A 53922-nucleotide genomic window follows, 5' to 3' on the forward strand; every position below is an offset into this window, starting at 1 on the left:
GGCTCGTATCACCGTAGCCGGTAACGCGCAGCAGATCGAACCAAATACGCAGCAGTTCAATGGGATTGAACAGGCGGCGACGACTGTTCAGGGAGCAGGGGCACATGGCAACCAGCACGAATAGACTCCGTCACATGAAGGCACGCACTCTGGTCGCAGTTGCGGGTGCCGTGGCGGCTGCCGTCACCATGGCGGCTCCCGCGCAGGCCGACCCCGACACCGATTTCGCCAACCAGCTGCACACCTACGGGATCTACGGCCCCAAGGACTACAACGCCTGGATCGGCAAGATCACCTGCCAGCGGCTCGACAACAACGTCGACCACAGCGCCACCGACTCGGCGGCGTTCCTGAAGAAGAACCTGCCCCGCAACAGCAGCTCGGAGCAGCAGGTGTACCAGTTCCTCAACGCGGCTTTCGACACGTACTGCCCCGAGAAGCACGACCTGCTGGTCGCGCTCGCGCACTAGTCGCCGGACTCGATCCCGGCCGGTCAGGCCGGGCCCTTGCCGTTGTCGACGCGGTACACCGAGCCGTGGATCGCGGCGGCGTCGTCGCTTGCCAGGAACGCGATGACGTTCGCGACGTCACGCGGCTCCATGAAGCCACGCGGCGCGGCGATCCGCATGATCAGGTCCCAGTCGGCGTTCTCGGGCGCCGCGAACTCGGTGACCTGTGCGGTGAGCATGCCGCCCGGGCACACCGCGTTGACCCGGAGCTTTTCCTTCGTGTACTCGACGGCCAGTGCCCGCGTGAGACCGATCAGCCCGTGCTTGGCAGCGCAGTAGCCCGCCGAGTAGATCTCGCCCTCGACGCCGGCGATCGACGAGACGTTGACGATGTTGCCGCCGTTTTCCAGCAACTGCGGCAGCGCCGCCCGGGTCAGGTAGAACGGGCCGTTCAGGTTCACCGCGAGGTCGCGGTCCCAGTCGTCATCGGTCATCGACAGGGTGTGCCGCATGACGTGGAATCCCGCGACGTTCACCAGCACGTCCAGCCGCCCGAATTTCGCGATGCAGTCCTCGACCGCCTGCCGGCAGGCGTCGGCCGTGCTGATGTCCACCGCGGCGAACGCGCCGCCGGACTCGTCGCCGTAGGCGTCGGCGAACACCGTCGCCATCCGCTCGGCGTCCCGCGCGATACCGAAGACCGATGCGCCGCGTTCTGCGAAAACCTTGACCGTGGCCGCGCCCAGGCCGGCCGAGGCCCCGGTGATCAACGCGACCTTCCCGCTGAGTGAACTCATACGGTGACTTTCTCACGCCGTGGGCAAGTCATTTGCGATACTCGGGCGGTGAAAATGAAACGTGTTCTCGCTATGGTTTCGAGTTTTGGCTTCGTCGCAGCGGGCGCACTCTTCGGCACGGCAGCGCCGGCGCAGGCCGACAACATCCGGCTGCCCGAAGGCATCTACACCTACATCCAAGAGGGCACGCCGATGAGCGTGTGGACCATCTGGCCCGTCTGCGCCCCGACCGTCGGCGATCTGCGCAACAACCTGGAACTGCCGGTGGGCTGCCTCGTGCACGTCGGCTCCGACCAGTACGGCGGCACGCTGGGCGGCGATGCCCGCCAGACCGGCGGTGAGGGACATTGGATGTTCACCCAGACCGACCTCCAGGGTTTCACGTGCCCGGACGGCACCAAGTCGAAGCTCGTAGAGACCTACGAGTGGGAGGACACCAACTGGACCGGTACCCGGACCACCACCAACAACGAACAGTGCGGCGTGCAGGCGGCCATGACGAAGAAGTCGTTCCGGCTGGAATTCCAGAAGCCGCTGCCGATTCCGGTGCAGCAGTTCCCGTTGTTCTGTGACCCCAACGACGGCCTCAAGCGCTGCCGCTGACGGCCGGGCCGGTCAGGCCGAGCCCTGCTCCTCGGCGACCGCGGCGGCGGCCTCGTCGATGATGGCGCGCATCGCGCGTTCGGCGCCGGCCTGATCGCGCATCCGCACGGCGCGGGCCACCTCGTCGTGCAGCGCGATGGCCGCCGGGTTGGGGGAGTCGGGCATCATGCCGTGGTGGGTGCGCCCCGCCAGGACCTCCGACACCACCGCGGTGAGCGCGCGGAACATCTCGTTGCCGCTGGCCTCCAGCAACGTCTGGTGGAAGATCTTGTCCGCCAGCAGGTATGCCTCGAGATTGCCGTCGCGCCCGTGTACCGCCATGTCCGACACGGCGGCGGCCATGATCCGGCACTGGTGCGGGTCGGCACGCTCGGCAGCCAGGGCGGCCGCGACGGGTTCGAATCCGCGCCGCAACTCCGACAACGACACCAGTTGGGCGGCCCGGTCGCCGGACTCGAGTCGCCAGCGAATCAGCCTGGGGTCGAACACATTCCAGTTGGCCGCCGGCTGAATCGTGATGCCGACCCGGCGGCGGGAGGCGACCATGCCCATCGATTCGAGGACCCGGATCGCTTCCCGGACGACGCTGCGGGAGACCCCGTGTTCCGCGCTCACTCCTTCGAGCGTGATCACCTCGCCGGGGGCGTACCTACCGGAGACCACCGCGGCCCCCAGCGCGCTCAGCACGTTGTCGTGGAGAGCGCCGACGTTTGACGGGGTGGACACGCATAACATCCTGTCATAACTCCGGAGATCTGACTTAGAACCGATGTTTTTCTGTGGCCTCTTGAAAAAGTATGACTTTTGAGTCACGCTGTGTGAGTCAAACCACAACAAGGGGCGGGTGCAGAACATGCCATCACCCATCGTCGTCATGGGCGTTTCAGGATCCGGTAAGTCCACCGTCGGCGCGGCGCTCGCGCAGCGGCTCCGCGTGCCGTTCGCCGATGCGGACGACTTCCATCCCGCCGCCAACATCGCCAAGATGAAGGCCGGTCACCCGCTGAACGACGACGATCGCCGGCCCTGGCTCGAGACCATCGGCCGATGGCTCGGGGAGCACTGCGGCACCGGCGGCGTGATGAGCTGTTCGGCGCTGAAATACAAGTACCGCGTGCAGCTGCGCAGCCACTGCCCGGAGACCCGGTTTCTGCACCTGTTCGGCACCCCCGAGGTCATCGGCGCCCGGCAGGCCAGCCGCCCCGGCCACTTCATGCCGGCGTCGCTGCTCGCCTCACAGTTCGAGACCCTCGAACCCCTGCAAGCCGATGAGGCCGGCATCGTGATCGACGTCGGGCAGAGCATCGATTCGATTGTCGACGAATACATTTCGCGCACCCAAGGGGAGAACCGACGGGGCGAGCGGAGCGACGGGGAGAAGATCTGATGCGCACCGCCGTCACCGTCCTCGCCGACGCACCCAAACTCATCGAACCGGTCTCCTCGGCCACTCAGCTGATCCTGGCCTTCGTGGCCGGCATCAGCGTCATCGTCGTGCTCATCACGCTGCTCAAGCTGCACCCGTTCCTGTCGCTGATCTTCGGTGGCCTGACGGTGGGGCTGACGGCCGGAGAGAACCTCGCCGCGGTTCTCAAATCGTTCTCCGACGGGTTCGGCGCGACGGCGGCCGGCGTGGGCATCCTGATCGCGCTCGGCGCGATGTTCGCCAAGCTGCTCGCGGACTCCGGTGGCGCCGACGAGATCGTCGACACCATCGTGGGTGCCGCCTCGCCCCGAGCCCTGCCGTGGGCGATGGCGCTGGTCGGCGCGATCATCGGGCTGCCGATGTTCTTCGAGATCGGGCTCGTGCTGCTGATGCCCGTCATCTATCTGGTGGCCCGGCGCTCGCAGCAGTCGCTCATCACCATCGGCATCCCGGCACTGGCCGGCCTGTCGGCCATGCACGGCTTCGTGCCACCGCACCCCGGGCCGCTGACCGCCGTCGGACTGCTCAATGCCGACCTCGGGGTCACGCTCGGCCTCGGCGTGCTCGTCGCGGTCCCGACGATCGTCGTCGCGGGCCCGCTGTTCGGCCGCCTGGCCGGCAAGTGGGTCGTCGTCGCGGCACCGGACACCTTCACCACCGATCCGGAAGCCCTTCGGGCACATGGAAAACGGCCCCGCTTCGGCGTCACGCTGTTCTCGGTGTTGCTGCCCGTCGCGCTGATGCTGGGCAAGGCCCTCGTCGACATCTTCATCGACGACAAGACGCAGTGGTTCCGCCGGATCTTCGACGCCGTGGGCACTCCGCTGGTCGCGCTGCTCATCGCCGTCGTGGTCGGCACCGTCACCCTCGGTCGCGGCGCCGGCATGGACCGCACCGCGATCACCAAGTGCATCGAGTCGAGCCTGCCCCCGGTCGCGGGCATCTTCCTGATCGTCGCCGCCGGCGGTGGCTTCAAGCAGGTGCTGGTCGACACCGGCATCGGCACCATGCTGGCGCGCTGGGCCGAAGGCGTGCACATCTCGGTGCTCGTGCTGGCCTGGGTGCTCGCGGTCCTGATCCGGCTGGCCACCGGGTCGGCCACAGTCGCCACCATCACGGCGTCGTCGCTGGTGCTGGGTCTGGTGCATGGGATGGGCACCGGCGAACTGTCTCTGGTGGTGCTCGCCGTGGGCGCCGGCTCGCTGTTCTTCTCGCACGTGAACGACGCCGGCTTCTGGTTGGTCAAGGAGTACTTCAAGCTCAGCGTCGGCCAGACCATCAAGACCTGGTCGATCATGGAGACCGTGCTCTCGGTGTCCGGTCTGGCCATGGTCCTGATCCTGGACGTGTTCGTCTAACTTTCGCGCTGCTGTTTCTCGACGACGATGTGCGCCACCGGAATCGGCATCGGGCGGGGTGCGGCGGACAGTAGCTCCACCAGTGCGGCGTCCAGGGCATCGGCGAGCTGACATCGGCGCGCCGGGTCGGCCGGCTCCAGCGCTTCCAGCAGGGTGTCGAACACCGCCGCCCTGGTGAAACCGACCCAGCTCTTGGCGAAAGCCGTTGCGTCACCGTCGGTCTGGTATCGCTGCCAGAAGCGGTCCGGTTCGTCGGCGACCACCAGATGGGTGATCCGCAGGCGCTCGAAGCGACCCGAAGGGGCGAACGGTGAGCGGAAGTCGGCTTCACTGCGGCCCACGATCGGCAGCCGCATGCGCCGCACCTCCTCGGCGGTGACGAGCCGTCGGTCCTGCAGGTCGGACAGCGCGTGCATCAGTCCGTCGAAAAGCGGCTCGAGTCCGAGCCGTCCGTCGTCGTGCTGGCCCATGGTCATGACCACGAGGCGGCCGCCCGGACTCAACTCGCGGCCGCGGAACGCGATGAACTCATGCCAGTCGTGCGCCGCCTGCCGCGCGTACGCGGCGCGCACCTGCGCATCGGCGCTGTAGGACGGCTGGATGTGATCGGGGATGTCGGACGGCATGCGGCTGAGCCAGTGGATGGCCCACGCCGACCAGCCCAGGTGCACGCCTTCCGACGGCAGGATCTGGCTCAGATACGACCGGCCCACCGCCGAGGCGAAAGTCGCCCGATCGGTTCGCAGATAGCTGAACGCGTCGTCGCGCAAGGTGCGGAACAGGGCGCTGAAATCGTTGTCGGGGATGTCGGTGTGCGTCACCGCGATGGGGTGCTCGGGCCGGATGCGTTTGCGGAGCGCGGCGATGCCCGCCCCGATGGGGAGCAGTCCGTTATGCGCATTGCCCGAGCCGTACTCGGCGATCACCACCGGCCGCGGCGCCGCCGGGAGCGGCACCTCGGCGGCGGCCTGTTCGAAAAGCTTTGTGGCCGTGCGGAGTCCGACGGTCTGCAGGCGCGCGCTCCCGATCGGGTCGGGCTGCACCACCACGCTGGACTCGGGCATGTCTCACGGTAGCGCCGTGAGCTGTGTGGCGCGCTCTGAACCAGCGTGGAATCAGTGGCCGGTGCTCGATCGGCAGCTCAGCTGCCGCGGGCCACCCATTCGTCGTAGTGGACCAGCTCGCCGCCGATGGTCGTGGTGTCACCGTGGCCGGTGTAGACGACAGTGTCGCCGGGCAGCTTGCCGAGCTTCTCCGATATCGACGCCAGGATGGTCGGGAAATCCGAGTACGAGCGGCCGGTCGCGCCGGGGCCGCCGTGGAACAGGGTGTCGCCCGAGATCACCGCGCCCAGTTCGGGGATGTGCCAGCACACCGAGCCGGGGGAGTGCCCCGGGGTGTGGATGGCCTTGATCTCCAGGCCGCCCACGGTGAGCACCTGGTCGTCGTCCACGGTGTGAAAAGGGTTGTCCGGGTGGACATCCCGCCACAGCATCTCGTCGGCCGGGTGCAGCAGCACCGGGGCGTCGAGGGCCGCGGACAGTTCCGGGGCGACGGTGATGTGGTCGTTGTGGCCGTGGGTGCAGACGACGGCGACGACGTTGCGGCCGTTCACCGCCTCGATGATGGGCGCGGCGGTGTGGGCGGCGTCGAACACGATGACGTCCGTGTCGTCGCCGACGAGCCAGATGTTGTTGTCGACGTCCCAGGTGCCGCCGTCCAGGCTGAAGGTGCCGCTGGTGACGACGCGCTGGATGGCACTCATTTGAGGACCACCACCGAGCGCAGCACCTCGCCGCTGTGCATCTTGTGGAAGGCGTCCTCGATCTGGTCGAGCCCGATGCGTTCGGTGACGAACTTCTCCAGCGGGAGCCGGCCCTGCAGGTACAGGCTGATGAGGGTGGGGAAGTCGCGTTCGGGCAGGCAGTCGCCGTACCACGACGACTTCAGCGACCCGCCGTGGGAGAAGAAGTCGATCAGCGGCATCTCGAGGGTCATGTCGGGCGTCGGAACACCCACGAGGACAACGGTTCCGGCGAGGTCGCGGGCGTAGAACGCCTGCTTCCAGGTCTCGGGCCGGCCGACGGCGTCGATCACGACGTCGGCGCCGAAACCGTCGGTCAGGTCCTGGATGGTCTCGACGGCGTCGAGGTCGCGGGCGTTGATGGTGTGGGTGGCGCCGAACTCGCGGGCCCAGTGCAGCTTCTTGTTGTCGGTGTCGACGGCGATGATGCGCTTGGCGCCGACCAGGGCGGCGCCGGCGATGGCCGCGTCGCCCACGCCGCCGCAGCCGATGACCGCGACGGTGTCGTCACGCGTCACGCCGCCGGTGTTGATGGCGGCGCCGATGCCGGCCATCACGCCGCAGCCCAGCAGTCCGGCGACGGCCGGGTCGGCCTCGGAATCGACCTTGGTGCACTGGCGTTCGTGCACGAGGGTCTTGTCGGCGAAGGCCCCGATGCCCAGGGCGGGGGTCAGTTCGGTGCCGTCGGTCAGCGTCATCTTCTGGGTGGCGTTGAAGGTGTCGAAGCACAGGTGCGGGCGGCCGCGCTTGCAGGCGCGGCACTCGCCGCACACGGCGCGCCAGTTGAGGATGACGAAGTCGCCGGGGGCGACGTGGGTGACGCCCTCGCCGACCGACTCGACGGTGCCGGCGGCTTCGTGGCCGAGCAGGAAGGGATATTCGTCGTTGATGCCGCCCTCGCGGTAGGTGAGGTCGGTATGGCACACCCCGCAGGCGATGATGTCCACGACGACCTCACCGGGTCCGGGATCGGGGATGACGATGTCGACGAGCTCGATGGGCTGCTTCTTGGCCCGGGAAATCACACCACGCACTGTCTGACTCATGGCTATAACCTAATGCCTCCGGGAAGGGTTGGAATGGTGTCCATACAAATGTCTGGTCAACGGCGGCTCGGCCCCCGCCCATCGGCGCTGCGATGTGTGACAGGGTCGATGACGTGACCGCTCTCGAGCTGCTGGATTCCTGGCCGGTACCGAACGCCGCGGCGGCGGTCGTGTCGCCCGCCGGTGTGCTCGCCACGCACGGACCCGTCGACCGCGCGTTCCGGCTCGCGTCGGTGACCAAGCCTCTGGTGGCCCGCGCCGCGCAGATCGCGATCGAAGAGGGCGTCGTCGAGTTGGACACCCCGGCCGGCCCGCCCGGGTCGACGGTGCGCCACCTCCTGGCACACACCTCGGGTCTCGCGATGCAGACACCCGACGCCATCGCCGCGCCCGGCACGCGCCGCATCTACTCGAATGTCGGGTTCGCGGTACTGGCTCAGGTGCTGCAGCACGAGTCCGGCATCGAATTCGCGCAGTACCTGCGGGAAGCGGTTTTCGAGCCGCTGGGGATGAGCGATTCCGACCTCCCGGGCGCGGCCGAAACCGCCGGCTACGGCGCCTGGTCCACGGTGGCCGACCTGGCGGCATTCGCCGGTGACCTGCTGCGTCCCGCCCTGGTGTCGACGCCCATGCACGCCGACGCGATCTCGGTACAGTTCCCGGGTCTCGACGGGGTGCTGCCGGGATTCGGATCGCAGCGCCCGAACGACTGGGGTCTGGGTTTCGAGATTCGGGACGGCAAGCATCCGCACTGGACGGCGGCGGGCAACTCGGGCCGGACGTTCGGCCACTTCGGTCAGTCGGGGACGTTCCTCTGGGTGGATCCCGAAGCGGACCTGGCGCTTGTCGTGCTGACGGACCGCGATTTCGGGGACTGGACGCACGCCGTCTGGCCGGACGTGTCCGCCGCGGTCTTGCGCGAGTTCGCCTAGCGGACGACCCCGATCATGCTGTCGATCCAGCCGCGCGCGAAGAACAGCAGGAACCCGGCGGCGACGACCCACAGCAGCGGGCTGATCTCCTTGATGCGGCCCGACGCCGCACGCAGTACCGCCCAGGCGATGAAGCCGACGCCGATGCCGTTGGCGATCGAGTAGGACAGCGGCATGACGGCCACGGTCAGCACGACCGGCAGGGCCACCGAGAAGTCGGAGAAGTCGATCTCGCGGAGCACCGAGACCATCAGGGTGCCGACGATGACCAGCGCGGCGGCCGCGACCTCGGTGGGCACGATCTCCGTCAGCGGTGTCAAGAACATTGCGGCCAAGAACAATCCACCGGTCACCAGGCTGGCCAGACCGGTGCGGGCACCTTCGCCGATGCCGGTGCCCGATTCGACGAACACCGTGTTCGACGATGCCGACACCGCGCCGCCGACGACCGCGCCGGTGCCCTCGATCACCAGGGCGGACTGCAGGCGCGGGAAGTTGCCGTGTTCGTCGGACAGACCGGCCTGCCGGGACAGTCCCGTCATGGTGCCCATGGCGTCGAAGAAGTTGGTGAACAACAGCGTGAACACCAGCATGAGCGCGGCGATGGCGCCGATCCGGCCGAAGCTGCCGAAGTCCACGTGACCGATCAGGGACAGGTTGGGCACCGCGAACGGCGAACCGGACAGCGTCGGGACGGACAGGCTCCAGCCGCCGGGCTTTTCCGTCGCCGAGCCGAGGTGCCAGATCGATTCGATGATGGCGGCCAGCACGGTGCCCGAGATGAGGCCGATCAGGATGCCGCCGCGCACCTTGCGGGCCACCAGCACACCTGAGGTCAGCAGGGTGAACACGAACACCAGGGTCGGGATGGCTCGGACCGAGCCGGTGCCGCCGGCGCCCAGGCCCAGCGGGGGCGACGGGTGCCCGGTCGACGCGACGAAGCCGGCGTTGACCAGGCCGATGAACATGATGAACAGCCCGATGCCGGCGGTGATGGCCAGTTTCAGCGGCATGGGCACGGCATCGAAGATCATGCGCCGCAGGCCGGTGACGGCCATCGCGACGATGATGAGGCCTTCGATGACCACCAGCCCCATGGCTTCCGGCCACGTCAGGACGCCCACCACGGAGCTGGCCAGGAACGAGTTGATGCCGAGGCCGGCGGCGAACGCGAAGGGGAGGCGGGCGACGACGCCGAACAGGATCGTCATGGCGCCGGCCGCCAGTGATGTCACCGCTGAGACCTGGCCGAACGGGAGCTTGTGCCCGGCGATGTCTGCCGTGCTCGACAGGATGATGGGGTTCAGCACGATGATGTACGCCATCGCGATGAAGGTCACCGCGCCGCCGCGCAGTTCAGCAGCGACGGTCGAGCCGCGTGCGGAGATCTCGAAGAACCGGTCCAGGGCAGTCACGGCTTAGAAGATAGATGGCGCGCTGGTGTGCCGCGCGGGTGTTGGCGTCTGTTCGGCAATTGCCGGGATCGCCGACACCGAGTCGGCAACGCCCCTGATCGCGGTGCGATTCTGTGGCCGTCCTGAGAGATTGCGCGACAGACTAGCGCAACAGGGGTCTCAGGCGGCACAATAGACACGCACTAAACAACTGCAACATTTCAGCAACACCAGGTCGTTGGGGAAGACGTCCCTCGTGTAGCTGAAGGAGCAGATGATGCGTGCGTCGAACCAACTCGCCGACGCGACGACGGGCGTGGTGTATATCCATGCCTCTCCCGCGGCGGTATGCCCGCATGTGGAGTGGGCACTTTCGTCGACTCTGTCGGCGCGGGCGAACCTCAAGTGGACGCCCCAACCCGCCATGCCCGGTCAGCTGCGCGCCATCACCAATTGGATGGGACCCGTCGGCACCGGAGCTCAACTCGCCAGCGCATTGCGCTCTTGGTCGGTGCTGCGCTTCGAGGTGACCGAGGATCCGAGCACCGGCGTCGACGGCCACCGCTGGTGCCACACCCCGACCCTGGGCCTGTGGAGCGGATCGATGAGCGCCAACGGCGACACCATGGTCGGCGAGCAGCGGCTGCGCGCGCTGATGGAGGGCGGCGCCGACATGCTCGCCGCTGAACTCGACACCGTGCTCGGCACCGCCTGGGACGAGGCGCTAGAGCCGTACCGCGGCGGCGGCGCCGAGGTCGGCGAGGTCAGCTGGCTGAACCGGGGCGTCGGCTAGTTCGACCGGTCCAGCGGCTGTCGCATCGACGCGAGCGTGCACACAGCTCGCCGAACCGGCGAGATTCGCGATCCACGTGCACCTTCGCGGTCGATAGAGTTCTACGCGCCGGATCCATCCCCGGCTAGCTGACCCGGTAGTGCTCCGGTTCGGGCTCGCTCAGCATGCTGGTGATGGTGGCGACGTCGAACGGCCACAGATCGATGGTGCCGCCTTCGCTGAAGTACCAGGAATTGCAGCCGGTGTTCCACACCGTCGGCTCCATGGCCTCGACTGCGGCGGCGTTGAATTCGTCGGTGGCCGCCTCGGTCACCTCGACCTCGTTGATCTCGCCACGCTCGAAACGCTTGAGCCACTTCACGATGTACCGCGCGGTGAGTTCCGCGGTGTACTGCAGCGAGATGGACCCCGTGGGTGAGTTCGGGCCCAGCACGGTGAACAGATTCGGGAAGCCGGGAATCGCGGTCATCCGGTAGGCGCGCGGGCCTTTGACCCAGGCGTCGTCCAGGGTGACGCCGTCGCGCCCCACCACCTGCATCGGGCGCATGTAGTTGTGCGCCTGAAAACCGGTGGCCAGCACGGCGATATCGATCCTGTGGTGCTCGCCCTCCGTGGTGCGGATGCCGGTGGGCGTGAACTCGGCGATGCGATCGGTGATCAGTTGGGCGTTGGGGGCCTTGATCGCCTGGTAGTACGTGCCCGACAGCACCTGCCGTTTGCACAGCGGCTGGTAGTCGGGCGTCAGCTCGGCACGCAACTTCGGGTCGCGGACCTGGGCCCGCAGGCTCAGTCGGGCGTACTGTTGCACCAGCTTGCGACGCCACGTCGGCTTGGTCACGATGTCGACGAGAACGCTCGAACCCCACAGTGGAATGCGTTCGGCGACAGCCTGATACAGCTGCGGCATGGCGCGCAGCAGCGCGGTGACGGCACCCAGCTGCGGCAGCTTCATCGGTGCCCACAGCATCCACTGCGGCGACCGGGCGAAGTGCAGCAGCCTGCCGGCCTCAGGCTGCAGCGCCGACGACACCTGCACGCCGGTCGACCCGGTGCCGATCACGGCGATGCGCTTGCCCGCGGTCTCGAGTTCGGGGTTCCACCGGGCGGTATGCACGACGGTGCCCTCGAAGGCGTCCATGCCGGGGATGTCCGGCGTGAAGGGGTGGTGCAGCACGCCCGTGGCACAGATGACGAAATCGGCTGTCAACGTCTCGTTCTCGGTCGTGACGGTCCAGGTGTGTTCGTCCTGGTTGTAGTGCAGCGCCGTGACCTCGGTGTTGAGGCGCAGGTGCTTGTCGAGCCCGAAGCGCTCGACGACGTCGCGGTGATACTCCTGAATCTCCTGGCCACCGGCCCAGATATGGCTCCAGTCGGGCTTGGGCGCGAAGGCGAACTGGTAGATGTGCGACGGCACATCACACGTCAGCCCGGGGTAGCGGTTCCAGTGCCACACCCCGCCGACGTCCGAACCCTTCTCCAGGATGGTGAAGTTGGTGAACCCGGCCTGCTGGAAGGTGTACGCGGAGGCGATCCCGGCGACGCCGGCGCCGATGATGACGATGCGCGGATCACGTGTGCTCATCAGGACTCCCAGGCTCGACGCACCGTGTTCGGTGCGGTGGTCATGGCGGATTCGAACGCCGCGCGCCGTTTGCCGCGCAGCATGAAGTTGGCACCCAGGCCGGCCAGATCGTCGGCATCCGGTTGGATCACGACGACCTCGATGCCGCGGGCCCGGGCGGTGGCGACTTCGGCATCCAGCACGGTGGACATCGGGCGGCGCAGCAGTCGGTGTTCGAGGATGCCGCCCAACCCTGGTGCGCGCACGCCGCTTTCGGAGGCCATCGGCGTGATGACGTAGATGAGGTCGGCGTCGTCAGGGCTGATGAGGTCGACCGACGCGGTGGACGCGGCGCCGCCGTCGACGAACTGGCGGTTGCCGATGCGCACCGGCGGCATCCAGCCAGGAACGGCCCACGAGGCACGGAGTGCTTCGCCCGCCGTGGCTTTCGGTGCGCCGGGGGCGCCGAAAGCCACCCGCTCGCCGCGCTGGTAGTCGAATGCCACCATGCGGGCGCCCGGGTGATCCAGCCAACCTGATTTGTCGGCGAAGCCAGATGCCAAGTGCTGCAGCCAGTCTGCGTTGCCGCGGCCGGTCGGTGCGATGCCGGTGACCGCGGCCAGGCCGTTCTGACTGCGCAGAAGTGCGGGGTTGAGCAGGCGGGGTGCCGGTAGGGGCGGCAGGCTCGGCGGCGTCGCCTCGATGTGCCGGCGCAGACGTTCGTCGGTACCGGTGCCGCGGTGCATCGCGACCAGGTCATCGACGGACGCGCCGCCGCCGAGCATCGTGACGATCTCGGCGCCCGCCGAGGTGCCCTGCAACACCGAGGCTTCCCGCGGGTCCCAACCGGTCTGCTCCTGCAATGCGTGCAGGGCCGCGACGATCCAGGCGCCGCCGATGGTCCCGCCGCAGCCGATGACGAGCGCCCGCTTCATCGGCGCGCTTCCGAGTTCGACTCGGCATCATGGTCTTTCGACTGCCGCTCGATCCGATCCAGGTAGGCCGACCGGCCGACGGGGTCGAGGGCGGTCAGGGCGCGGCGATCGTCGATGAGCGCGCGTGCCGCACGCTGGACGAACTCCGGCACCAGCGCGTCGACCAGGGCCCAGCCGGGTGCCACCCATGCGGGCGCCGAGGTCCGGGCAGCCTTGGTGCGCAACGTCTTCAGCACGGCCTGCGCGACATCTTCCGGATCGACCGTCGGCATGCCGCCGCCGAGTTGGACGCCAGAGGACAGTTCGGTGCGGACTGCTGACGGCAGCACCGCGCACACCGTGACGCCCGTCTTGGCGTATTCGGCCCTCGCCGCCAGCGACGCCCCGACGGCGGCGAACTTGCTGGCGTTGTAGGTCACCATGCCCGGGACGGGAATCATGCCCGCCATCGATGCGATGTTCACGACATGGCCGCTGCCGCGCGTGATCATCAGCGGGATCACGGCACGCATCCCGTTGAGCACGCCCCGGACGTTGACGTCGAGGATCAGGTCGGTCGTGGCCTCGGCTTCGGACTCGAAAGCGCCCAGCGGCATCACGCCGGCGTTGTTGATAAGGATGTCGATGCGGCCGGACTCCTTGATCACCTGCCCCACGAACTGGTCCCAGGAGTCACGCCGGGTGACATCGAGGCGCGCGCTGCGACATCGGGGGATTCTGCGGGCCGTCTGCTCGGCGATGTCGGCGTCGACGTCGCCGATCCACACGGTGGCGCCGTGCTGAGAGAACAGCTCGGCGGTCTTGGCGCCGATGCCCCTGGCACCTCCGGTGATGATGACTGTGGCGCCGTCAAGTGACATGGCGCGTCGTGCTAGCTGCATCGATAGCCTCGAATCTGCTGGTAGGAGCCTTGCTGGCTCGTTCGAATACTCACGGTATCCGAATTCTCCGAGTAAAGCCAGTACTCCTGGTATCGCAAACCATTAATATCAACGCATGCCGCGATTGACCAGGGTGCAGCGTCAGGAACAGACGCGTGCCGAACTGCTCGACGCGGCGAAGGCCCGGTTTCTCGAGCACGGCTACGCCTCCACGAGCCTCGAGGACATCGCCGACGACGCCGGCTATAGCAAGGGCGCGGTGTATTCGAACTTCGGCAGCAAGCCGGTCCTGTGCCGGGAAGTGCTCGAGGCCATCCACCGCGAGAAGTTCGCCGAGATGTCAGAGCTGGCGATGTCGGATGCCGATGTGCCGAGCCGCGTCGAGGCGGTGAACGCCTGGCTGGAACGGACCGCCGGCGACGTGGGCTGGACGATGCTCGAACTCGAATTCGTGGTGCTGTCGCGCAACGATCCCGAGCTGGGGCAGATGGTCACGGACCTGCGCAACGAAGCCGCTCAGATGGTCGTCGACGTATTACGTTCGCTCGCGGTCGATTTGGGGCTCGGTGAAGAGCAGATGGTCGCCGCCGGGGTGATCGACAGCTTCGACGACATCGGCAACCTGTTCCTCAGCGCCGGCATCGGGCTCGGGATTCAGCGTGCCGTCGATCCGACACTGCCGGCCCGGCCGGTCACCGGCGCCATCACCCGGTTGATGAATCTGCTTGCGCTGCTTGCCGCTACGCAGGACTGAGGACCGCCGGACTACGGAACCAGGACCCGCAGCGCGTTCGGCACCGCGGACACCGTCACCGGCAGCGGGCACACGTATTCGCCGTCGGCATAGGCGTTGATGCCCGGCACGTCGATGGTGACGGTGCGGGCCCGCCGCGTGGTCACCTCGTCGAGGTGGACATGCGTGCCCTTGAACACCGTGGGGAACAGCCGGATCAGTTTGGTGCGCGACGCCGAGGCCGCCATCGTGACATCGAGCAGGCCGTCGCCCAGGTCGGCGCCCGGGCAGATCAGCATGCCGCCGCCATAGCTCTTGCCATTGCCGAAAGTCGCCAGTGTCACGGGGATTTCTTGCTCGGGACCGCCGTCGAAACTGACCCGCGCCGTGTGCAGCCGCAACTGCGACAGCTCGACGAGCATGGCCGCGTTGTAGCGCATCCGGCCCCGCGGCCACGTCATCCGGTTGGCGCGATCGGTGACCAGCGAGTCGAAGCCCGCCGACATCACTGTGCCGAACCAGCGGACGGTGCCGTCGGCGCCTTCGATCCGGCCGAGGTCGATGGTGCGGGTGCGGCCCGTCGCGATGATGTCGGCGGCGGCTTCCGGGTCGTCCCGCGGAATCCCGAACTCGCGGGCATGGTCATTGCCGGTGCCGGCGGGGATGATGCCGAGCGGCACGTCGCCCTGCGCAAGTGCCTGCAGCGCAAGGGAGATGATGCCGTCACCGCCGGCCACCACGACCGCGTCGGTGCCGTGGTCGAGTGCCTCGTCGAGCAGTTGGCGGGCATGGGCGGCGTCGGACCCGATCAGCTCGACCACGTCGACTCCGCGGCGTTGCAGCCGCACGACGGCGCGCTGCGCCGCCGCCGAGCCGCGTCCCTGGCCCGAGGCGGGGTTGGTCAGCAGGGTGACTCTCACGGGATCAGCTTGCCCGGGTTGAGGATTCCGCCGGGGTCGAGCACGTTCTTGACGGCGCGCAGTACCTCGACGCCCAGGTCGCCGACCTCGGCCGTCATCCACGGCTTGTGGTCGGCGCCGACGGCGTGGTGGTGGGTGATGGTGGCGCCGCAGCGCACCATGGCCTCGGACGCCGCGGTTTTCGCCGCGCGCCACTGCTCGATGGGGTTGCCGCGCTGGCCGGCCACGACCGTGAAGTACAGCGAGGCGCCGGTGGGGTAGACGTGCGAGATGTGGCACATCACCAAAGCCGGTGTGCCGCTTTCCTGTAGCGAGCTGGTGAGGGCCTCGGTGACGGCCGCCTTCAGCGCCGGCACGTTGGACCACGTCGTCGCGGTCTCCAAGGTCTCGCACAGGGCGCCGGCCGTGAGCAGTGAGTCGCGTAGGTACGGGGCGCCGAACCGGCCGTGCTGCCAGGCGCGGGCCGGGGCCTCGCCGAGCGACGTGCCACCCTGAGCGGCCAGCAGCGCACGCGTCTCGTCGTGACGGCTCTCGGTGTGCGCGGCCGTGCCTTCGAACAGCGTGATGGCCAGGCAGCCACCGGTGATGGTCTGCTCGCCGATGCTGTCGGTGGTGGCCAGGTTGATGCCGGTCTCCACCTCATCGGACAGGCGGATGACCGTCGGGCCGGTCCCGGTCTGCACGACGGCGCGCAAAGCCGCTGCGCCGGTGGCGAAGTCGGGGAAGGACCACGCCTCGTAGCGGGTGGTCTCGGGCACGGGGTGCACGCGCACCCGCACCCGGGTGATGACGCCGAAGGTGCCCTCCGAGCCGACGATCAGCTGTCGCAGGTCGGGCCCGGCCGCCGACGCGGGGGCGCGGCCCAGGTCCAGGACGCCGGCCGGGGTGACGACGGTGAGTCCGCGCACCATGTCGTCGAACCGGTTGTAGCCGGCCGAGTTCTGCCCCGACGACCGCGTCGCGGCGAACCCGCCGATGGTCGCGAATTCGAAGCTCTGCGGGAAGTGGCCGAGCGAGAAGCCCTCGGCGCCAAGGAGTTCCTCGGCCTGCGGGCCGGTGACGCCGGCCTCGAGCTCGGCCTCGCCGGATTCCTTGTCGAGTGCGACCAGGCGGTCCAGGCGGCGCAGGTCCAGCGATACGACGGCGCTGAAGCCGTTCCGGATCGGGTCGAGTCCGCCGACGACACTGGTGCCACCGCCGAACGGGACGACCGCGATGCGGTGTTCGGTGCAGTGCTGAAGCACCCGGGCGATCTCGTCCTCGGAGCCGGGCAGCAGGATCGCGTCCGGTGCATCCTGCTCGCCGGTGTCCTTGCGGCGCAACAGGTCCAGCGTCGACTTGCCGCCGGCCCGCAGCAGGCGGTCGTGATCGTCGGTGCGGCAGAACTCGTCGCCGACGATCGCCGCGAGTGCAACGCGGTCGCTGTCCGCCAGGGCGGACGGGCGCAACGTGACCTGGTCGGCTTCGAGCTCGTCGGCCGGCGTCGCGTCGATGCCCAGGGCCGCCGTCAGTAGGCCGCGGATGCCGTCGGACAGGGGCTTGGCTGCAGCGGGGTCACCCCAGGCGTTCCACTTCATCGGCGGTTCGAGGTGGTCACGTGTCGCGGTCATGCGTTACAGTATTACACATGATGTCAATCAGTAACGATGAAGCTCGGGATTCCCTGGATGCCCGAATCATCGACGCTGCGGCTGACTGCGTGATCGCCTTCGGGGTGGATCGCGTGACGCTGGCCGAGATCGCACGTCGCGCCGGTGTCAGCCGGCCCACGGTGTACCGCCGCTGGCCGGACACGCAGGCGATCCTCGCGGCACTGCTGACGGCAAGAATCACCAACGCGCTCAACAAGGTTGCCGTCGATGGCGCTGACCGCGAGGCGATCGTCAAACGCATGGTCGGCATGGCCGAGCGGCTGCGCGCCGACGAAGCCATCATGTCCGTCCTGAGCAGCGCACCCGCGCTGGCGATGGTCTACATCTCGCAGCGCATGGGTACCAGCCAGCAGATCCTGCTGGAAGTGCTGGCCGGCGCGCTCGTCACGGCGCAGGCCGACGGCAGCGTCCGCCCCGGAGACCCCAGGCAACTCGCCGCCATGTGTCTGCTGATTGTCCAGTCCGCCATCCAGTCGGCGCAGATGGTCGCGCCTGTCCTCGACGTTGCCGCGCTGGACATCGAACTTGCTCACTCCCTGAACGGATACCTGAAGCCATGACCAGCAGTGCCCTCAATGCCGCCCGCCGCAGCGCCGAGCTGACGGCGCTGGCCGACGGCGAGACCGTCGACGTCGTCGTCATCGGCGGCGGGATCACCGGCGCGGGCATCGCGCTGGACGCCGCAACCCGGGGACTGTCGACGGTGCTCGTCGAGAAGCACGACCTGGCGTTCGGCACCAGCCGGTGGAGTTCCAAACTCGTGCACGGCGGCCTGCGCTACCTGGCGACCGGCAACGTGGGCATCGCCCGGCGCAGCGCCATCGAGCGCGGCATCCTGATGAGCCGCAACGCCCCGCACCTCGTGCACGCCATGCCGCAACTCGTGCCGCTGCTGCCCGAGATGAACCGGGCCTCAAGGGCTTTGGTGCGTGCCGGATTCATCGCCGGCGACGGCCTGCGCCGGCTGGCCGGTACATCGGCGTCGATCCTGCCGCGGTCGGGACGGGTCGACGCGGCCCGCGCGGCGGAGTTGGTGCCCGCGGTGCGCCGCGACGGACTCGACGGCGCGTTGCTCGCCTACGATGGCCAACTCATCGACGACGCCCGTCTGGTCACCGCGGTGGCGCGCACCGCCGCCCAGCATGGCGCCCGCATCCTGACCCGGGTGGCGGCGTCCGACGCCACCGGCACCTCGGTGCGGCTGACCGACCAACTCACCGGGGAAACTTTCGATCTGACGGCGCGCGCGGTGATCAACGCCGCCGGCGTGTGGGCCGGTGAGCTCGACGGCGCGATCAAGCTGCGGCCCAGCCGCGGCACCCACCTGGTGTTCGACGCCGCGGCGTTCGGCAATCCGACTGCGGCGCTGACGGTTCCGATCCCGGGCGAGCTCAACCGGTTCATCTTCGCCATGCCCGAACAGCTCGGCCGCGTCTACCTCGGCCTCACCGACGAGGACGCGCCCGGCCCCATTCCCGATGTGCCGCAACCGACTCCGGCCGAGATCACGTTCCTGCTCGACACCGTCAACACCGCGCTGGCGACGAGCCTGGGGCCGGACGACGTCCTGGGTGCCTACGCCGGGCTGCGGCCGCTGATCGACACCGGCGAGGGCAACACCGCCGACGTCTCCCGCGATCACGCCGTCGTCGAGTCCGGCAGTGGCGTGCTCAGCGTCATCGGTGGCAAGCTCACCGAATACCGGTACATGGCCGAGGATGTGCTGAACCGGGCGGTGTCGCTGCGTGGGCTCGGAGCAGGGGAGTGCCGGACACGGAACCTGCCCCTTGTTGGCGCTCCGGAGAACCCCGTGTCGGTGGATCGTGTTGCGCCGCTGCCGGAGTCGCTCGTGGCGCGCTACGGCGCCGAGGCGCCGAACGTGTTCGCCGCCGCCGCGTGCGACCGTCCCACCGAGCCGGTGGCCGACGGCATCGACGTCACCCGTGCCGAATTCGAATACGCCGTCACGCACGAAGGTGCGCTCAGCGCCGACGACATCATCGACCGCCGGACCCGGATCGGGCTCGTCGACGCCGACCGCGACCGCGTCGCCGCGGTGGCGCAGGAGTTCATCTAGCTGCCGGATCGGCGGCGTTGGAATCAGCATGATTCTGACGGAATCGCAGGCACGTCCGGTGGTCACGCCTGTCGCGGCGCCGGGATCCGAGGCAACGGCAGTTCCCGGTGACGGCGCTTGGCTCTAGATTCCGGAGAGAAGTCTGCATTCGCCACTGCTCTTCTCGTGTGGTGGCATCACGTTCCCGGGAGTTGAGACATGCCTGTTCTGACCACGACCACTCGCAACGGCAGTCGCGTCGAGTTCTCGCTGTAGACCGATGGCAATCACCCTGCACTGGTTCCTGCCGACCAACGGTGACTCGCGCACCGACCTGAGTCTCGGCAACGCGGTCGGTGGCGCAGGCAGCCGGGCCGACGCCTTCGGCGCGGATCGGGCTCCCGACCTCGACTACCTCAGCCTGGTGGCCGGCGCCGCGGAGAAACTCGGGTTCACCGGGGCGCTGACCCCGACGAGTAGCTGGTGTGAGGACGCCTGGGTGTTCACGGCAGCGCTGACGCAGCGGACCGAACACTTCAAGTACCTCGTGGCCTTCCGGCCGGGGCTGCAGGCCCCGACCCTGGTCGCCCAGGCCGCCGCCACGTACCAGCGCATCTCGCGAAACCGATTGCTGCTCAACGTCGTCACCGGCGGTGATGACATCGAGCAGCGCCGCTTCGGCGACTACCTCGGCAAGTCCGAGCGCTACGAGCGGGCCGCCGAGTTCCTCACGATCTTCCGGCAGCTGTGGTCCGGCAAGCCGGTCACCTTCACCGGCAAGCACCTGTCCGTGGAGAACGCGACGATCATCCCGGCCGAGACCTGGCCGGACATCTACCTCGGCGGCTCGTCGGCCGAAGCGCTGGAAGTGGCCGCCGAACACGCCGACGTGTACCTGACGTGGGGTGAGCCACCCGCTCAGGTCGCGGAGAAGCTCGACGCCGTGCGCCACCAGGTCAAGAACCTGGGCCGAGCGCGGCGGGCGGCCGGGGAACTGCGGTTCGGTATTCGTTTGCACGTCATCAGCCGGCCCACCGAAGAAGAGGCGTGGGCGCAGGCCAACAAACTGCTGGCGGGCCTCGATCCCGAGAGCATCAAGCGCGCCCAGCAGGTGCAGCGCAGCTCGCAGTCCGAGGGGCAGCGCCGGATGTCGGCCCTCCACGGCGGTCGGACCGACAACCTGGAGGTCTCGCCCAACCTGTGGGCCGGTATCGGTCTGGTCCGTGGCGGCGCCGGCACCGCACTGGTCGGCAGTCATGAGCAGGTCGCCGACCGCATCGCCGAGTACCACGAGCTGGGCCTCGACGAGTTCATCCTGTCCGGGTATCCGCATCTGGAAGAGGCCTTCAGCTTTGGCGAGGGCGTCATCCCGATCCTGGCGGAGCGCGGCCTACTCGCTGATCGGCGCTCCTGAGACATGGCCCGCACCCGGGCTCCCCGGAGCCACGCCGACGTCGTCGCCGTCGCGGAAGAGTTCGCGGCATCGGTGAAGCCCGGTGCGGCAGAACGTGATCGGGCCGGTGCGGTACCCCGCGCCGAAGTGGCCGAGTTCGACAAGCTGGGCCTGCCGGCCATCACGGTGCCGATCGACGACGGGGGAGACGGGCTCGGGCCGCGCACGCTGGCCGAGGTCATCAGGATCGTCGCGGCCGCGGATCCCGCGCTGGCACAGACGCCGCAGGGTCACTACCTGGCCGTGGACATCCTGCGCCTGCTCGGCACACCACTGCAGCGGGCCCGAATCCTGCCGGCTGTCGTCGACGGCGCGCGCATCGCCCCGGTGCTCGCCGAGCGCGGCGGTCACCATGCCCAGGACCTCAAGACGCGCCTGGTCAAGGACGGTGCGCGGTGGCGGCTCGACGGCACCAAGTACTACTGCACCGGTGCCATCACGTCGCGGTGGCTGGCGGTCAGCGCGCTCGATCCCGCCGACCGTCTCGTGCTGGCCTTCGTCGAACGTGACGCCCCCGGGGTGTCGATCGACGAGGACTGGGCCGCCATGGGGCAGCGCTCGACCGTGAGTGGCACCACCACGCTGGACGGTGTTGCCGTCGACGGCGACCTGGTGGTGCCCTACTGGTCGGCGTTCGAAAAGCCGCAACTGCTCGGTGCCCGCGCCCAGCTGGTCCACACGGCCATCGAAGCCGGTATTGCGGAAGGCGCCCTGGCCGATGCCGCCGAGTTCGTCCGCACCCGCAGCCGCCCGTTCTTCGAGGCGGTGCGCTACGGCGGGGCCAAGGCCGCGAGCGATGATCCGCACATTCTGCTGCGGTTCGGTCAGCTCGCCACCCGGACGCGGGCGTCGACCCAGCTGTTGCGTTGGGCCGCAGGCGAACTCGAAGACATCGGGCTCGACGTCGCCGATCCCGACGCCGCCGCGCACGGCTCGATTGCGGTCGCGCAGGCCAAGGCCTTCGCCAGTGACGTGGCCGTCGACGTCGCGAGTCAGCTGTTCGCGTTGACCGGTGCGAGCGGCACCGACCGCCGCCATGACCTCGACCGGCACTGGCGCAATGCGCGGACCCACAGCGTGCACGACCCCGTCGACTGGAAGTACCACCACATCGGCGCGTGGGAGCTCTCCGGTGTCGCACCGCCCAATCACGGGCAGATCTGAACCACTTGCGATCCGGGCGATTCTGAATCTTCGGACGCCGTCCGGTGCCCGATACCGTCGACAGATGTCCGCGAATCTGGAAGAGGCACAGGTCGATTCGCCCCCGCGGAAGTCGCAGCCGTTCAAACCGGCGTTGTTCGTGGCGGTGACGGCGGGGCTGGGGTACGGCTTCGACTCCTACGCCGTGAACATCTACGGCCTGGTCCTGCCCGAGATCAAGAAGACCCTGCAGATCACCGAGGCCCAGGCCGGGTACATCGGGTCGATCTTCCTGGTGGGCTACACCATCGGCACCATCGGTTTCGGTATCGCCGCCGACCGGTGGGGCCGCAAGACGACGCTCGGTGCGTCGATCCTGCTCTACGGCATCACCACGGCACTGGCGGGCATCACCACCAATCTGGCCGCGTTCACGGGCCTGCGTTTCCTCACCGGTGTGGGCGGCGCCGGCGAGCTGGCGGTGGGCGCGCCCTATACCGCCGAGGTGTGGCCGACCAAGACCCGGGCGATCGGGGTGGGCGGGGTGATCTTCTCGCTGTTCTCGCTCGGTTACGTCCTCGCGGCCGCCGTCGCACTGGTGCTGGTGCCGCGGTTCGGCTGGCAGGCATCGTTCATCGTGGCCATCGTCCCGGCCATCATCTTGTTCCTTGTCCGCCAGGGCATCACGGAATCGCCGCGCTACACCGAGGTCAACGAGACGCGGAAGCGGGACGGCATCCCGCGGGCGAAACTCTGGCAGCTACCCGGCGTGCGGCGCCGGCTGGTCGTGGGCTGGCTGATCTACACGGCCAACGCGGTCGGCTACTGGGGCTCGACGCTGTTCCTCACCACCTACATCGTCAAGCGTTTCCATGCCTCCACCACCGATGCGATTCGCTACGCCCTGGTGTTCTTCCTGCTGCAGGTCGTCTTCGTCTTCATCGGCACCGCGCTGGCCGACCGGTTCGGGCGCCGGCCCTCGGCGATCCTGGGCGCCGTCATCGAGGCCGGTTCGGCGATCCTGGCGGCCACGTCGGATTCGCTTGCCGAATACCAGGTCTACGGCGCCATCTCCATTGCCACCCTCGGCTGGCTCTGGGGTGTCGGGGACGCGTACATCTCCGAGCTGTTCCCAACCGTGCTGCGCGGCACCGGCTTTGGCGTCGCCGTCGGCGGCGGCCGCATCGTGTCGATCGCCGCGCCGACCGTCGTCGGCTGGGCCATCGGTCATTACGGCGTGCAGACGCCCTATCTGGCGCTGTCCGCCATCTGGCTCCTGACCGTGATCGGTTACCTGTTCGGGCCAGAGACCAAGGGCAAGGAGTTGGACGACCTTGCCGACGAGGCGCTGCTGGCGCGCGCCTGACTACGCCTGCTGGGCGAGCAGCAGGTCACGGATCGGCGAGCGCGTGTGTCGCTGCCACATGGCCTGCACCGGCACCAGTAGCGGCGGCTGGAGGTCGACGACCGTCACCCGGCCGTCCAGCACCGGCCCCACCGGATGCGTGACGAACGCCACCGCGCCCGTCGTCAACGGCGCGGCCACGGTGGCCGCGCCCTGTACGCGACTCACGACATAGTCCGGCTCGAATCCGGCGCGGCGGCAGGCGCCGAGCAGCAGGTCGCTGTAGTACGACGCGCCGGGCGGTGCCCAGAGTGCGATGCGTTCGTCGGTCAGGTCGGTGAGGTCGACGGCGTCGCGCCCCGCCAAGGGGTGCGAACTCAGCACCGCCACGCGCACCGCGTGATAGCCCAGCACCGCGGTGGCGAGGTCACGGTCCGGCACCACGCCACGGCGCAGGGCGAGCTGGATCGAGCCGTCGAGCAGCGCGGGGGACAGCTGATCCGGAAACATCTGGCGGAACGTGAACGACACGTCGTGGTAGGCATCGATCACCGGCTCCAGCAGTGCGTACACCTCGACGCTCTCGAGCGCCGGGGTGTGCCCGACGACGTAGTTCTCCCGCGCGGCGCTGGCCGCGCGCTGCACGTGGTCGGTGACGGTGTGGGCGGCGGCCAGGAGGGTGCGCGCATCGCTGTGCAGTTGCCGGCCTGCCGGCGTCAAGGTGACCCGGCGGCCGTCCCGGTCGAAAAGCGTTGCGCCCAGCTCTTTTTCGAGCTGGCGGATCGAGCTGCTGAGCGCCTGCTGGCTCAGGTGCAGCTGGTCGGCGGCGCGGGTGAAGCCGCCCGCGTCGGCGACCGCGAGGAAGTGCTGCAGCCGGCGCAGATCGGGATACGGCCTGGTCATGCCGACTACCCTAACTACAACCATTGCTTGTGGATAGGTAGAAAAGTTTCGTTTCTAATTGTGGTCCGCCGTGGCTAGCGTGGGCCACATGAGCAATCTCGAAGGTAAAACAGCAGTCGTCGCCGCCGGAGCCAAGAACCTGGGCGGCCTGATCAGCACCACCCTCGGCGCCCGCGGCGTCAACGTCGCGGTGCACTACAACAGCGCGGCCACCGAGGCCGACGCCGATCAGACCGTTGCCGCCATCGAGTCCGCCGGCGCGAAGGCCATCAAGGTTCAGGGCGACCTGACCGTTCCCGGCAACGTGGAGAAGCTGTTCGACGCGGCGGTCGAGGCGTTCGGCGGCGTCGACATCGCGATCAACACCGTCGGCAAGGTGCTGCGCAAGCCGATCGTGGAAACCACTGAGGCCGAATACGATTCGATGTTCGACATCAACGCCAAGGCCGCGTACTTCTTCCTGCAGCAGGCGGGCCGCCGGCTCAACGACGGCGGATCGGTGATCACCATCGTGACGGCGCTGCTCGCGGCGTTCACCGATGGTTACAGCACCTACGCCGGCGCCAAGAGCCCCGTCGAGCACTTCACCCGCGCCGCCGCGAAAGAGTTCGCGGCGCGCGGGATCAACGTCAACAACGTGGGTCCGGGGCCCATGGACACGCCGTTCTTCTACGGCCAGGAGACCCCGGAGCGCGTGGAGTTCCACAAGTCGCAGGCGATGGGCGGCCGGCTGACCCTCATCGAGGACATTGCCCCGCTGGTCGTGTTCCTCACCGACGAGGGCCACTGGATCACCGGCCAGACCATCTTCGCCAACGGCGGCTACACCACGCGGTAGTGGCCGAAAGCTCAGCGGCGCCAGAACAAGTGGTGGATGACGCCGCTGGAGCTGGGCACCACGTCGCAGTGGTACCGGTCGAGCAGCTCGTCGGGGGACTCCCAGAGTCGTGAGCCCTCGCCGAGCGTCACGGTGGGGGACACCACGATGTGCAGGGTGTCGATCAGGTCGGCGTCGAGGAACTCCCGGACCGTCGTGGCCCCGCCGCCGATGCGAATGTCCTTGCCCTGCGCGGCCTCTCGGGCCAGTTCCAGCACCTCGGCGGGGGTCGCGTCGACGAAGTGGAATGTGGTGTCCGACAACGTGAACGACGGCCGCAGGTGGTGCGTCATCACGAAAACCGGGGTGTGGAACGGCGGTTCGTCGCCCCACCAGCCCTGCCAGTCGAGCCGCGCCGGCCCGCGGTAGGGGCTGAACTTGCCCGCGCCCATGATCTCGGCGCCGATGTTGTGGTGGAAGTCGCGCACGAGGTGGTCGTCAAGGCCGCGGGTGCCGCCCGGATCGGTGCGGTTGGGCCAGCTGGCGGTGGCGCCGGCCCAGGCGAACATGGTGCCCGGGTCGGCGTGGCCGAAGGGCCGCTCGAAACTCTGCCCGACACCGGCACCGAAGCCGTCCGCCGAGACGTTGAAGTTCTGCACTTTCACCAGTTGCGTCATGTGCGTGTTGACCTCCGGGGTTGGCGAAATTCATCGCGGACAAACAAAACTGCCCCTCGTCCTAAGGAGAGGGGCAGTTTTGTGGTTTGTCGCGTGATTACAGCGCGATGTTCTTGTGGCGACCGCGGCGGGCCGGGGCCTCGGCGAGGGCCTGGGTGATCTTGGACCGGGTGTGGGCCGGGTCGATCTTCTCGTCGACGACGCCGATCTCGATGGCCGAGTCGACGCCACCGGCGATCTTCTCGTGCTCGAGGGCCAGTTCCTCGTGCAGGGCCTCACGCTCGGCGGCGTCCTCGACGGCGGCCAGCTTGCGCTTGTGCAGGATGCCGACGGCGGCCTTGGCGCCCATGACGGCGACCTCGGCGTCCGGCCAGGCGAACACCTTCGTCGCGCCCAGCGACCGCGAGTTCATGGCGATGTACGCGCCGCCGTAGATCTTGCGGGTCACCAGCGTGACGCGGGGGACGACGGCCTCACCGAACGCGTGCAGCAGCTTGGCGCCACGGCGCACGACGCCGCCCCACTCCTGGTCGACACCGGGCAGGTAGCCGGGGACGTCGACCAGAACGATCAGCGGGATGCCGAAGGCGTCGCACAGCCGCACGAAACGTGCTGCCTTCTCGGCGCTTTCGGAGTTCAGGCAGCCGCCCAGACGCAGCGGGTTGTTGGCGATGACGCCGACGGAGCGACCGGCGAGGCGGCCCAGGCCGACCACGATGGACGGCGCCCACTTGGACTGGAACTCTTCGAACGGCACGCCCTCGTCGAGCAGGGCCTCGACGATCGGGTGCACGTCGTACGCGCGACGCGCCGACTCGGGCATGAGGGCCTTGATGTCGGTGTCGCCGGCCTCGGCCTTGGTGCGGTCGAAGTGGCCCTGCTGGCTGAACAGGCCGACCAGGCGACGGCCGCGCTCGTAGCAGTCGAGTTCGTCGTCGGCGACGATGTGGCACACGCCGGACTTCTTGTGGTGGGTGTCGGGGCCACCGAGCGAGACCATGTCGACGTCCTCACCGGTGACGCTGCGGACGACGTCCGGGCCGGTGACGAAGACGCGGCCCTCGGGGGCCATGACGATGACGTCGGTCAGGGCGGGGCCGTAGGCGGCACCACCGGCGGCGAAGCCGACTACCAGCGAAATCTGCGGGATGTAGCCCGAGGCCCGGATCATGGCCTCGAAGACCTGGCCGACCGCGTGCAGCGCGCGCACACCCTCGGCGAGGCGGGCGCCACCGGAGTGCCAGATGCCCACGATGGGGGCCTGCTCGTCGATGGCGGTGTCGTAGGCGCGGACGATGTGCGCGCAGCCGTCAACGCCCATGGCACCACCCATGACGGTGCCGTCGGTGGCGAACGCGATGGTGTGCACGCCGTTGACGGTGCCGGAGGCGGCCAGGACGCCCGACTTGTCGCGCTCGTGCAGCGGCTTGACGCTGCCCGGGTCGAAGAAGGTCGAGAGCCGCAGCAGCGGGTCGCGAGGATCAAGTGATTCGGCGGCCGTCGCCTCAGGTGCCAGGGTCGTCATTCTCTAATCTCCTTGATCTCGCGGTATGCGCTTCGTCGCTCAGTACCGGCCGAATGCGAGTGCGACGTTGTGTCCGCCGAACCCGAACGAGTTGTTGATCGCGTACTTGTAGTCGCCCTGCCGCGGAGCCTTGGAGACCACATCCAGATCGATCTCCGGATCCAGGTTGTCCAGGTTCAGTGTGGGCGGAATTACGCCGTCGCGCAGCGCGAGCACGGTGAGGATGGACTCCACCGCACCAACTGCACCCACCGAGTGGCCCAGCGCCGACTTGGGGGCGTACACCGCCGGCCGGTGGCCCTTCATGGCGTTGTTGATGGCCACGCCCTCGGCGACGTCACCGACGCTGGTGCCGGTCGCGTGCGCGTTGACGTGGTCGATGTCGGACGGCACGAGCCCGGCCAGTTCGATGGCCCGGGTCATGGCGTAGCCGGCCTGCTCACCGTTGGGGTCCGGCGCCACGATGTGGTAGCCGTCCGAGGTGACGCTCGCGCCCATCAGGCGGGCCAGAATGTTGGCGCCGCGGGCCTTGGCGTGTTCCTCGGTCTCGAGCACCAGCATGGCGCCACCCTCGCCGAACACGAAGCCGTTGCGGTCGCGGTCGAACGGGCGGCAGGCACCGGCCGGGTTGTCGTTGGTGTTGGACAGCACGATGCGCATCTGGGCGAACCCGGCGATCGGCACTGCCTCGATCTTGGTTTCGACACCGCCGGTGATGGCGACGTCGGCCTCGCCCAGCACCAGCTGGCGCCAGGCGTTGGCGATGGCTTCGGACCCGGACGCGCAGGCCGAGATCAGGGTGGACACCCCGGCCTTGGCCTTGCGCTCCAGTCCGACAGCGGCCGCCGCCCCGTTGGGCATGTACATCTGCACGACCAGCGGCGAAACCGCTCGCAGGCCGCGCTCGCGCATGCCGTCGTAGGCGAAGACCAGTTCCTCGGTCGAGCCGAGGCCGGTGCCGATCGACACCATCAGTCGTCGGGGGTCAACGTCCGGCGAGCCTGCGTTTTCCCAGACTCGCCGGCCGATGACCGTCGACATTTTCTGCAGATATGACAGCCGACGCAGTTCGACGCGCGTCAGTTCACTGTCGAAATCCTCGTGCAGATGCCCACCGATACGGACGGGAAGGTCGTACTTCTCGATGAAGTCATCTTCGAGAAGACGGATCCCGCTCTGCCCGTCAAGGAGCTTCTGCCACGTGGTTTCGGCATCGGTCGCCAGGGCAGTCGTCATGGCTACACCAGTGACGACCACATTGGGGAGACCATTCCCCGTTGACAACCTCTGTGCGGTTACCCCTGCCATTACTGCTCAATGTCCCTTCGACTTAATAACGCCCAAAGGCCAGGGCGACATTGTGTCCACCGAACCCGAACGAGTTGTTGATGGCGTACTTGTAGTCGCCATAACGAGGCTCGCCCGCAACAACATCGAGATCGATGGCGGGATCCGGCGTCTCGTAGTTGAGCGTCGGGGGGATGACCCCGTCGCGCAACGCGAGCACCGTCAACACGGACTCCAGCGCACCGACCGCACCGATGGAGTGGCCGAGCGCCGACTTCGGCGCGTACACCGCGGCGTTCTGACATCCGGCGACGCGGATGGCATTGGCCTCGGCGGTGTCACCGATCGGGGTGGCAGTGCCGTGGGCATTGACGTGGTCGATGTCCTTGGCGTCCAGCCCCGCGGTCTCCAGTGCACGCTTCATCGCGGCACCGGCGCGCACGCCGCCGTCTGCCGGGGCCACCATGTGGAACGCGTCCGAGGTGATACCGGCACCCAGCAGGCGGGCGATCGGCTTGGCGCCACGCGCCAGCGCGTGCTCTTCGGTCTCGATGATCATCATCGCGCCGGCTTCACCGAACACGAAGCCGTCACGATCCTTGTCGAACGGCCGCGACGCACCCGCGGGATCGTCGTTGCGGGTCGACATGGCGCGCATCATCGAGAACGCCGCGATGGGCAGTGCCTCGATGCCGCCTTCCACGCCACCGACGACGGCGAAGTCCGCGTCGCCCATGACGATCTGACGCCAGCCGTGGGCGATGGCCTCAGAACCCGACGAGCACGCCGACACCGGGGTGATGACCCCGGCGCGGGCGCCCAGCTCCAAGCCGGCGACCGCAGCCGCGCCGTTGGGCATGATCATCTGAACGGCGAGCGGGCTGACCTTGCGGATGCCGCCCTCGTTCATGGCGTCGTAGGTTTCGACGATCTTCTCGCCGCCACCGAGACCCGTGCCGATCACGACGGCGAAACGGTCGGGATCGACCTCGGGCGCACCCGCGTTCTTCCACAACCGTCGCGCCAGCACGAGCGACATGCGCTGCACGTACGAGTTACGGCGCAGTTCGACGCGGGTGAGCTCGGCCTCGAGATCGTCGACCAGGTGGCCACCGATACGCACCGGAAGGTCCCACTTGGTGACGAAATCGTCGGTCAACTCACGGATGCCGCTTTCGCCTGCCAGGAGGCCCTTCCACGTGCTCTCGATGTCAGCAGCGAGCGCCGTGGTTGCCTCCACGGCGGTCACCACGACGTTCGGGAAGCCTCCGTTAGCCGTGGAAGGCCTGGTCACTTGCTGAACTTATCGCGCAGCGCGGCAGCAGCCTCGGGGTTCTCTTCCTCGAGCTTCTGGATGTAGGCGACGACGTCACCAACGGTGCGCAGGCCGGCCAGGTCCTCGTCCGGGATCTTCACGCCGTACTTGTCCTCGGTCTGGACGGCGATCTCGACCATCGACAGCGAGTCGATGTCCAGGTCGTCGACGAAGGACTTCTCGGGGGTCACCTCAGACGGCTCGATGCCGGTGACCTCTTCGATGATCTCGGCGAGGCCGGCGATGATTTCTTCTTGACTGGCAGCCACGATGGCTCCTTCTTTTTGTTGTGTCGGCACACCGGATTTGGTGTGCCGGGTCGGTTGATTCGGGTTGGTTGCTTTTCAGGCCTACAGCCCTGTCAGAACTCGGTGAGTCCGTCCAAATCTGCGGGGGTCTTGATGGCGAAGGTGGGCACGCCCTTGACTTCGCGCTTGGCGATACCGGTGAGGGTGCCCGCCGGGGGGAACTCGATGATGCCGGTCACTTCCTGGCCTTCCTGTGCGGCACTGAAGCGCTTCCGCATCGTTTCCGAGCACAGGTCCCAGCGGACCGGGCGGGTCATCTGGGCGACCAGCTTGGCCATGGCGTCCGCGGCGTCGGCGACCGGCTGGCCGTCGGCGTTGGACAGCAGCGTGGTGGTCGGCTCGCTGGGGGTGACGGTCGCCGCGGCAGCCGCGTACGGCTCCTGCGCCGAGCCCATGAAGTGCGTGTGGAAGGCGCCGGCGGTGGCCAGGACACGGACGCGGGCCTTGGCCGGCGGATCCTCGGCCAGCTTCTCCAGCGCCGAGACGGCACCGGCCGCGACGATCTGACCCGCCGCGTTGCGGTTGGCCGGGACCAGTTCCAGGGCTTCCAGACGTGCGAGCACCTCGGCCTCGTCGCCACCGAGCACCGCGGCCATGCCGGTGGGCTCCAGGGCGCAGGCCTTGGCCATCTCGGCGCCGCGGGTGGCGGCGAGCTTGATGGCCTCGTCGGCGGAGATGACGCCCGCGATGGCGTAGGCGGCGATCTCGCCGACCGAGTGGCCGGCCACGATCGTGGTGGCACCGGCCAGGAGGCCGCGCTTGGTCAGCTCTTCGTGTGCGAGCAGCGTGGCCGCGACGACCAGCGGCTGGGTCACCGCGGTGTCGGTGATCTCCTCGGCGGTCGCCGTGGTGCCCAGCTGGGCGAGATCGAGACCGCTGATCTCCGACCAGGTGGCCAGACGGTCAGCCGCACCGGCCAGCTCCAACCATGGGGTGAGCATGCCGGGCGTCTGAGATCCCTGCCCGGGGGCAAGCAGCGCAAGCACAGGTGTTTGAGGCACGGATTAAGAAAACACTGTGAAGCGGGATTTATGCCGTGTAAGAGATTATGAACCTGGTCTTAAAGTTTTGTGGAATGTCTACAAAAACGCACGTTATGCAACGTTGGCGAGACCTGGCTGCGATGTGGATCACAGTCGGGGGTCGATAGCTACCGGCGGGTAGGTTTGCTGTAACTGTGCTGATCAGGCCGTTTGCTGGTTGGCTTGAGCGGGGGTACGGCTCAATCGACCCACTGTCGAGGCCACTCGGAGCACATAGGCGTCCCTGGGCACCATCGGATCGCGGCCGGTGAAGTCCGCGATCCGGCGCAGCCGGTACCGGACGGTGTTTGGATGAACGAACAATTTACGGGCGCACGCTTCTATGGCGCCGCCGGCGTCGAGGTAGGCGTCGAGCGTCTCTGTCAGCGCCGGACCCGCGTCTGCCAGCGGCCGGACGACCTCGAGTTCCAGGGCCGCGATGGCCGTGCGGTCCCCGAGCAGGGCGCGTTCGGGCAGCAGTTCGCGCGCGGCGACGGGGCGCGGTGCACCCGTCCAGCCGCTCACCGCATTCATTCCGGAGATGGCTTCGGTGGCGCTGTAATGGGCGGCTGCCAGCGTGGCGGCGGTCGGGCCGATGACCACCGGGGCGTCGGCGAACACGCCCATCAGTTCGCCCAGGAACCGATCGGTGGGCGAGATCTGTCCGGAGATGATGGCCACCAGCCAGGTGCCGTGGACGTCGGACAGGGCGACGCGACCGTTGCGGCTGGCGACGTCGTGGACGTCCTCGCTGGCCAGATCGGCGCGGTCGGGTTGCGGGTAGCCCACCACGACGGTGGCGGGCGCGGTGGCGTCCCAGTTCAGTGCCGCCGCCTGCGACTGCAGGCTGGTGCCGACGTCGCCACGCACCACGGCGTCGACGACGTTGGCCTCCATCCGGGTGTCCCAGGCGCCGCGGGCCTCGGCCTGGTCGGCGTATGCGCTGGCGGCGGCAAAGGCCAGGTCGCGGCTGTAGCGCAGGATGCCGGCGGTCAATGCCGTCAACTGTTCCTCGGTGCGGGCCAGCAGCGGCACCACTTCCTCGAAGAACTCCATGGTGGTCCGCACCATCTCCACCGACTGCCGCAGCGCGATGCGTCGCCGCAGGTCCTGGGGCACGACCTCGAAGGCCTCCGCGGTGTAGCTGACGTCGCTGTTGGGGTCGCGCATCCACTCGACGAAGTTGACGACCGCGGTCTGCACCACCAGATGCACGCTGGCCCGCTGCGAGGCCTCCAGTTCGGCGAAGAATGGCAGCCGTTCTTCGAGGGCGTGCACCGCCTGCGTCGCCAACGTGCCGGAGTACTGCTTGAGGCGACGCAGCACCGTCTCTGGGACGTTCTCGAGCACTTCGAGTGTCGACTTGGGCGGCACGAACCGCTTGCCGCTGGTCGCGTTGTCGGGCATGACTAAAAGCTACGCCTGATTTCTGGAGACTTCTGCCAATCCGGCCGCGCTGAGATGACGGTTTCTGACAGAAACCGTCATCTCAGCGTGCGCGGGCTCTACGCGCTGCCGGTGTCGGCGTACGACACCTCGGCGGCCGAGACGTCGTCGATCCGGTACTGCTTGGCGGCCGCGACGGCCACCGACGGGTCGATCTCGCCGTCGCGAGCCAGGGCCTCCAGCACCGCCACCACCACCGACTCCGCGTCGGTGTTGAAGAAGCGGCGGGCCGCCGGGCGGGTGTCGGAGAAGCCGAACCCGTCCGTGCCCAGCGTGACGTAGGTGTTCGGTACCCACGGGCGGATCTGCTCGGGCACCGCGCGCATCCAGTCGGATACCGCGACCACGGGGCCCGCGGTCTTCGCGAGCTGGGCGGTCACGTACGGCACGCCGGCCTGCTGGTCCGGGTGGCGCAGCGCGTGCCGGTCGATGTCCACGCCGTCGCGGTTCAGCTCGCCCCAGCTGGTCACCGACCACACGTCGGCGGCTACGTCCCAGTTCTCGGCCAGCAGGTCCGCCGCCCGCAGTGCCTCGGGCATCGAGACGCCCGACGCCAGGATCTGCGCCGTGCTGGAGCGCTTCTCCGGCGCGACGCGGTAGCGGTACATGCCGCGCAGGACGCCTTCGGGGTCGAAGTTCTCGGGCTCGGCCGGCTGGACGTACGGCTCGTTGTAGATGGTGATGTAGAAGTAGACGTTCTCGGAGTTCTCGCCGTACATGCGCTCGAGGCCGCTCTCGATGATGTACGCGATCTCGTAGGCGAACGCCGGGTCGTACGACACCACCGCGGGGTTGGTGGAGGCCAGCAGCAGCGAGTGACCGTCCGCGTGCTGCAGGCCCTCGCCGGTGAGCGTCGTGCGTCCGGCCGTGGCGCCCAGCACGAAGCCGCGGCCCATCTGGTCGGCCGCCGCCCAGAACCCGTCGCCGGTGCGCTGGAACCCGAACATCGAATAGAAGATGTAGATCGGGATCATCGGCAGGTCGTGCGTGGCGTACGACGTCGCGACCGCGGTGAACGACGCCGTCGACCCGGCCTCGTTGATGCCCTCGTGCAGGATCTGGCCGACTTCGGATTCCTTGTACGCCAACATCAAATCGGCGTCCACGGCGGTGTAGAGCTGGCCGTTGCGGTTGTAGATCTTCAGGCTCGGGAACCACGAGTCCATGCCGAACGTGCGCGCCTCGTCGGGAATGATCGGGACAATGCGTGGCCCGATGTTCTTGTCCCGCAACAGTTCTTTGAAGGTGCGCACCGTCGCCATCGTGGTGGCGACGGCCTGGTTACCCGAACCCTTCTTGAGCGATTTGTAGACGTCGCGGCCCGGCAGCGGCAGCGGCTTGGACTTGGTGCGCCGCTCCGGCAGGAAGCCGCCGAGCGCCCGGCGCCGGTCGAGCATGTACCGGATTTCCGGCGACTCGGAGCCCGGGTGGTAGTACGGCGGCAGGTACGGGTTCTCTTCGAGCTGGGCGTCGGTGATCGGCACCCGCGTCGCGTCGCGGAACTTCTTGAGGTCGTCGAGCGCCAGCTTCTTCATCTGGTGCGTCGCGTTGCGGCCCTCGAAGTGGCTGCCCAGCGTGTAGCCCTTGATGGTCTTGGCCAGGATCACGGTCGGCTGGCCCTTGTGCTCCATCGCGGCACGGTAGGCGGCGTACAGCTTGCGGTAGTCGTGGCCACCGCGCTTGAGGTTCCAGATCTCCTGGTCGGTCATGGGGTCGACCAGTGCCTTGGTGCGGGGGTCCCGGCCGAAGAAGTGGTCGCGGACGTACGCGCCGTCGTTGGCCTTGTAGGTCTGGTAGTCACCGTCGGGCGTGACGTTCATCAGGTTCACCAGCGCGCCGTCCTTGTCGGCGTGCAGCAGGGCGTCCCATTCGCGGCCCCACACCACCTTGATGACGTTCCAGCCGGCGCCGCGGAAGAACGACTCCAGCTCCTGGATGATCTTGCCGTTACCGCGGACCGGTCCGTCCAGGCGCTGCAGGTTGCAGTTGACGACGAACGTCAGGTTGTCGAGCGCCTCGTTGGCGGCGACCTGGATCAGGCCACGGCTCTCGGGCTCGTCCATCTCGCCGTCGCCGAGGAAGGCCCACACATGCTGATCGCTGGTGTCCTTGAGGCCGCGGTCGTGCAGGTAGTGGTTGAAGCGCGCCTGGTAGATGGCGTTCATCGGGCCCAAACCCATTGACACCGTGGGGAATTCCCAGAAATCGGGCATCAGGCGGGGATGCGGGTACGACGGCAGGCCGCCGCCGGCGTGGCTGTGCTCCTGCCGGAAGCCGTCCAGTTGGTCGGTAGACAGCCGGCCCTCGAGGAAGGCGCGGGCGTAGATGCCGGGGGAGGCGTGGCCCTGGATGAAGATCTGGTCGCCGCCGCCGGGGTGGTTCTTGCCGCGGAAGAAGTGGTTGAAGCCGACCTCGTACAGCGACGCCGAGGATGCGTACGTCGAAATGTGGCCGCCCACACCGACTCCCGGCCGCTGGGCGCGGTGCACCATGATCGCGGCGTTCCAGCGGATCCAGCGGCGGAAGCGGCGCTCGACCTCTTCGTCACCGGGGAACCACGGCTCCAGGTCGGTGGGGATGGTGTTGACGTAGTCGGTGGACGTCAGCGCGGGGATGGACACGCGCATCTCCCGCGAGCGCTCCAACAGCCGCAGCATCAGGTAGCGGGCACGCGCGGGCCCTGACCGACCCAACAGGTCGTCGAACGATTCCAGCCATTCGGCGGTCTCGTCTGGGTCGATGTCGGGTAGGTACGACGCGACACCATCACGGATCACCCGGACCCGGTCGGGTTCGGCTGAGGTACTGGAGTTTTGAGCCAGGTCTTGGCGCACGAACTCAGTGGTCAACTGCCACTCCTTGGTATTCGATTTTGGGGATGCTTTTGGCACTGCCCATCGTCCCCCCATCGTTGCGCAGATTAGGCGTTGGGGTGGGCTACCGGCGAGTACGCGTTCGGATGCCCGCGATTGACACATCAACCCTGTACGGTCAGCTGATGATGACCAGCGCGGCTAGTGTGTCGCGGCTTCGCGCAGCCGCTTTGGTATCCGGAGGCGTGGCGGTATCCGCCATGATGCTCGTCGGCTGCAGTAAGTCCGTCGAGGGCAGCTCGACGGTCGACCAACCGGGCGCCGCGGCATACCGCACCTCGGTGTCGCTGTCCGCGGCTGCGTCGGCCAGTTCCAGTTCGTCGAGCGCCTCCGCGGCGGCGACGGAGGCCGCGTGCCAGACGTTCGTCGACACCGGCAAACCGGCGATGCAGGCCGTGAACGCCTACGTCGACGCCGAGAACGCCGGTGGCACCGACGCCGCCAAGCTGCAGGCCGCGGTCGACGCGCTGCACAACGCCGCGGACGCGGTGACCAAGAGCGCCACGACAGTGCAGTCGGACACCCTCAAGGCGGCGCTCGCCGGCTGGTCGGCGGCGGCCCAGTCGTTGGCGACGGCGATCAGCACCAATGCGTCGACCTCGGATTTCAACACGGCGGTCGACTCGTTCAATGAGGCCAAGTCGGCCACCGAGACCGCGTGCGAGTAACGCCCGCACATCAAAGATGTGTCTTGCGTCGAATGAATCGTCGTCGCATGCGACTATTGGGTTCCACACATACAGGCTGCAAACAGGCAGGTTAGAGGAGGACACCGGTGGCCGCGGCGGACGCGCCGAACTACGCCCAGAGACTGGGCATTCACAAAGATCAGATCGTCCAGGAGCTGGGCTGGGACGAGGACACCGACGACGACATCCGCGCTGACATCGAAGATGCCTGCGGCGGAGAGCTTCTCGACGAGGATTCCGACGAAGTGGTGGACGTCGTGCTGCTGTGGTGGCGCGATGATGACGGTGACCTGGTGGACCGCTTGATGGACGCGATCACCCCGCTGGCCGATGACGGCGTCATCTGGGTGGTCACTCCCAAAACCGGCAAGGGTGGCCACGTCCAGCCCGCCGAGATCGCCGAGTCCGCGCCCACCGCCGGGCTGGTCGTCACCTCGTCGGCCAACCTCGGGGACTGGATCGCCAGCCGCCTGGTGCAGCCCAAGTCGAAGGCCGCGGGCCGGCACTAGTGCGGTTGGCTGTTGTGCCGCGGCTGGACGGTGCGGCCGCCTCTGTGCGGCAAATCCGTTGTCGGTGGGCCGTCGTCGCGTCGAGTGCAACCACACGGCGGAAAACCGGCCTGCTTTCCGCCACCACGTTGCGTTCGCGGGTTCGGTCATGATCGACGTCGGGTCCGTCGCACCGGACTTCACGCTCAAAGACCAGCACGGTCGCGCCGTGACGCTGTCGGCGTTACGCGGCCGGAACGTGTTGCTGGTGTTCTTCCCGCTGGCGTTCACCCCGGTGTGTGCGGGGGAGCTCGGCGAGATTCAGGACAACCTGGCCCGGTACCGCAATGACTCGGTGGAAACGCTGACCATCTCGGTCGGGCCGCCGGCCACCCACAAGGTGTGGGCGCGCGAATCGGGCTTCGAGTTCCCGATCCTGTGCGACTTCTGGCCGCATGGCGCGGTGGCCCAGCTCTATGGGGTTTTCAACGAGGTTTCCGGGTACCCGGACCGAGGCACGTTCCTCGTCGACCGGGAGGGCATCGTGCGATTCGCGGAGTGCACATCGCCTGGCGAGGCGCGCGACCAGTCGGTCTGGGTTTCGGCGCTGAACGCGCTCGACTGATTTTCCCTTGGCCGCCATCGGCGTGTAGCGTGCCCGAGGCGGGGCGCGTAGCTCAGTGGTAGAGCTCTGGTTTTACACACCAGCGGTCGGCGGTTCGATACCGTCCGCGCCCACCAAATTTCCCCTGGTAGCGGCCTTGTCGGCCGCCGGGGTGCGGTCTAGTCGACCGGGCTCATGTCGTCGGCGCTCCAGCGCACCGCGGTGACGGCCGGTGCCTTGATGACATCGGCGAGGGCCGCCTCGATGCGGTGGTCGTCGCGTTCGTCGGCGATGACGGTGGCCGTGATGCGCACCCCTTCGTCGTCGGGCAGATCGACCGCGGAGATGGAGCGCACCGTGAGGTTGGGGTGCGAGATGGCGTCGAAGATGAGGCTGCGGATGTGCAGCTCGGCGGTCGTGGCGCACCGTACCTCGAACCGGTATTCGGCAGAGGACTCTTCGGCGCCCGGACGGCGGTGCCGGTCCAGCGTGCGTCCCACCGGCCGCAGGAAGATGTTGGCGGCGATCACCGCGCAGCTTCCGATCACGGCGGGGATCAACAGTCCGCCGCCGGCCAGGGCGCCGATGGCGGCGGAGGCCCACAGGGTGGCCGCGGTGTTGAGTCCGGAGATCGTGGCGCCCTGCTGCATGATCACGCCGGCGCCGAGGAAGCCGATGCCGGACGCGACCTGGGCGGCGACCCGGGTCGGATCGGCATGTTCCCCCGCGAAGGTGTAGCCACCCATGATGACGAACAGCGTCGACCCGAGGCTGACCAGTGCAGCCGTGCGCAATCCGGCATTGCGGGACCGCCACTGACGCTCCAGCCCGATCGCCGCGCCGAGCCCCAGGCCGGCGGCGATCCGCAGCGCGATATCCAGTGTGTCGATCACCCTTGTGCTCCGGTTGCTTTCGAATTCCGGGGCGCGCTCTCGGCGCGTCCGCGGCTGCGACGGCAGTAGGGGCGGATGGTAAGGATCGACTACGAACTCAAGGTGAACGGCGGGCGACCTGTGGTCACCGTGAGGCGCGGATATCGTTGATTCAGTGCGTATTTCGCATTGCTGCGGCTGTCTGTGAGTTACCTCCGGATGTGCTGGGCCTCAGGCGGCGGCCTGCGATGTCGACGTGACCTTCTTGCCCTGGGACTTCTTGCCGGACTTCGTCTTCGGCTTCTTCGGGGCGGTCTGCTTCTCGGCCTTGCTGCCGGTGTCCGACGTGCCTGAGCCGGCGTTCGAGTTGGTTGTTGCCCCGGTCGTGTCGGGCTTGGCGCCGGAGTCGGTGTCGTGCTTCGTCGTCGAGACGGTGTCGGGCGCCGTTGAATCCTTGGTGTCTGTCGGATCTTTGGGGTCTGCCAAGTCTTTGGTGCCCGTCGTCGGCGGCGTGGCCGATGTCGGTGCAGGCTTGACCGCGGGCTTGATCTTCGTTGCGGTGATCTTCGGGATTGCGGTGGCCGCGACCCCGGCTGCCGGGGTCGGCGTGACGGCCGCGATCGGCGCCGGCTGGGTCGCCAATGCGTTGGCAATGGTGTTCTGCGCGAACGCGATTCCGTCGATGACCTTGCCGGCGCCGGTGTTGAGGCCTTGGACGACGAGTTTGACGCCGTCGACGACGGCAGTGGCGAGGTTGCCGATGTTGATGGGCAGTAGGGCCGCCACGATGTTCTGGGTGGCGATGATCGCCGAGGTCGCGACAGCGTTGAACCCGCCGAGCAGACCGGTGCCGAGACCGATCAGCGCGACCGGGACTGCTTGCACCAACGCCTGGTCCACCGCCAGCACGCGTTGGTCGCGCGCTATCATGGACAACAGGATCGGCCCGCCGATGACGGTCACCGCGCCGATGACTCCGGCTTCGACAGTGCCGAGGGCGCCGACGAAGTCTCGGGCCAGAACCTGCTGCGCGACGGTGACCACGAGTCCCGGGATGGCACTGATGGTCTGCCCGACGCCCTGGCCTGCTTTGGCCAGTCCCGCCCCGATTGTCACGAAGTCGGTGATCTGGTTGGCGACCCACTGCTTGAACGCGGGGAACTGCAGGATGTCTGCGATGGTGGCGGTGAACTGGATGTTCGGCATTTGGACGCTGTGTATCACCGGTGCGGGGAGGGCCCTCAACACCGGTGGCGGCGGAGCGGCGACGATGACGCCTGCGGCCATGACGGCGGCGGCGGTGGGCAGGCTCAAACGGGCTGTGAGGGTATGCATGTGAAGCTCCTGACCGAGAGGGAACTCAAGCAATATTGACGGTAGCGACAAATTTGCCTCGGTGCTGAGCAATCGCCAAAGTTCGCGCCGCTGTCAGTGCTGCGGTCGGTGCCCGTCGGGGTGGAAGGTGCCGGGCGCCATTTTTGGGGCCTCGGGTTCGGATGCCAGGGTGCGTCGCAGGCGCTGGCCCAATTCATGGTTCTGCACGGGCTTGCCCACGTGCGGCGCGAGTGTGCGCGCGATGGCCTGCAGCACGGGCTCTCGCGGTGGGATCGGAATGAAATGGTCGCCGATGACCAACCAACCGCCGCCGCCGGCGGCCGCGCCACCGAACAGCTTGCCGACCAGGTCGGGCAGGTCGAGGCCGCCGGCCGGAAGGTGCAGTTGAGCGAGCACCGACACCGTGTTGTTGTACCGGTTGGTGACGTAGATTCGCGAGCCGTCGGGCGAAACGGCAATGGCCCCTGCGTAATTCCCGATGTTGACGGTATCCGTCACCGTCATGGTGGCGGTATCGATCCGACTCACGTCGCCGGTCAGTTGGGTGACGTAGACCGCCGAACCATCGGGCGCGACGGCGATGTCGGTGAGCTCTTCGCCGAGTGGGAAGGTGACGCTGGTGGTGACCGCGCCGGCGCCGACATCAACGATGGTCACATTACTGGTGGTCAGACCGAACTTGACGTCGCCCTGCACATAGAGCCGACTGTTGTCGGGGCTGACGACGAATCCGCCGATCGGCTTGCCGACGTCAATGGTCTTCACGATGTTGTGGCTCGTGGTGTCGATGACCCAGATCAGGTCTCCGCCGTAACCCGCGACGTAGAGGCGGGCGCCGTTGGGGCTGACGGCGAGGTAGTACGCGTCGTCGACCTTGATGGTTCCGGTCACCGTATTGGTGGCGGCGTCGATCAGCATGACTTTCGGGTCGGAAGTGCCATCGGTATCGCCGCCTGAAGCGAGATAAACGGTGGAACCGTCGGGGTGAACCGCCGCTGTGCCGGCCCAGCCGGACAGCACCACGGCCACAACGGATTTGGTGCTGACGTCCATCACCGACAACCCGCCCAGATTGTTGCAGTACAGCCGCGTACCGTCCGGGTGTACGACCAGCTGCTGGGCGCCGGGTAATCCGATGCCGGGCCCGATGGTGTCGACCACGGTGTTGCTGACCGTGGCGATCACCGAGACCGTCGGATTGGCGATGTTTCCGACGTACAGGCGGTCACCGGCCGGACTCGCCGCCGCCGCCGTCGGTCCGCCGCTCTCCGGAATCGTTGCGATGACTGCGAGCATGGCGAAAGCTCCCTTGGCCTAAAGGGATTCGACAACCCGGGTCGCGGTCGGCAGGTCGACACCGGCCTCGTCGCGGTACGCCTTGATGGCCGCGATCTTGTTGCCGGCGGCCAGTAGTTCGAGCACGCGGTTCGACACCTGTGTTTGCGCCATCGACCGCACATCGGGCAGTGGGATGCCGGTCTGCGCGTAGAGATGTCGGACCAACTGTTCCAGCGCCCCGAGCCGCTCGTAGATATCGTTCGTCGTCACGTCGCCAGTGTGGCACCTATGCGCCGGCTGTGGGCCGAAAGTGCCATCAGGTATCGGCGGACTCGGGGCCGAATTCGTTGGCCAGCACCGCGACTTTGTCGGCGGGGAAGCCACCTCGACGTGCGTGCTCACGGATCGCGTCCTCGCTGGGCGCCTCGTGGACGCAATAGATCTTGTCACCCGCCACGTAGCTGGTGATCCAGCGATAGGGGACGCCGAGGTTCGCCACGACATCGTTCGACTTCGTCGCGATGTCGGCCAGCTCCGCCTCGGTCAGCTCGCTGGCTCCCGGAATCTCCCGCTCGATGAGGTAGCGCTTCATGATCTCTCCGTCCCTGGGTCTGGTGTCCGCAACTGTCGTCGCGGTCGTCTCGAAGAATGCGTTGCCTCGATTGCCGTGGCCTTGACGGAATCCTGAAATCTGCAGGTCACGGCGGTGCACAGCGGGCCGCTCGGCTCAGTTTCGCCGGCCTGTGTTTCACAACTGCTTCAGCGGCGCGCAACGGCCCCGGTAGACCGTCGACCGGTCCGATGGCTTCGTCGGGCAACGACCTGATCGGGAACGGAGAAGACGGTGGTGGACATGAAGTCAGTCGGGCGGGTGGGTCCGCCGGTAATTGCTTTGGGTATTGGAATCGCCATGCTGCCAATGGCATTCGCTTCGCAGGAGGCGTCATCTGCGCTGCCGCGCCATGTCGATGTGGTGACGGTGCGGGCCGCGACGCAAGCGGAGCCAACCAGGGCTGCCGCGCACTCCGCGGATCCGACCGCGCCGCGTACGTCAGTGGAACCCGTTGTGGTGCAACCGCGGTCAGGTGATTCCGTCGACGGTCCGCACGTGGTCGCGAGCCGTCCACCGCACCACGAGCCACGGGTGCGCGTCGCGGGCGACACGGCGCTCGTCTTCGGTCCCGCGCTGCTCGCCGCTACGACGGTGCGCACGCCCGCCGGGGGCGGGGCGCCGACGGCGCTTCAACCGGGCGTCGGCGGCGATCCTCTGGGTGAGCTTGTCGGCATCTTCGTGAGCAACGGCGACGCACCGGGTGAGAACGGCGGGCTGTTGATCGGCAACGGTGCAGATGGAGCCGCGGGCCAGAACGGCGGCCGGGGCGGACTGCTCTTCGGCAACGGCGGCAAGGGTGGCGATGCGACCGCAAACCAGGGACCGGGGAACGGCGGCAACGCGGGCTTGTTCGGAAACGGCGGTGACGGCGGCGCGGGTGCCAACGCGTCATCGGCCGATGGCGGTATGGGTCATCCGGGCGGCACCGGCGGGAACGGCGGCAGCATAGCCGGCAATGGTGGCAATGGCGGTAGGGGTGGTAACGCCACCAATGTCGGTACCGCGGTGGGTGGCACCGGCGGACATGGCGGCAGAGCCGGGACATTCATCGGGACGGGCGGCCGCGGGGGTGACGGCGGTAACGGCGCGAGCAGCCAGGGTCAGGGTGTCGGTGGTAGTGGCGGCGCGGGTGGCGACGGTGGATTCTCCGGGACCGGCGGCGCGGGCGGAGCCGGTGGCAGCGGAGCGGGGGTGAGCGCCAGCGGCGGCTACGCCGGTTCCGGCGCGAATTCACAAGTCGGCAGGGGTGGCGCCGGTGGAACCGGCGGCGCGGCGTCGTCGACGTCGGGCGCGGCCAAAGCGGGCGGCGGCGGTCACGGCGGCAACAGCGGCCCGCTGAGCACCGGCGGCCGTGGCGGCGACGGCGGAAATGCCACCACGAAAACCGGGACCGCCAAGGGAGGCGACGGTGGTGACGGCGGTAGTCCGAAAGGTACTGGCGGTACCGGCGGCCAGGGCAACAACGGCAATGGCAACAATGGCAGCAACGGGTAGGTGGTGCACCGGCACTGATTGCCGCGATTGCCGGGCGTCGCGCCGAAACTTGGAGGACGCTGTACGTCGATGGCGGTGGAGTTTCGGGTGCTCGGCGACGTCGAGGTGCTGGTCGATGGCCGGCGCCTCGACGTCGGTCATGCGCGCCAGCGGTGCGTGCTGGTGTCATTGCTGGTCGACGTCAATCGTCCGGTGTCGTCCGATCAGCTCATCGACCGGGTGTGGGCCGATGAACCGCCGCACAAGGCGCGTAATGCTTTGGCGGCGTACATCTCTCGACTGCGTCAGCTCTTCTCGGACGCCGATGGCGTGCAGATTGTCCGGGGGCCTGCCGGCTACGCGCTGCAGGCCGATCCGCGTACCGTGGACGTGCATCTCTTCCGGGACATGCTGGCCCGGGCTCGGGCGGCGTCCATCCCGGCCGAGGCCGCCGGCCAGTTCGACGCCGCACTGGCGCTGTGGCGCGGGGAGCCGTTCGCCACAATCGACACGCCGTGGGCCAACGAGGTGCGGGGTTCGCTTGAAGCCGAACGGTTTTCCGCGGTGCTCGATCGTAATGACGCGGCGCTCGGTGCGGGGCGCCACGGTGAGTTACTCAATGAGCTGACGACGACGCTGCAGGCACATCCGCTCGATGAGCGGGTGGCGGGACAGCTGATGCTGGCGCAGTACCGGTGCGGGCGACAGGCCGCCGCCCTCGATACGTACCGCGCGATGCGCGAACGGCTTGTCGAGGAACTGGGCGTCGACCCCAGTCCGGCCCTGCAGGCCGTCCAGCAACAGATACTCGACGGTGATCCCGCGCGGCCCGTCGCGCAACCCGCTGCGGCTGCCGCTCCGGCGACGGAACCCGTCGTTCCGCGGCGCGTAACCCGGCTTGTCGGTCGCGACGACGACGTACGGCGCGTGCTGTCCGCGTTCGGCGACGGGCCGGTCGTCACCCTCACGGGAGTCGGCGGCGTCGGCAAGACCCGGCTTGCCCTCGAAACGGCGGCGCGCGAAGAGAGCAATTTCGTTGACGGCGTGTGGGTTTGCGAGTTGGCGCCGCTGAGTGACGGCTCGGCCATCGGCCGCGCCGTCGCTGCCGCGCTGCGGGTGCAGGCCGGGTACGGCCAGGACGTCGACGATGCCGTGATCGATCATCTGCGTCCGCTGAAACTGCTGCTGGTCATCGACAACTGCGAGCACGTCCTCGCCAACGCGGCCGCCCTGATCGACCGGATCACCTACGAGTGTCCCGGCGTGCGGGTATTGGCGACGAGCCGAGAATCCCTCGGGGTGGAAGCCGAACGCCTCGTGCCGGTGCATCCGCTGTCGGAGGACGATGCCGCCGTGCTGTTCGTCGACCGGGCCAGGGCCAGCCGGCCCGACTTCGACCCCGATCGCGAGCCGGCGGGTGCCGTGGCGGAAATCTGCCGGCGGCTCGACGGCGTGCCGTTGGCCATCGAGCTGGCCGCCGCCCGGATGCGGGCGATGTCGAGTGGGGACGTCGCCCGCCGACTGGACCGGTTACGCCTGCTCAGCGGCGGTAAGCGCGGCGCGCACCCGCGGCAGCAGAGCGTCACCGCGACAATCGACTGGTCCTACCGATTGCTCTCCGAAACCGAACAACAGTTGTTCGCGCGATTGTCGGTGTTCGCGGGCGGGTTCGATCTCGACGCGGTTCACGGTGTGTGCGCCGATGCCGGCACCACCGACGATGACGTGTTGGACATGCTCATGGGCCTGGTCGACAAGTCGATGGTCATGGTGCGCACCGGCCCGACCGGCACCCGCTACGACGTCCTGGAGACATTGCGCGCGTACGGGCGGGAACGCCTGCAGGACAACGGGACCGCCGACGCGGTGGCGTCGCGCCACGCGACGTACTTCGTCGAACTCGCCGAGCGCGCGTCGGCGGGAATGCGCGGCCGTGACGAAGCGGCCTGGGTGCAGCGGGTACTGCCCAAGGCCGGAACGACTTTTGTCGCACCGGATTTCGACAATCTGCGGACGGCATTCGAGTTCGCGATGGCGAGGCACGACATCGACCTGGCGCTGCGGCTGGCCACGTCGCTGCCGGAGATCCACCTTCGGGTGGGTTATGACCCCATGGACTGGGTGGAGCGGGCGATCCAGGCCGCCGACCGCCAACATCCGTTGTTTCCGGCCGCGGTCGGCACCGTCGCGCGCGGCTACCAGGTACTCGGGGAGTTCGCGCACGCGCGGACGATCATCGCCTTGGCGGAAGGCCGCGAGCCGGCCGCGGGTGTGTCCTTTCTCGCGTACCCGGCCGATGTGCTCGCCGACGTGGTGATGAATGACGGCGACTTGTCGACCAGCACAGCATATTTCGAGGACCTGTTCTTCCGGTCGGGCGAAGGCACCGATCCACTGCGGAGGCTGCTGGCGGCGGAGCGGATCTCCCTCGGATACCAGGCGATGGAGACCAACGACGCGGCGTTGCCGGCCGCGCGGGAAGCGGTGCGGATCGCTGACAGCGTCGGGAACCCCACGGGACGGGCGCTGGCGCGCTGCGCGCTGGCACGGGCGCTTGCCGTCAGCCGGCCGGACGATGCGTTGCCGATCATCAGCGACGCCCACGAGTTGGCCTCCGCCGTGGAGAACACCTGGCTCATCGCCATGGCCGAAATGGAGTCGGCGACCATTCACGCCGCCCGCGGTGACCGGCGCGCGGCAGCGCGGGGCCACCACGTGACACTCGAGATGTTCGTGATCGCCGGACCGTCCAAAGTCATTCCGTTGCAGTGGGACAACCTGGGACGCATGGCGCGGTTCCTGCTGCAGGCGGGCGCCACCGCAGAAGCCGCGGCGCTGCACGGGGCTGCCGTCGCGGCAGGCCGGCGACCACCGCTCAACGCCGCCGAGGTGGCGCAGTTGGACGGCGTCGAGGGCGTCGTGCTGACGGGTACGGAAATCGTCGACTACGCGCGAACGGTGTTGCGCCGCTTCATGTGAGACGCGCAGAACTTGTCGGACCCTTCTGCTTTGATGGTGTCATGTCCACCACCGCCGGTCGGCTAGGAACAGCACCCGTCGCAGACGCCGGGCGCGGTGAAGTCCTTGGTGATCTGCTGGCTGATCTGCGTCCGCGCACCACCGTCGGCGTCGATGAATGTTGCCGCGGCATAGATCTCGTCGAGGTCTTCGCCGGTGACCCGGTCGGGGTCGTACCACTTGGTGCCGTCGGCATCGAGGTCGTAGGTGCGCACCGACAACTCACGCTGGTATTCCAGGCCGCCGGGGCCGGCCCGGAGAAAACCGCCGGCATCCGAATGTCTGTGCGGCACTCTGAGGTAGGCGATGCTGCTGTCTCCCTCGTGGCCATGGCCGTCGTCGTCCTGCAGGTAGTAGACCATGTGGCCAGGCTTGGCCGGGTTGTCGTCGATGTGGATGAGGTAGCCCTCTGCGTCGGCCTGCGTCATCGGGAAGACGCCGCGGATGGTCACCCGGTACGAGCCCGGCTTCCCGAAATCAGGGCAGAGGAAAAGCGTTGCGCCGCTGGGCTTGGGAGCCGCGACCGCGGGTGCGGTGGTAACGGCGGACACGGCGAGTACGGTCGCGGCGAGCTTCACCGGCCATGAGTGGTTGTTCACTGTCGTTTCCTTGCGTCTCAGTGGCAGCAGCCGTCGCAGATGCCCGGCACCTCGAAATTGCGCGTGATCACCTGCGTCACGGCACGCCGTTCGCCGCCACCACCGTCGCGGAACGTCGCGACGGCATAGACCTCGTCGACGTCGTCGTCGGACCCGGGCTGCCGGTAGTCCTCGTTGAAATTCGGTCGGGGGACGACCATTTCGCGCCGGTACTCGAGGCCACCGGGGCCCGCTTGCAGATAGCCCTCACTCGTGGTCTGGGTCGTGGGGTAGAAGCCGTAGCCGATGTCGTAGTCGGAGTTGTTGCCGGGATTGTCGGCCTTGAGCTGAACGCGCAGCCCGCCGGGACCGGAGCCACCGGGATGATTGCCGTCGTTCATGTGGATGAGGTAGCCGGCCGCGTCGGGCTGCTGCATCGGATAGGCGCCTTTGACCGTGATCCGGTAGCTGCTCGGGTTCCCGATGTCTTGGCAGATGTAGAGCATGGCGCCGTCGGTTTGCGCGGGCGCCGCTACGGCGGTGCCGGCACCGAGGCCGACGATCGTCGCGGCGGCGGCCACGCCGCCCAGGTGGATGATTCCGTTCATTGCTGCTCTCCTCTGGCAGTGGGGGTTGTCGCACTGACGGTGCGCGACTGGCGTTGCCCGCTGCTGAAGAAGTCGTGAAAGGCGCAGGTGACCGGCACGCGCCGACGGCGGAAGCAGGGCGCACGAGGTGTGTGTGTCTACCGGGGACCGCGTTGACCTCGGCATTTCATAGCGGTGCAACGTTTGGTGCAGAGCCGGGACGCATCGTCGGGTGACTACAAAACTGCACTACCCGAGAGGAACTCCCATGAGCCCCACACCGCCGCCGGATGTCGTTGCCGGACCGAAGATCACCAGCTGCCCGGTGCTCCGTCACCCCGCCCACCGGCCCGACGATCGACCGGGAGTCCGCGCGGCCGCGCTGGCCTACGGCGCGGTGAGCTACGCGTTATTCCTCGGTGTGTTCCTGTACGCCATGTGGTTCGTCGCCGATGTCATCGTGCCGCGCAGCGTCGACCGCGCAATCCACGCGCCGGTCGGACAAGCGGTGATCATCGACCTCGGCTTGTTGAGCGTTTTCGCGGTCCAGCACAGCGTGATGGCCCGGCCGGCTTTCAAACGGTGGTGGACCCGTTTCGTGCCGGTCGCCATCGAGCGGAGCACCTACGTGCTGTTCGCGTCTGCGGCGCTCGCCCTGGTGTTCTGGCAATGGCGCTCGATCGACACGGTGGTGTGGCAGGTGGATTCCGAGCCGGCTGCCGTGGCGCTGTACGCACTGGCGACCGCGGGCTGGATGACGGTGCTCGCTTCGACGTTCATGATCGACCACTTCGAACTCTTCGGCGTCCGCCAGGTGGTGCTCGCGTGGCAGTCGAAGGCCCACGCGGACAAGGGTTTCCGCACGGTGCTCCTCTACCGGCTGGTGCGGCACCCGCTGATGCTCGGATTCGTGGTCGCCTTCTGGGCCACGCCGACCATGACGGCCGGGCACCTGCTGTTCTCGCTCACCACGACCGGGTACATCCTGGTGGCAATCCAGCTCGAGGAGCGCGACCTGATCGCCGCGCTGGGCGAGCAGTACCGTGCGTATCGCGACCGCGTGCCGATGCTCGTGCCGAAGTTGTGGCGGTGATCAGCCCGCCTCGGCCGCCCACTCCTGCGTCACGCGCCGTTTCTGCTCGGCGGCAACCTGACTCAGATGTGCGGCTTTCGGCCATCCGCAGTGTGCGGCGAAATGCAGCATCAGTTCGTCCATCTCGTCGAACGACACGTCGCGGCTCTTCAACGCGGCGTAGACGTGGCTGACGATGGGAAACGGCGCGTCCTGGAAGGCCACACAGGCCACGGTGATCAGGCGCCGTTCCTTTCTCGCCAGCCCGGGCCGCAGCCACATTTCGCCGAAGACGAAGTTCAAGATACCGGCGCCCTGGAATGGGTTGTCCTGGCCCGGTGCGAACGGCAGGCAGTTGATGTCCTTGAAGCACTGCGCGCCGGCGGCCAGGCGTTCTTCGGGGTCACTGGGAGTGGGAAGCGGCAGCAGCGGTTCGGGCTCGGGTACCGGCAGGCCCCGCTCCTGATGGATGCGGTTCCACTCCTGGTCGACGATCATGTTGAAGCGGGAAGCCTTCGGCCAGCCGGCATATACGGCGAAGTGCAGAATGGTTTCCCGCATCTCGACGATCGTGATGTCACCACTGTTGAGGGCAGCGTAAGCATGCGCGCGCAACGGATCTTCGGCATCGGCGTCGGCGACGCAGGGGAGGGTGATGAAGCGCCGTTCGCGCCGGCTCAGGCCCGGCCGCTGCCACACATCCCCGAAGATGACGTCCATCAAGTGGTCGTCCACCGGGGTGGATTGCGGTGGCGCGGCAACCGTCATGACTTCGGCGTAGGCCAGCCTGCCGCGCTCGGTGTCCAGCTCTGTCATGCTCGTCCTCTCTGGCTCACCGAATGGTGACGCCGGCATCGACTTTGAGTTCGAGGCCCGTGACGTAACGGGATTCGTCGGACATCAGGTACAGCACCGCGTTGCTGATGTCGATGGCCTCGGCCATGACGACCGGTAGAGCATTGGAGAAAAGCGGTGCCAGATCAGGCCGCGTCTCCCGGATCAGGGCGTGCAGGGACGGCGGCTGCATTCCGGTCGGCACTCCGGTGGGATGCACTGTGTTCACTCGAACACCCTGCGCGGCAACCTCATTGGCCAGGCTCTTGCTGAGCCCCACGATCCCGTGCTTGGACGCGGTATAGGGGAGGTGAAGCGGTGTCCCTTTGGTACCGGCAGCGGAGCTGATGTTGACGATGCTGCCGCCGCGGTCGATCAGGTGGGGCAGCGCCGCTGCGCAGGTGTTCCACGTCCCGATCAGGTTCACATCGACCACGGCGCGCCATTGTTCTGCGGTGGTGGTGTCCCACGTGCCCGCGGTGAGGACCCCGGCATTGGCAATGGCGCCGTCGAGGCCGCCCAACTGCTGCACGCCGTCGTCGACTGCCGCGCGCAACGCGTCGGCATCGCGGACGTCGACGACGTACGTCGCGGCGCGGCGTCCGGATTCCCGCACCAGTCTGGCGGTTTCGTCGAGATCGTCGCGCGTGGCCAGTGGGTACTCGAGGACGGCGAGGGACTCGCAGATGTCCGCGAGAATGAGATCGGCGCCCTCCTCGGCGAGGCGCACCGCGTGGCTGCGGCCCATCCCGCGGGCCGCGCCCGTGATCAATATCTTCTTGCCGGCGACTCTGCCGGTGCCGGCATTCACAGCTTGTTGCAGAAGCCGGCGTCGACCGGAAGCGTGACCCCGGTGATGTATTGCGCGGCATCGGAGGCCAGGAAGGCGACGGCGTGGCTGATGTCTTCTGGTTCGAGCAGCCCGACAGGCATGGGGTTCTGCAGATGTGGGCCGCCATCGGGGTAGTTCTCCAGAAACGCCGTCATGGCCGGATTGACCGCCATCATGGTGTTGACGGCGGTCGGGTGCACGGTGTTGACCCGGATGCTCTGTGGGGCAAGCGCATTGGCCAGTGTTCGCATGAGGCCGACGATGCCGTGCTTGGACGCCGCATAGCCCAGACCGCCGGCCTGCGAACCGCCGAAGCCCTTCAGTCCGGCAGTGGAGCTGGTGAAGATGATCGACCCGCCGCGTCCGCCGGCGATGATGTGGGGGATCGCGGCCTTGGCGGTGTGCAGGGCGCCCGTCAGGTTGACGTCGATGACGTCGGTCCACATCTCGAGTTCTTCTTCGATGGTCAGCTCACGGAATGCCATCGTGGCGATGCCGGCGTTCGCGCAGACGATGTCGAGGCGACCGAATTGCTCGACGCCGGCATCCACCGCTGACTTGAGTTCGGCGAAATCACGGACGTCGGCGACGGCGGCGACGATCTTGCCGCCCACTGATTCGACGAGAGCCACGGTTTCGGAGAGCTCGTCACGGCTGGCCATGGGGTAGCCGTTCGACGCGATGTCGGCGCAGATGTCGACGGCGATGATGCCGGCGCCTTCTCTGGCCAGATGCACGGCGTGGCTACGCCCCTGCCCACGGGCCGCTCCGCTGATGAAAGCGACCTTCCCGTCCAACGATCCCATCTGAACTCCTTGCCGTGTACTCAAAGTTGGGTGTAAACCGTCTTGGTCTTCAGGAAGCTCTCGATCCCGTCGCGCCCCCATTCATGCCCCCAGCCGGACTGCTTGTAGCCGCCGAACGGCATCGAATGGTCGAACACCATCTGGCAGTTCAGCGTGACGGTGCCGGCGTCGAGCCGTTTGGCGAGCCGGTGTGCGCGGCCGATGTCCTTGGTCCAGGCCGTCGCGGCCAGTCCGTACTCGGAATCGTTGGCCAGGGCCACGACCTCGTCGTCGTCATCGAACGGCAGGATCGCGACCACCGGCCCGAAGATCTCCTGCTGGTACAGCCGCGCGGTGGGCGCGACATCGGTGAGAACCGTTGGGTGCACGAAGAATCCACTGCGATCCAGCCGGTCTCCGCCGGCGACTATCTCGACGCCATCCCTGCGGCCCCCATCGATGAAGCCCAACACCTGGTCGAGCTGCTTGGCGCTGATGATCGGGCCGATCAGGACGCCGTCTTCTGTCGGTGCACCGAGCTTCACCGAGTTCGCGATGTTGGCGACGCCCTCGACCACCTTCTCGTACACGCTTCGCTGGGCGAAGATTCGCGATCCGCTGATGCAGCCCTGCCCGGAATGGATGAAGATACCCATCGCCGCCATCGTGATGGCGGTGTCCAGGTCGGCGTCGTCGTAGATCAGCACCGGTGACTTGCCGCCCAATTCGAGCGCGACCCGCTTGAGATTGCCACCGCCGGCGGCTTGCACGATCTGCTTGCCCACTTCGGTGGAGCCGGTGAAGGCGACCTTGTCGACGCCGGGATGCGCGGTGATCGCCGCGCCGACCGTGTGGCCGTATCCGGTGACGAGGTTGACCACGCCGTCCGGTACGCCGGCCTCGGCCAGGATTCGCTCCAGCAGCAGGGCCGAAAGGGGCGTCTCCTCAGCGGGTTTGACGACGCAGCTGCACCCCGCGGCCAGCGCGGGCGCCAGCTTGGTGCACGCGTTGAACACCGGCCCGTTCCACGGGAAGATCAGCCCGACAACGCCGTAGGGCTCTTTGAGTGTGTAGGCGTGCATGGTGGTGAAGGCGCCGGTGATGCCGCCGGTCTGCTGCACATCGTGGGCGATGCCGTTGACCTTGGTGCACCAGCCCGCGTAGTAACGGAACGATTCGGCGCACGTCGACATGATCATGAACGCCTGGAAATACGGCATTCCGGTGTTGAGGGAATCGATCTGGGCGAGTTCGTCGGCGTGCTGGTCGATCAGATCGGCCACCCGCCACAGCACCTTGGCCCGCTCGTTGCCGGGCAGCCCGCTCCACACCCCCGAGGTGAAACTCGCGCGCGCACGGGTCACGGCAGCGTCGACCGCTTCGGCGCCGCCGTCCCGGAATTCGGCGATCACCTCCTCGGTGGCGGGGTTGATGATCGCGATGACGTCCCCGTGGCCCGGCCGGTTCGTGATGTCTTCCAGGACCGACTGCACCGTCATCGCCGCACCTCGGTGAACTCGATGTGCAGCTCGGTGAGGCCGCGCAGCAGGAACGTCGGCTCGTAGCCGTAGTTGCGATGGCCCGGGGCGCCATGCTTGGCCTCGCTGATCCGGATGTCGCGCATCCGATCGAGGAATCTGTAGGTCTCAGGGATTGTGCGCTGCGTGTCGATAGCAGAGTCCGCATCGGCGTGTCGAATGCAAATCTGTAGGTAGTGCCTTCTGTATCGGTTACGTTCGGTTCATGCAGCCGCGGTACCGGTATGAACGCGCGGTTTCCGTTGGATCCGTGCCCGTGTTTGTTGTGGTGGATCGGACCTACACGCAGCATCCGGAGGCGGGCGAGTATCTGCTTTGGTTGAGGGATCGAGACATGTCTCCAAATACCCAGCGGATGTATGCAAGCCGGATCGCTCGGTTCTTGTCGAGTTGTGACCAATTGTCGGTTGATTGGCGGCAGTTGGACTGGGACGTGTTGCGCGGCTACCGCGATCAGCTAGTCCATGAGCTACTGGAACGCGGGGGGCAGAGGAAAGCAAGCACGGTGAACTCGCATATGCGCTGTGTTGTGGACTTCTGCATCTTTGCGGTGCACATGGGCTGGATGCCGCCCGAACTTGTCCGGCAGTTGCAAGCTCGCGTCCGACCGCCGAAGACTGGACTCCCGGCTTCGGGTTATCGGGACTCGATGCTGGTGACGCAGCCGTTGACCAGCGTATTGAAGTTGCGGGAAGCCAAGAGCCGACCGAGAACTGTTGAGTATGAGCATCTTGACTTGGTCGCCGGTGCGGCGGTGAACGCACGGGACAGGTTCTTAGTGGTGTTGCTGCTGCAGACCGGTTTACGAATCGGTGAGGCGCTAGGCTTGCGCCGCAATGATTTGCATTTCCTTCCCGATAGCCGCAATGCCGGTTGCCGGCTGCAGGGCCCGCACTTGCACATCGAGAGGCGGGTGAATCCGAACGGCGCATTGGCGAAAAGCCGTAATGAGAGAACCGTTCCTGTGACTGCTGAATTGGTGGACTTTTACGTCGACATGATGTTGGAGAAGGTAGAGGCGATTCCTGCCGAGCATCACTCGGACATGGTGTTTGTGAACACGTTCCGCGAGCCACTAGGGGATGCGCTGTCTTATGACGCCATTCGCTACATCTTTGACGCGATCTCAACCAGGGTTGGCTACCGGGTCACTCCTCACGTTTTGCGCCATACCTGCGCATCGCATTGGCTCGATCATGGTACGGATCGAGATGTGGTGCAGGAACTGCTCGGTCACGCGGCCCCTCAATCGACAGAGATCTATTTGCATCCGCGGAGTAAGCGGCTACGAGAAGCAGTGGAGCGGGCGTCGTGGCGGGTTCAGCGAGTGCGGCAATGACGGCACGAGCCCGATCTACGGCCTCTCGGTTGCAGGGAGCAATGATCAGAACCTGTGGATGAGCCTCGGCGAGGCGGCGTAGGAAAGGGCGCACCTTCCCGAGGATGATCTGAATGTCGAAGGTCTGATCAAGAGCCGGCGTTGGCGCGCTGGTTCGGGAAGGTACGCCCATGCTCACGGTAGTTCACGATGCGGATTCATCCAACGAGGATGCTGGCTCGTCGCGGTCGTTGCTCGATGAGATTGTCCGCGACGGTGCCCGCCAGATGCTGGCCGCAGCGTTGCGGGCTGAGGTCGCCGCCTACATCGAGGCTCATGCCGGTGAGCTTGATGAGAACGGGCACCGGCTGGTGGTGCGCAATGGCTATCACCGCGAGCGCGAGGTGCTCACCGCGGCGGGCGCGGTGAGTGTGACCGCGCCGCGGGTCAATGACAAACGTGTTGACCCGGACACTGGTGAGCGGCAACGGTTTTCCTCGGCGATCCTGCCGGCGTGGGTGCGCAAGTCGCCGCAGATGACCGAGGTGTTGCCG

The 53922-nt window shown here is 67.5% G+C and carries 52 protein-coding genes, 1 tRNA gene and 1 pseudogene; 22 read left to right on the forward strand and 32 right to left on the reverse strand.

What is annotated here, in order from left to right; translation table 11 throughout:
- The first annotated feature begins 134 nt into the window (after nucleotides 1-134).
- Complete coding sequence (locus tag ACJH7A_RS01050) at nucleotides 135-470, forward strand: DUF732 domain-containing protein (protein WP_053853988.1); 336 nt, start codon at nucleotides 135-137, stop codon at nucleotides 468-470.
- A 23-nt stretch (nucleotides 471-493) separates the two neighbouring features.
- On the opposite strand, the gene ACJH7A_RS01055 is transcribed toward ACJH7A_RS01050, so the two are convergent.
- Nucleotides 494-1246 carry an SDR family NAD(P)-dependent oxidoreductase gene (locus ACJH7A_RS01055; RefSeq protein WP_406774968.1) on the reverse strand — a complete coding sequence of 251 codons (753 nt, stop codon included), beginning with the start codon at nucleotides 1244-1246 and terminating at the stop codon, nucleotides 494-496.
- 72 nt (nucleotides 1247-1318) lie between these two features.
- On the opposite strand from ACJH7A_RS01055, the gene ACJH7A_RS01060 reads away from it, so the two are divergent.
- A complete protein-coding gene (locus tag ACJH7A_RS01060; protein ID WP_212812189.1) occupies nucleotides 1319-1849 on the forward strand; it encodes a hypothetical protein in 531 nt (176 codons plus the stop codon).
- Nucleotides 1850-1861: 12 nt separating this feature from the next.
- On the opposite strand, the gene ACJH7A_RS01065 is transcribed toward ACJH7A_RS01060, so the two are convergent.
- Nucleotides 1862-2575: a FadR/GntR family transcriptional regulator gene (locus ACJH7A_RS01065; protein WP_371824531.1), complete on the reverse strand. Its 714-nt coding sequence runs from the start codon at nucleotides 2573-2575 to the stop codon at nucleotides 1862-1864.
- Between the two features lie 127 nt (nucleotides 2576-2702).
- On the opposite strand from ACJH7A_RS01065, the gene ACJH7A_RS01070 reads away from it, so the two are divergent.
- A complete protein-coding gene (locus ACJH7A_RS01070) occupies nucleotides 2703-3236 on the forward strand; it encodes a gluconokinase (RefSeq protein WP_212812187.1) in 534 nt (177 codons plus the stop codon).
- Nucleotides 3236-4633, forward strand: a complete 1398-nt coding sequence (locus tag ACJH7A_RS01075; RefSeq protein WP_406774969.1) for a GntP family permease — start codon at nucleotides 3236-3238, stop codon at nucleotides 4631-4633. The genes ACJH7A_RS01070 and ACJH7A_RS01075 overlap by 1 nt, the downstream gene beginning before the upstream one ends.
- Here ACJH7A_RS01075 and ACJH7A_RS01080 read toward each other — a convergent pair.
- The 3 genes from ACJH7A_RS01080 to ACJH7A_RS01090 form a co-directional block, all read right to left on the reverse strand.
- Nucleotides 4630-5697 (reverse strand): SAM-dependent methyltransferase, encoded by a 1068-nt coding sequence (locus ACJH7A_RS01080; RefSeq protein WP_406774970.1) that lies wholly within the window; start codon nucleotides 5695-5697, stop codon nucleotides 4630-4632. The two genes, ACJH7A_RS01075 and ACJH7A_RS01080, sit on opposite strands and share 4 nt — an antisense overlap.
- Before the next feature lie 77 nt (nucleotides 5698-5774).
- Nucleotides 5775-6398 carry an MBL fold metallo-hydrolase gene (locus ACJH7A_RS01085; protein ID WP_212812184.1) on the reverse strand — a complete coding sequence of 208 codons (624 nt, stop codon included), beginning with the start codon at nucleotides 6396-6398 and terminating at the stop codon, nucleotides 5775-5777.
- Nucleotides 6395-7483, reverse strand: a complete 1089-nt coding sequence (locus ACJH7A_RS01090; protein WP_053853984.1) for an S-(hydroxymethyl)mycothiol dehydrogenase — start codon at nucleotides 7481-7483, stop codon at nucleotides 6395-6397. The genes ACJH7A_RS01085 and ACJH7A_RS01090 overlap by 4 nt, the downstream gene beginning before the upstream one ends.
- Nucleotides 7484-7596: 113 nt before the next feature.
- Here ACJH7A_RS01090 and ACJH7A_RS01095 point away from each other — a divergent pair, with 113 nt between their 5' ends.
- Nucleotides 7597-8415, forward strand: a complete 819-nt coding sequence (locus tag ACJH7A_RS01095) for a serine hydrolase domain-containing protein (RefSeq protein WP_406801296.1) — start codon at nucleotides 7597-7599, stop codon at nucleotides 8413-8415.
- On the opposite strand, the gene ACJH7A_RS01100 is transcribed toward ACJH7A_RS01095, so the two are convergent.
- Nucleotides 8412-9830 carry an NCS2 family permease gene (locus tag ACJH7A_RS01100; RefSeq protein WP_406801297.1) on the reverse strand — a complete coding sequence of 473 codons (1419 nt, stop codon included), beginning with the start codon at nucleotides 9828-9830 and terminating at the stop codon, nucleotides 8412-8414. The genes ACJH7A_RS01095 and ACJH7A_RS01100 overlap by 4 nt on opposite strands.
- Nucleotides 9831-10086: 256 nt before the next feature.
- On the opposite strand from ACJH7A_RS01100, the gene ACJH7A_RS01105 reads away from it, so the two are divergent.
- Nucleotides 10087-10602: a DUF3145 domain-containing protein gene (locus ACJH7A_RS01105; RefSeq protein ID WP_318985257.1), complete on the forward strand. Its 516-nt coding sequence runs from the start codon at nucleotides 10087-10089 to the stop codon at nucleotides 10600-10602.
- A gap of 124 nt (nucleotides 10603-10726) precedes the next feature.
- On the opposite strand, the gene ACJH7A_RS01110 is transcribed toward ACJH7A_RS01105, so the two are convergent.
- From ACJH7A_RS01110 to ACJH7A_RS01120, 3 genes are read right to left on the reverse strand one after another with little or no spacing between them, the layout of a single operon-like run.
- Nucleotides 10727-12184 carry a flavin-containing monooxygenase gene (locus ACJH7A_RS01110; RefSeq protein WP_406801298.1) on the reverse strand — a complete coding sequence of 486 codons (1458 nt, stop codon included), beginning with the start codon at nucleotides 12182-12184 and terminating at the stop codon, nucleotides 10727-10729.
- Nucleotides 12184-13098, reverse strand: a complete 915-nt coding sequence (locus ACJH7A_RS01115) for a patatin-like phospholipase family protein (protein WP_406801299.1) — start codon at nucleotides 13096-13098, stop codon at nucleotides 12184-12186. Before ACJH7A_RS01115 ends, ACJH7A_RS01110 begins: the two co-directional genes overlap by 1 nt.
- Nucleotides 13095-13958, reverse strand: a complete 864-nt coding sequence (locus ACJH7A_RS01120; RefSeq protein WP_406801300.1) for an SDR family oxidoreductase — start codon at nucleotides 13956-13958, stop codon at nucleotides 13095-13097. Before ACJH7A_RS01120 ends, ACJH7A_RS01115 begins: the two co-directional genes overlap by 4 nt.
- A 136-nt stretch (nucleotides 13959-14094) precedes the next feature.
- On the opposite strand from ACJH7A_RS01120, the gene ACJH7A_RS01125 reads away from it, so the two are divergent.
- Complete coding sequence (locus ACJH7A_RS01125) at nucleotides 14095-14733, forward strand: TetR/AcrR family transcriptional regulator (RefSeq protein ID WP_212812177.1); 639 nt, start codon at nucleotides 14095-14097, stop codon at nucleotides 14731-14733.
- Nucleotides 14734-14744: 11 nt separating this feature from the next.
- Here ACJH7A_RS01125 and ACJH7A_RS01130 read toward each other — a convergent pair whose 3' ends face one another.
- Both ACJH7A_RS01130 and ACJH7A_RS01135 read right to left on the reverse strand, forming a co-directional pair.
- Entirely contained in the window at nucleotides 14745-15632 is an 888-nt protein-coding gene (locus ACJH7A_RS01130; protein WP_318985252.1) for a diacylglycerol kinase, read from the reverse strand.
- Nucleotides 15629-17209: an FAD-binding oxidoreductase gene (locus ACJH7A_RS01135; protein ID WP_406801318.1), complete on the reverse strand. Its 1581-nt coding sequence runs from the start codon at nucleotides 17207-17209 to the stop codon at nucleotides 15629-15631. Before ACJH7A_RS01135 ends, ACJH7A_RS01130 begins: the two co-directional genes overlap by 4 nt.
- Before the next feature lie 50 nt (nucleotides 17210-17259).
- On the opposite strand from ACJH7A_RS01135, the gene ACJH7A_RS01140 reads away from it, so the two are divergent.
- The 5 genes from ACJH7A_RS01140 to ACJH7A_RS01160 all read left to right on the forward strand — a co-directional run bounded on the left by ACJH7A_RS01140 (nucleotide 17260) and on the right by ACJH7A_RS01160 (nucleotide 23302).
- Nucleotides 17260-17844 carry a TetR/AcrR family transcriptional regulator gene (locus ACJH7A_RS01140; RefSeq protein WP_406801301.1) on the forward strand — a complete coding sequence of 195 codons (585 nt, stop codon included), beginning with the start codon at nucleotides 17260-17262 and terminating at the stop codon, nucleotides 17842-17844.
- Complete coding sequence (locus ACJH7A_RS01145; protein WP_406801302.1) at nucleotides 17841-19361, forward strand: glycerol-3-phosphate dehydrogenase/oxidase; 1521 nt, start codon at nucleotides 17841-17843, stop codon at nucleotides 19359-19361. Before ACJH7A_RS01140 ends, ACJH7A_RS01145 begins: the two co-directional genes overlap by 4 nt.
- 259 nt (nucleotides 19362-19620) lie before the next feature.
- Nucleotides 19621-20754, forward strand: coding sequence for an LLM class flavin-dependent oxidoreductase (locus ACJH7A_RS01150; RefSeq protein WP_406801303.1), 1134 nt, complete (start codon nucleotides 19621-19623; stop codon nucleotides 20752-20754).
- 3 nt (nucleotides 20755-20757) lie between these two features.
- Entirely contained in the window at nucleotides 20758-21957 is a 1200-nt protein-coding gene (locus ACJH7A_RS01155) for an acyl-CoA dehydrogenase family protein (RefSeq protein WP_406801304.1), read from the forward strand.
- A gap of 64 nt (nucleotides 21958-22021) precedes the next feature.
- The gene (locus tag ACJH7A_RS01160; RefSeq protein WP_406801305.1) at nucleotides 22022-23302 is read left to right on the forward strand and encodes an MFS transporter; all 1281 of its coding nucleotides are present in this window, start codon (nucleotides 22022-22024) and stop codon (nucleotides 23300-23302) included.
- Here ACJH7A_RS01160 and ACJH7A_RS01165 read toward each other — a convergent pair whose 3' ends face one another.
- Complete coding sequence (locus ACJH7A_RS01165; RefSeq protein WP_318985246.1) at nucleotides 23303-24184, reverse strand: LysR family transcriptional regulator; 882 nt, start codon at nucleotides 24182-24184, stop codon at nucleotides 23303-23305.
- A gap of 88 nt (nucleotides 24185-24272) precedes the next feature.
- Here ACJH7A_RS01165 and ACJH7A_RS01170 point away from each other — a divergent pair, with 88 nt between their 5' ends.
- Nucleotides 24273-25022: an SDR family oxidoreductase gene (locus ACJH7A_RS01170; protein WP_318985245.1), complete on the forward strand. Its 750-nt coding sequence runs from the start codon at nucleotides 24273-24275 to the stop codon at nucleotides 25020-25022.
- An 11-nt stretch (nucleotides 25023-25033) separates the two neighbouring features.
- On the opposite strand, the gene ACJH7A_RS01175 is transcribed toward ACJH7A_RS01170, so the two are convergent.
- From ACJH7A_RS01175 to aceE, 8 genes are all read right to left on the reverse strand, one after another.
- On the reverse strand, nucleotides 25034-25678 hold the full coding sequence (locus tag ACJH7A_RS01175) for a dihydrofolate reductase family protein (protein WP_212812167.1): 645 nt from the start codon (nucleotides 25676-25678) through the stop codon (nucleotides 25034-25036).
- A gap of 97 nt (nucleotides 25679-25775) precedes the next feature.
- Nucleotides 25776-27203 carry an acyl-CoA carboxylase subunit beta gene (locus ACJH7A_RS01180; protein ID WP_212812166.1) on the reverse strand — a complete coding sequence of 476 codons (1428 nt, stop codon included), beginning with the start codon at nucleotides 27201-27203 and terminating at the stop codon, nucleotides 25776-25778.
- 39 nt (nucleotides 27204-27242) lie between these two features.
- Entirely contained in the window at nucleotides 27243-28511 is a 1269-nt protein-coding gene (kasB, locus tag ACJH7A_RS01185) for a 3-oxoacyl-ACP synthase KasB (protein ID WP_212812165.1), read from the reverse strand.
- A gap of 22 nt (nucleotides 28512-28533) precedes the next feature.
- A complete protein-coding gene (gene kasA, locus ACJH7A_RS01190; protein ID WP_212812164.1) occupies nucleotides 28534-29784 on the reverse strand; it encodes a 3-oxoacyl-ACP synthase KasA in 1251 nt (416 codons plus the stop codon).
- The gene (gene acpM, locus ACJH7A_RS01195; protein ID WP_061006272.1) at nucleotides 29781-30074 is read right to left on the reverse strand and encodes a meromycolate extension acyl carrier protein AcpM; all 294 of its coding nucleotides are present in this window, start codon (nucleotides 30072-30074) and stop codon (nucleotides 29781-29783) included. The genes kasA and acpM overlap by 4 nt, the downstream gene beginning before the upstream one ends.
- A gap of 92 nt (nucleotides 30075-30166) precedes the next feature.
- Entirely contained in the window at nucleotides 30167-31099 is a 933-nt protein-coding gene (locus ACJH7A_RS01200) for an ACP S-malonyltransferase (protein ID WP_212814883.1), read from the reverse strand.
- 198 nt (nucleotides 31100-31297) lie between these two features.
- Nucleotides 31298-32542: a PucR family transcriptional regulator gene (locus ACJH7A_RS01205; protein ID WP_406801306.1), complete on the reverse strand. Its 1245-nt coding sequence runs from the start codon at nucleotides 32540-32542 to the stop codon at nucleotides 31298-31300.
- A 98-nt stretch (nucleotides 32543-32640) separates the two neighbouring features.
- The gene (gene aceE / locus ACJH7A_RS01210; RefSeq protein WP_406801307.1) at nucleotides 32641-35430 is read right to left on the reverse strand and encodes a pyruvate dehydrogenase (acetyl-transferring), homodimeric type; all 2790 of its coding nucleotides are present in this window, start codon (nucleotides 35428-35430) and stop codon (nucleotides 32641-32643) included.
- A gap of 209 nt (nucleotides 35431-35639) precedes the next feature.
- Here aceE and ACJH7A_RS01215 point away from each other — a divergent pair, with 209 nt between their 5' ends.
- The 4 genes from ACJH7A_RS01215 (at nucleotide 35640) to ACJH7A_RS01230 (ending at nucleotide 37372) form a co-directional block, all read left to right on the forward strand.
- A complete protein-coding gene (locus tag ACJH7A_RS01215; protein ID WP_406801308.1) occupies nucleotides 35640-36122 on the forward strand; it encodes a hypothetical protein in 483 nt (160 codons plus the stop codon).
- A 107-nt stretch (nucleotides 36123-36229) separates the two neighbouring features.
- Complete coding sequence (locus ACJH7A_RS01220) at nucleotides 36230-36652, forward strand: DUF3052 domain-containing protein (RefSeq protein ID WP_020104234.1); 423 nt, start codon at nucleotides 36230-36232, stop codon at nucleotides 36650-36652.
- A gap of 148 nt (nucleotides 36653-36800) precedes the next feature.
- On the forward strand, nucleotides 36801-37256 hold the full coding sequence (locus ACJH7A_RS01225) for a peroxiredoxin (RefSeq protein ID WP_138248534.1): 456 nt from the start codon (nucleotides 36801-36803) through the stop codon (nucleotides 37254-37256).
- 41 nt (nucleotides 37257-37297) lie between these two features.
- A tRNA-Val gene (locus tag ACJH7A_RS01230) sits at nucleotides 37298-37372 on the forward strand.
- Between the two features lie 42 nt (nucleotides 37373-37414).
- Here the strand turns inward: ACJH7A_RS01230 and ACJH7A_RS01235 are convergent.
- From ACJH7A_RS01235 to ACJH7A_RS01255, 5 genes are all read right to left on the reverse strand, one after another.
- Complete coding sequence (locus tag ACJH7A_RS01235) at nucleotides 37415-38125, reverse strand: MgtC/SapB family protein (RefSeq protein WP_163693127.1); 711 nt, start codon at nucleotides 38123-38125, stop codon at nucleotides 37415-37417.
- A gap of 213 nt (nucleotides 38126-38338) precedes the next feature.
- The gene (locus tag ACJH7A_RS01240) at nucleotides 38339-39442 is read right to left on the reverse strand and encodes a hypothetical protein (RefSeq protein WP_406801309.1); all 1104 of its coding nucleotides are present in this window, start codon (nucleotides 39440-39442) and stop codon (nucleotides 38339-38341) included.
- 93 nt (nucleotides 39443-39535) lie between these two features.
- Nucleotides 39536-40738: a YncE family protein gene (locus ACJH7A_RS01245; RefSeq protein WP_138248537.1), complete on the reverse strand. Its 1203-nt coding sequence runs from the start codon at nucleotides 40736-40738 to the stop codon at nucleotides 39536-39538.
- 18 nt (nucleotides 40739-40756) lie between these two features.
- A complete protein-coding gene (locus ACJH7A_RS01250; RefSeq protein WP_138248538.1) occupies nucleotides 40757-40990 on the reverse strand; it encodes a hypothetical protein in 234 nt (77 codons plus the stop codon).
- A gap of 46 nt (nucleotides 40991-41036) precedes the next feature.
- Nucleotides 41037-41312, reverse strand: coding sequence for a DUF4242 domain-containing protein (locus ACJH7A_RS01255; RefSeq protein ID WP_138248539.1), 276 nt, complete (start codon nucleotides 41310-41312; stop codon nucleotides 41037-41039).
- Nucleotides 41313-41639: 327 nt separating this feature from the next.
- Here ACJH7A_RS01255 and ACJH7A_RS01260 point away from each other — a divergent pair, with 327 nt between their 5' ends.
- Both ACJH7A_RS01260 and ACJH7A_RS01265 read left to right on the forward strand, forming a co-directional pair.
- Nucleotides 41640-42827, forward strand: a complete 1188-nt coding sequence (locus ACJH7A_RS01260) for a PGRS repeat-containing protein (RefSeq protein ID WP_163692683.1) — start codon at nucleotides 41640-41642, stop codon at nucleotides 42825-42827.
- 69 nt (nucleotides 42828-42896) lie between these two features.
- Nucleotides 42897-45785, forward strand: coding sequence for a BTAD domain-containing putative transcriptional regulator (locus ACJH7A_RS01265; protein ID WP_406801310.1), 2889 nt, complete (start codon nucleotides 42897-42899; stop codon nucleotides 45783-45785).
- Between the two features lie 62 nt (nucleotides 45786-45847).
- Here the strand turns inward: ACJH7A_RS01265 and ACJH7A_RS01270 are convergent, their stop codons facing one another.
- Together ACJH7A_RS01270 and ACJH7A_RS01275 are read right to left on the reverse strand one after the other, a co-directional pair.
- Nucleotides 45848-46423, reverse strand: a complete 576-nt coding sequence (locus ACJH7A_RS01270) for a hypothetical protein (RefSeq protein ID WP_406801311.1) — start codon at nucleotides 46421-46423, stop codon at nucleotides 45848-45850.
- 17 nt (nucleotides 46424-46440) lie between these two features.
- Nucleotides 46441-47010, reverse strand: a complete 570-nt coding sequence (locus tag ACJH7A_RS01275; protein ID WP_406801312.1) for a hypothetical protein — start codon at nucleotides 47008-47010, stop codon at nucleotides 46441-46443.
- 247 nt (nucleotides 47011-47257) lie between these two features.
- Here ACJH7A_RS01275 and mddA point away from each other — a divergent pair, with 247 nt between their 5' ends.
- Nucleotides 47258-48082, forward strand: a complete 825-nt coding sequence (gene mddA, locus ACJH7A_RS01280) for a methanethiol S-methyltransferase (RefSeq protein WP_226521356.1) — start codon at nucleotides 47258-47260, stop codon at nucleotides 48080-48082.
- On the opposite strand, the gene ACJH7A_RS01285 is transcribed toward mddA, so the two are convergent.
- The 5 genes and pseudogenes from ACJH7A_RS01285 to ACJH7A_RS01305 form a co-directional block, all read right to left on the reverse strand.
- The gene (locus ACJH7A_RS01285) at nucleotides 48083-48877 is read right to left on the reverse strand and encodes a carboxymuconolactone decarboxylase family protein (protein ID WP_226521357.1); all 795 of its coding nucleotides are present in this window, start codon (nucleotides 48875-48877) and stop codon (nucleotides 48083-48085) included. It abuts the gene before it with no gap.
- 16 nt (nucleotides 48878-48893) lie between these two features.
- On the reverse strand, nucleotides 48894-49706 hold the full coding sequence (locus tag ACJH7A_RS01290) for a mycofactocin-coupled SDR family oxidoreductase (protein ID WP_406801313.1): 813 nt from the start codon (nucleotides 49704-49706) through the stop codon (nucleotides 48894-48896).
- Nucleotides 49703-50533, reverse strand: a complete 831-nt coding sequence (locus ACJH7A_RS01295) for a mycofactocin-coupled SDR family oxidoreductase (protein ID WP_406801314.1) — start codon at nucleotides 50531-50533, stop codon at nucleotides 49703-49705. The genes ACJH7A_RS01290 and ACJH7A_RS01295 overlap by 4 nt, the downstream gene beginning before the upstream one ends.
- Nucleotides 50534-50553: 20 nt before the next feature.
- Entirely contained in the window at nucleotides 50554-52011 is a 1458-nt protein-coding gene (locus ACJH7A_RS01300) for an aldehyde dehydrogenase family protein (RefSeq protein ID WP_406801315.1), read from the reverse strand.
- Nucleotides 52008-52151 (reverse strand): annotated as a pseudogene (locus tag ACJH7A_RS01305) (cytochrome P450); the annotation flags it as partial. The gene ACJH7A_RS01300 and the pseudogene ACJH7A_RS01305, both read right to left, overlap by 4 nt.
- 104 nt (nucleotides 52152-52255) lie before the next feature.
- Between ACJH7A_RS01305 and ACJH7A_RS01310 the strand changes: the two are divergent.
- Both ACJH7A_RS01310 and ACJH7A_RS01315 read left to right on the forward strand, forming a co-directional pair.
- Complete coding sequence (locus ACJH7A_RS01310) at nucleotides 52256-53389, forward strand: tyrosine-type recombinase/integrase (protein ID WP_103799478.1); 1134 nt, start codon at nucleotides 52256-52258, stop codon at nucleotides 53387-53389.
- A gap of 170 nt (nucleotides 53390-53559) precedes the next feature.
- A partial coding sequence (locus ACJH7A_RS01315; RefSeq protein WP_406801316.1) for a transposase occupies nucleotides 53560-53922 on the forward strand: 363 nt, incomplete at its 3' end.

Source organism: Mycobacterium sp. SMC-17 (assembly GCF_045310915.1).
Lineage (GTDB): Bacteria > Actinomycetota > Actinomycetes > Mycobacteriales > Mycobacteriaceae > Mycobacterium.

Coding starts and splice junctions, on each gene's coding strand:
- ACJH7A_RS01050 (WP_053853988.1), top strand. CDS start 135: ATGAAGGCACGCACTCTGGTCGCAGTTGCGGGTGCCGTGGCGGCTGCC.
- ACJH7A_RS01055 (WP_406774968.1), bottom strand. CDS start 1,246: ATGAGTTCACTCAGCGGGAAGGTCGCGTTGATCACCGGGGCCTCGGCC.
- ACJH7A_RS01060 (WP_212812189.1), top strand. CDS start 1,319: ATGGTTTCGAGTTTTGGCTTCGTCGCAGCGGGCGCACTCTTCGGCACG.
- ACJH7A_RS01070 (WP_212812187.1), top strand. CDS start 2,703: ATGCCATCACCCATCGTCGTCATGGGCGTTTCAGGATCCGGTAAGTCC.
- ACJH7A_RS01075 (WP_406774969.1), top strand. CDS start 3,236: ATGCGCACCGCCGTCACCGTCCTCGCCGACGCACCCAAACTCATCGAA.
- ACJH7A_RS01080 (WP_406774970.1), bottom strand. CDS start 5,697: ATGCCCGAGTCCAGCGTGGTGGTGCAGCCCGACCCGATCGGGAGCGCG.
- ACJH7A_RS01085 (WP_212812184.1), bottom strand. CDS start 6,398: ATGAGTGCCATCCAGCGCGTCGTCACCAGCGGCACCTTCAGCCTGGAC.
- ACJH7A_RS01090 (WP_053853984.1), bottom strand. CDS start 7,483: ATGAGTCAGACAGTGCGTGGTGTGATTTCCCGGGCCAAGAAGCAGCCC.
- ACJH7A_RS01105 (WP_318985257.1), top strand. CDS start 10,087: ATGCGTGCGTCGAACCAACTCGCCGACGCGACGACGGGCGTGGTGTAT.
- ACJH7A_RS01110 (WP_406801298.1), bottom strand. CDS start 12,184: ATGAGCACACGTGATCCGCGCATCGTCATCATCGGCGCCGGCGTCGCC.
- ACJH7A_RS01115 (WP_406801299.1), bottom strand. CDS start 13,098: ATGAAGCGGGCGCTCGTCATCGGCTGCGGCGGGACCATCGGCGGCGCC.
- ACJH7A_RS01120 (WP_406801300.1), bottom strand. CDS start 13,958: ATGTCACTTGACGGCGCCACAGTCATCATCACCGGAGGTGCCAGGGGC.
- ACJH7A_RS01125 (WP_212812177.1), top strand. CDS start 14,095: ATGCCGCGATTGACCAGGGTGCAGCGTCAGGAACAGACGCGTGCCGAA.
- ACJH7A_RS01135 (WP_406801318.1), bottom strand. CDS start 17,209: ATGAAGTGGAACGCCTGGGGTGACCCCGCTGCAGCCAAGCCCCTGTCC.
- ACJH7A_RS01140 (WP_406801301.1), top strand. CDS start 17,260: ATGATGTCAATCAGTAACGATGAAGCTCGGGATTCCCTGGATGCCCGA.
- ACJH7A_RS01145 (WP_406801302.1), top strand. CDS start 17,841: ATGACCAGCAGTGCCCTCAATGCCGCCCGCCGCAGCGCCGAGCTGACG.
- ACJH7A_RS01150 (WP_406801303.1), top strand. CDS start 19,621: ATGGCAATCACCCTGCACTGGTTCCTGCCGACCAACGGTGACTCGCGC.
- ACJH7A_RS01155 (WP_406801304.1), top strand. CDS start 20,758: ATGGCCCGCACCCGGGCTCCCCGGAGCCACGCCGACGTCGTCGCCGTC.
- ACJH7A_RS01160 (WP_406801305.1), top strand. CDS start 22,022: ATGTCCGCGAATCTGGAAGAGGCACAGGTCGATTCGCCCCCGCGGAAG.
- ACJH7A_RS01165 (WP_318985246.1), bottom strand. CDS start 24,184: ATGACCAGGCCGTATCCCGATCTGCGCCGGCTGCAGCACTTCCTCGCG.
- ACJH7A_RS01170 (WP_318985245.1), top strand. CDS start 24,273: ATGAGCAATCTCGAAGGTAAAACAGCAGTCGTCGCCGCCGGAGCCAAG.
- ACJH7A_RS01175 (WP_212812167.1), bottom strand. CDS start 25,678: ATGACGCAACTGGTGAAAGTGCAGAACTTCAACGTCTCGGCGGACGGC.
- ACJH7A_RS01180 (WP_212812166.1), bottom strand. CDS start 27,203: ATGACGACCCTGGCACCTGAGGCGACGGCCGCCGAATCACTTGATCCT.
- kasB (WP_212812165.1), bottom strand. CDS start 28,511: ATGGCAGGGGTAACCGCACAGAGGTTGTCAACGGGGAATGGTCTCCCC.
- ACJH7A_RS01205 (WP_406801306.1), bottom strand. CDS start 32,542: ATGCCCGACAACGCGACCAGCGGCAAGCGGTTCGTGCCGCCCAAGTCG.
- ACJH7A_RS01225 (WP_138248534.1), top strand. CDS start 36,801: ATGATCGACGTCGGGTCCGTCGCACCGGACTTCACGCTCAAAGACCAG.
- ACJH7A_RS01240 (WP_406801309.1), bottom strand. CDS start 39,442: ATGCATACCCTCACAGCCCGTTTGAGCCTGCCCACCGCCGCCGCCGTC.
- ACJH7A_RS01245 (WP_138248537.1), bottom strand. CDS start 40,738: ATGCTCGCAGTCATCGCAACGATTCCGGAGAGCGGCGGACCGACGGCG.
- ACJH7A_RS01255 (WP_138248539.1), bottom strand. CDS start 41,312: ATGAAGCGCTACCTCATCGAGCGGGAGATTCCGGGAGCCAGCGAGCTG.
- ACJH7A_RS01260 (WP_163692683.1), top strand. CDS start 41,640: ATGGCATTCGCTTCGCAGGAGGCGTCATCTGCGCTGCCGCGCCATGTC.
- ACJH7A_RS01265 (WP_406801310.1), top strand. CDS start 42,897: ATGGCGGTGGAGTTTCGGGTGCTCGGCGACGTCGAGGTGCTGGTCGAT.
- ACJH7A_RS01275 (WP_406801312.1), bottom strand. CDS start 47,010: ATGAACGGAATCATCCACCTGGGCGGCGTGGCCGCCGCCGCGACGATC.
- mddA (WP_226521356.1), top strand. CDS start 47,258: ATGAGCCCCACACCGCCGCCGGATGTCGTTGCCGGACCGAAGATCACC.
- ACJH7A_RS01285 (WP_226521357.1), bottom strand. CDS start 48,877: ATGACAGAGCTGGACACCGAGCGCGGCAGGCTGGCCTACGCCGAAGTC.
- ACJH7A_RS01295 (WP_406801314.1), bottom strand. CDS start 50,533: ATGGGATCGTTGGACGGGAAGGTCGCTTTCATCAGCGGAGCGGCCCGT.
- ACJH7A_RS01300 (WP_406801315.1), bottom strand. CDS start 52,011: ATGACGGTGCAGTCGGTCCTGGAAGACATCACGAACCGGCCGGGCCAC.
- ACJH7A_RS01310 (WP_103799478.1), top strand. CDS start 52,256: ATGCAGCCGCGGTACCGGTATGAACGCGCGGTTTCCGTTGGATCCGTG.